Below are 57,671 nucleotides of genomic sequence, written 5' to 3' on the forward strand. Positions count from 1 at the left end.
TACCAAAGTGGATCCGCCGGTTGCAGGTGAGCGCGTCTTTCCGGAGAACCTGGTCAGAACGGTAATGCATATGATGGAGAGCGTGGCACTGCCTGGCGGCGGTGGGGTAAAAGCCGCTATCAAAGGATATCGCATTGCGATTAAAACCGGCACCGCGAAAAAGGTCGGTCCCGATGGCCGCTACGTCAATAAGTATATCGCCTACACCGCCGGTGTGGCACCAGCCAGCCAGCCGCGTTTTGCGCTGGTCGTGGTGATTAACGATCCGCAGGCCGGTAAATATTATGGCGGTGCAGTCTCTGCGCCGGTGTTTGGCGCCATCATGGGCGGCGTATTGCGCACCATGAATATTGAGCCGGACGCACTGCCTGTCGTGGATAAAAACGAATTAGTGAAGAACAGAAGTGAGGCATCAAGTGACAGATCGTAACCTGCGCGATTTACTGGCCCCCTGGGTGGCCGGCGCGCCGGCGCGTCCCCTTCGTGACATGACGCTGGACAGCCGCGCGGCGGCGGCCGGCGATCTGTTTATCGCCGTAGCGGGCCATCATGCTGATGGCCGGCGCTTTATCCCGCAGGCCATTGCGCAGGGCGTTGCCGCCGTGATTGCCGAAGCGGAAGGCGAGGCCAGTGACGGCGATATCCGTGAACTGCACGGCGTGCCGGTGATCTATCTGGCGCAGCTGCCGCAGCGCCTCTCCGCGCTGGCGGGACGCTTTTATCAGCAGCCGGGCAGCAAGCTGAAGCTGGCAGGCGTTACCGGGACGAATGGCAAGACCACCACCACCCAGCTGATTGCACAGTGGGCTAACCTGCTGGGCGAAACGGGCGCGGTGATGGGTACCGTGGGTAACGGCCTGTATGGCCAGCTGCTGCCAGCAGAGAACACCACCGGCTCGGCCGTTGAGGTTCAGCATATCCTGCACGACTTAGTGGGGCAGGGCGCCACCCTGGCAGCGATGGAGGTCTCGTCGCATGGCCTGGTACAGCACCGCGTGGCGGCATTGCCGTTTGCTGCGGCGGTATTTACCAATCTGAGCCGCGACCATCTCGACTACCACGGTGACATGCAAAGCTATGAGTCAGCCAAGTGGCTGCTCTTTTCTGAACATCAGATCGGTGACGCAATCATCAACGCTGATGATGAGACCGGCTATCGCTGGCTGCAGCAGCTGCCCGATGCGGTCGCGGTAACCATGGCAAACAACCTGCCATCCGGCTGGCACGGGCGCTGGCTCCATGCCACTGAAGTCGCGTATCACGACGGTGGCGCACGCGTGCGCTTCAGCTCCAGCTGGGGAGATGGCTCTTTTGACAGCCGCCTGATGGGCGCCTTTAACGTCAGCAATCTGCTGCTGGCGCTGGCTACGCTGCTGACGATGGACTATCCGCTGGAGAGTTTAGTGGCAACCGCTGCAGACCTGCAGCCGGTATGCGGACGCATGGAAGTCTTCAGTGCAGCGGGCAAAGCCACCGTTGTGGTGGATTACGCGCACACCCCGGATGCGCTGGAGAAAGCGCTGGAAGCGGCGCGCCTTCACTGTAAGGGCCAGCTCTGGTGCGTATTCGGCTGCGGCGGCGACCGCGACAAAGGCAAACGTCCGCTGATGGGGGCGATTGCTGAACAGTTTGCTGACGTGGTGGTGATCACCGATGACAATCCGCGCAGCGAAGATCCCGCCGCGATTGTGGACGATATTCTGACCGGACTGCTCGATCCGGGTCGCGCACGCGTCGTGCCTGGCCGGGCGCAGGCGGTGACCAGCGCCGTGATGCAGGCAAAAGCTGAAGATATCGTGCTGGTCGCCGGCAAGGGACATGAAGATTATCAGATTATCGGCAATCGTCGTCTCGATTACTCGGACCGCGACACCGTCGCCCGACTGCTGGGAGTAATGGCATGATCCCGATTACGCTGCAAACGCTGGCTGACATCAGCGGCGGTACGCTGCACGGCAGCGATGCGACCCTGCATGAAGTCACGACCGATACCCGTAAAGTCACCGCAGGCTGCCTGTTTGTGGCGCTGGTGGGTGAGCGTTTTGACGCGCACGACTTTGCTGAGCAGGCGATGAACAGCGGGGCGCAGGCGCTGCTGGTGAGCCGGCAGTTACCGGTTGCGCTGCCGCAGGTGGTGGTGGCGGATACGCGCATTGCGTTCGGCCAGCTTGGTGCCTGGGTACGTCAGCAGTCGACCGCGCGCGTCGTGGCGCTGACCGGCTCATCGGGTAAAACCTCAGTGAAAGAGATGACGGCGGCAATTTTACGCCAGTGTGGCGAAACGCTCTACACCGCCGGTAACCTGAATAACGACTACGGCGTGCCGATGACGCTGCTGCGTCTGACCGCGGCACATCAGTATGCGGTTATCGAACTTGGCGCTAACCATCAGGGCGAAATCGCCTACACCACGGCGCTGGTACAGCCGGAGACCGCGCTGGTCAACAATCTCGCAGCGGCGCATCTCGAAGGTTTTGGATCACTGGCAGGCGTGGCGAAAGCCAAAGGCGAAATCTTTGCCGGTTTACCGCTGCACGGCACGGCGATTGTAAATGCCGACAGTCACGATCTCGCTAACTGGCAGCCCTATTTTGCCGGCAGAACGCTGTGGCACTTTTCGCCGCAGCCGCTGACTGATGCGGAGTTTCGCGCCAGCGATATCGTACTGCGGCCTGACGTGACCTGCTTTACGCTGCACACGCCGCGCGGAGATATCGCTATCGAGCTGCCGCTGCCGGGCCGCCATAATATTGCCAACGCGCTGGCCGCCGCAGCACTGGCCCTGTCGGTCGACGCACCGCTGACCGCCATCCAGTCTGGCCTGAAAATGCTGCAGCCGGTGCCGGGACGTCTCTTCCCGGTGCGTCTCTCGGCGACACAGTTGCTGCTGGATGACAGTTATAACGCAAACGTGGGTTCGATGACGGCCGCCGCGCAGGTGCTGGGTGAGATGCCCGGCTTCCGCGTTATGGTGGTAGGCGATATGGGCGAGCTGGGCGAGGAAGCGGAAGCGTGCCACCGTCAGGTGGGCGCCGCAGCACAGGCTGCCGGCGTGGATGCCGTGCTCAGCACCGGTCAGCTCAGCCACTTTATCAGCGACAGCAGCGGCAGAGGCCAGCATTTTGCCAGCAAAGCCGCGCTGATCGCCCATCTGCAGGCGCTGCTCGCGCAGCATCCTGAGATCACTATTTTAGTTAAAGGTTCACGTAGTGCCGCCATGGAGCAGGTAGTACAGGGACTGAAGGAGAAAGGAACATGCTAGTCTGGCTGGCCGAACATCTGGTCGCATTTTATTCCGGTTTTAACGTCTTTTCCTATCTGACGTTTCGCGCCATTGTCAGCCTGCTGACCGCTCTGTTTATCTCATTATGGATGGGACCGCGCCTGATCGCCTGGCTGCAGAAGCTGCAGATTGGCCAGGTGGTACGTAATGATGGCCCGGAGTCGCACTTTAGCAAACGCGGCACGCCGACCATGGGCGGCATCATGATCCTGACATCAATCACCATCTCCGTACTGATGTGGGCTTACCCTTCCAATCCCTATGTCTGGTGTGTACTGGTGGTACTGCTCGGCTTTGGCGCCATTGGCTTTGTTGACGATTACCGTAAAGTGGTGCGCAAAGATACCAAAGGGCTTATCGCGCGCTGGAAATATTTCTGGATGTCGGTGATCTCACTCGGCGTGGCATTTGCGCTGTTTGTGGCTGGCAAAGATACGCCTGCCACGCAGCTGGTGGTGCCCTTCTTTAAAGATGTGATGCCGCAGCTGGGTCTGTTTTATGTGGTGCTGGCCTACTTTGTCATTGTGGGCACCGGCAACGCCGTGAACCTTACCGATGGTCTTGATGGCCTGGCAATTATGCCAACGGTGTTTGTCGCTGCCGGTTTTGCGCTGGTCGCCTGGGCAACCGGCAACGTGAAGTTTGCTGAATATCTGCATATCCCCTATCTGCGTCACGCGGGTGAGCTGGTTATTGTCTGCACCGCGATTGTCGGGGCCGGGCTCGGGTTCCTGTGGTTTAACACCTATCCGGCACAGGTTTTCATGGGTGACGTCGGGTCACTGGCGCTGGGCGGCGCGCTGGGCACGCTGGCGGTGCTGCTGCGTCAGGAGTTTCTGCTGGTGATTATGGGTGGCGTATTTGTGGTTGAAACGCTGTCGGTGATCCTGCAGGTCGGCTCCTTTAAACTGCGCGGCCAGCGTATTTTCCGCATGGCGCCTATTCATCACCACTATGAACTCAAGGGCTGGCCGGAACCGCGCGTTATCGTGCGCTTCTGGATTATTTCGCTGATGCTGGTGCTGATTGGCCTGGCTACGCTGAAGGTGCGTTAATCATGGCTGACTATCGGGGCAGAAACGTTGTCATTATCGGGCTGGGTATTACCGGCCTCTCCTGTGTCGATTTCTTCCTGGGGCAGGGCGTTACGCCACGCGTCATGGATACCCGTCTCTCACCGCCAGGCCTGGATAAGCTGCCGGAGCAGGTAGCGTGTCATACCGGCAGTATCAACAGCGACTGGCTACTGGCCGCCGATCTGATTGTCGCCAGCCCCGGCATTGCGCTGGCGCACCCGGCGCTGAGCGAAGCAGCGGACGCTGGTATTGAGATCGTGGGGGATATTGAGCTTTTCTGCCGCGAAGCGCAGGCGCCGGTTGTGGCCATCACCGGCTCCAACGGTAAAAGCACGGTCACTACGCTGGTGGGCGAAATGGCCCGCGCAGCAGGCTGGGCGGTGGGCGTGGGTGGCAACATCGGCTTGCCGGCGCTGACGCTGCTGAAATCGCCTGCTCAGCTCTATGTACTGGAGCTTTCCAGCTTTCAGCTGGAAACCACACACAGTCTGAAAGCAGCAGCTGCCACGATCCTCAACGTGACGGAAGATCATATGGATCGCTATCCGCTGGGCATGCAGCAGTATCGCGCCGCCAAGTTACGTATTTATGAAAACGCGGCGATTTGTGTCGTTAATGCCGATGATGGCATGACTATGCCAGTGCGCGGCGCCGATCGGCGCTGTATCAGCTTTGGTGTCGACCTGGGCGATTATCATCTGACCCGGCAGCAGGGCAGTACCTGGCTGCGCGCCCAGGGTGAAAAGATCCTGAACACCGCTGAGATGAAGCTGGTGGGGCAGCACAACTACACTAACGCGCTGGCTGCGCTGGCGCTGGCAGATGCAGTGGCTATCCCGCGCGCGTCGAGCCTGAAAGCGCTGACGATCTATAGCGGTCTGCCGCACCGCTTCCAGCTAGTACATGAAGCGCGCGGAGTGCGCTGGGTCAACGATTCCAAAGCCACCAACGTTGGCAGTACCGAAGCGGCGCTGCAGGGATTACAGGTAGCGGGCACGCTCTGGCTGTTGCTCGGCGGCGACGGCAAAGGCGCGGATTTCTCACCGCTGGCGCGTTATCTGCAGGGCGATAATATCCGCCTGTTCTGTTATGGCCGCGATGGCGATGCGCTGGCCGCGCTGCGGCCAGAGGTCGCGACACGTACCGAAACGCTGCAGCAGGCGGTCGCACAGATTGCAACGGCGGCTCAGTCTGGTGACATGGTGCTGCTTTCTCCCGCCTGTGCCAGTCTCGATCAGTTTCGTAATTTTGAGCAGCGCGGCGATCTCTTCGCGCAACTGGCGAAGGAGTCTGGCTGATGCGTATACCCGGAACCGCTATTGCCAGTTTCCTGTCCGTGCGTCTGCGCGACTGGGTTATGGGCGCACGCGATGGCGACGACGCACCGGTGGTGCTTTACGATCGCACGCTCTTATGGCTGACGTTTGGTCTGGCTATTATCGGGTTTGTGATGGTGACGTCCGCCTCCATGCCGGTAGGACAGCGTCTGAACGACGATCCCTTCTATTTTGCCAAGCGCGACGCGTTTTACATCCTGCTGGCTCTCGGTATGGCGCTGGTCACCCTGCGTATTCCGATGGATTTCTGGCAGCGCTACAGCAACGCCATGCTGGTGGCGTCCGTGCTGATGCTGCTGATTGTGCTGGTCGTGGGCAGCTCGGTGAACGGGGCATCGCGCTGGATTGCGCTGGGGCCGCTGCGTATCCAGCCGGCGGAACTCTCAAAGCTCTCGCTGTTCTGCTATCTCGCCAGCTATCTGGTGCGCAAAGTGGAAGAGGTGCGTAACAACTTCTGGGGATTCTGTAAGCCGATGGGCGTTATGGTGATCCTCGCCGTACTGCTGCTGGCGCAGCCGGACCTCGGGACGGTGGTTGTGCTGTTTGTGACCACGCTGGCGATGCTGTTTCTCGCGGGAGCCAAACTGTGGCAATTCCTTGCGATCATCGGCTCCGGTATCTTTGCCGTGGTGCTGCTGATTATCGCCGAACCCTATCGTATGCGCCGCGTCACCTCGTTCTGGAATCCGTGGGAAGATCCGTTTGGCAGCGGCTATCAGCTGACGCAGTCGCTGATGGCGTTTGGCCGCGGTGAATTCTGGGGACAGGGGCTGGGTAACTCAGTGCAAAAGCTGGAGTATCTGCCGGAGGCGCACACCGATTTTATCTTCTCGATAATCGGTGAGGAGCTCGGTTATGTCGGTGTGGTTTTAGCCCTGTTAATGGTATTCTTCGTCGCTTTTCGCGCGATGTCGATTGGCCGTCGCGCCCTTGAGCTGGACCAGCGTTTTTCCGGCTTTCTCGCCTGCTCAATTGGCGTCTGGTTTAGCTTCCAGGCACTGGTTAACGTCGGCGCGGCAGCCGGTATGCTGCCGACAAAAGGCCTGACGCTGCCGCTGATCAGCTACGGGGGATCGAGCCTGATTATTATGTCGACCGCCATCGTATTTTTACTGCGTATCGATTATGAAACGCGCCTGGCGAAAGCGCAGGCGTTTACCCGAGGTGCCCGATGAGTAGCAAACGGCTGATGGTCATGGCTGGCGGAACCGGCGGACATGTGTTTCCCGGTCTGGCAGTGGCACATCATCTGATGGAGCAGGGCTGGCAGGTACGCTGGCTGGGAACGGCTGACCGGATGGAAGCGGATCTGGTGCCGAAACACGGTATTGAGATCGACTTCATCCGCATCAGCGGACTGCGCGGCAAAGGGATCAAAGCGCTGCTGCTGGCCCCGGTACGTATTTTCAACGCCTGGCGTCAGGCGCGCCGCATCATGAAACAGTGGCAGCCCGACGTGGTACTGGGCATGGGCGGCTATGTCTCCGGGCCGGGTGGTCTGGCGGCATGGAGCTGCGGTATCCCGGTCGTGCTCCACGAACAGAACGGTATCGCCGGACTCACCAATAAGTGGCTGGCAAAAATTGCCACCAAAGTGATGCAGGCGTTTCCCGGGGCGTTCCCTGCAGCCGATATTGTCGGCAACCCGGTGCGCACCGATGTGCTGGCGCTGCCGTCGCCGGCTGAACGCCTGCGCGATCGCAGCGGTCCGCTGCGGGTGCTGGTCGTTGGCGGCAGTCAGGGCGCCCGGATCCTGAACCAGACGCTGCCTCAGGTCGCCGCCGAACTGGGCGACGCCATTACCCTCTGGCATCAGACCGGCAGAGGCGGCCAGGCGATAGTGCAGCAGGCGTACCAGGCTGCAGGTCAGCCGCAGCATAAGGTCACAGAATTTATTGACGATATGGCCGCTGCCTACGCCTGGGCGGACGTAGTGGTATGTCGCTCAGGTGCGCTGACGGTGAGCGAAATTGCTGCGGCAGGTCTGCCGGCTATTTTCGTGCCGTTTCAGCATAAAGATCGCCAGCAATACTGGAATGCGCTGCCGCTGGAAAACGCGGGCGCGGCCAGAATTTTTGAGCAGCCGCAGTTTACTGCGGAAGGGGTGGCGGAGACGCTGCGCCAGTGGGACCGCGCGACGCTGCTGACCATGGCTGAACAGGCCCGTCAGGTTGCGATCCCGGATGCCACCGAACGCGTTGCCCGTGAAGTGGCGCGCGCTGCAAAGTAAATTTTCGGGCCTGATGAATAGACCTGCATCCGTATGCGGGTGCGAACAGGAAAACAGGTAACAGAGAGCGATGAATACACAACAACTGGCAAAACTGCGTTCAATTGTGCCCGAGATGCGACGCGTCCGGCACATCCACTTTGTTGGCATCGGCGGTGCCGGCATGGGCGGTATTGCCGAAGTGTTGGCGAATGAAGGATATCACATCAGCGGATCCGATCTGGCGCCCAACGCGGTGACCCAGCATCTTGCTTCGCTGGGGGCGACTATCTATTTTAACCATCGTCCGGAGAACGTCACCGACGCGAGCGTGGTCGTGGTGTCAACCGCGGTGGCGCAGGATAATCCCGAGCTGGTGGCGGCGCGCGAGCAGCGTATTCCGGTGATCCGCCGCGCAGAGATGCTGGCCGAGCTGATGCGTTTCCGCCACGGCATCGCCATTGCCGGTACGCACGGTAAAACCACCACCACCGCCATGGTCACCAGTATCTACGCGGAAGGTGGCCTGGATCCGACCTTTGTGAACGGCGGCCTGGTAAAAGCAGCAGGCACGCATGCGCGGCTGGGTACCAGCCGCTACCTGATTGCTGAGGCGGATGAGAGCGACGCCTCTTTCCTGCATCTGCAGCCGATGGTCGCCATTGTGACCAACATCGAAGCGGATCACATGGATACCTATCAGGGCGATTTTGAGAACCTGAAACAGACCTTTATCAATTTCCTGCACAATCTGCCGTTCTACGGTCGCGCGGTGCTCTGTGTGGATGATGTCGTGATCCGCGACCTGATCCCGCGCGTGGGTCGCCAGATTACCACCTACGGCTTTAGCGACGATGCGGACGTACGGGTAGAGAACTATGAGCAGCGCGGTGCGCAGGGGCATTTTACCCTGCGCCGGCATGATAAACCGCTGCTGCAGGTTACTCTGAATGCACCAGGCCGCCATAACGCCCTTAACGCGGCGGCAGCCGTAGCGGTCGCCAGTGAGGAAGGCATTGAGGATGCGGCCATTCTCGCGGCGCTGGAGAGTTTCCAGGGCACTGGTCGCCGCTTTGACGTGCTGGGTGAGTTTGATACTGCTGCCGTAAACGGCAAGCCGGGCAGCGCGATGCTGGTTGACGACTATGGTCATCATCCGACCGAAGTGGATGTCACGATCAAGGCAGCGCGCGCCGGCTGGCCGGATAAAAAGCTGATGATGGTGTTCCAGCCGCATCGCTATACCCGCACCCGCGATCTGTTTGACGATTTCGCCAGCGTGCTCTCCCAGGTGGATGTACTGCTGATGCTGGAGGTCTATCCGGCCGGAGAGGCACCGATTCCGGGTGCCGACAGCCGTTCGCTCTGCCGGGCAATTCGCAGTCGCGGCAAAGTCGATCCGATTCTGGTGACTGAGCATGACGCCCTGCCGGATGCGCTGGCTCCCCTGCTGTCAGGTGACGATTTAGTGATTGTGCAGGGCGCAGGCAACATCGGCAAAATCGCGCGCCGGCTGGCTGAAAGCCAGCTGCAGCCTGCACCGAACCAGGAGGCGCGTCATGGCTGATAAAGTCGCCGTATTAATGGGCGGCACCTCAGCAGAGCGCGAGGTGTCACTGAATTCAGGCAGCGCAGTGCTGGCTGGCCTGCAGGAAATGGGCGTTGATGCGCACGGTGTGGATACTCGTGATGTATCGGTGCTGACGCTCAAAGAGCAGGGGTTTAACAAAGTCTTTATTGCGCTGCACGGGCGCGGTGGTGAGGATGGTACGCTGCAGGGCGTGCTGGACTTTATGCAGCTACCCTACACGGGCAGCGGCGTGATGGCCTCTGCTATCACCATGGATAAATTGCGCAGCAAGCTACTGTGGCAGGGCAGGGGACTGCCGTCAGGCAAGTTTATCTGGCTGACCCGGGAGCAGTATCAGCAGGGAATCGATGCGCAGACCGCTACCGCTATTGACGCGCTGAGTTTACCGCTGTTTGTTAAGCCGAGCTGTGAAGGCTCCAGCGTAGGCATCAGCCGGGTTGAGCGCGCTGACGATCTGCCAGCGGCACTGGATGAAGCGTTTCGCCACGACAACGATGTACTGATTGAAGCTTTTTTAAGCGGTGATGAGTATACCGTGGCAATTGTCGGGGAAGAAATCCTGCCATCCATTAAAATTAAAACAGCCAGCGCTTTCTATGACTATGAAGCAAAATACATTTCTGACGATACTCAGTACTTCTGTCCCAGCGGTCTGAGTGCAGAAAAAGAAGCTGAACTGCAAAAGCTGGTGCTGGCTGCCTGGCAGTCGCTGGGCTGCAGTGGCTGGGGACGCGTGGATGTCATGACCGATAGCGAAGGCCGTTTTCAGCTGCTGGAGGTCAATACGTCGCCGGGCATGACCAGCCATAGTCTGGTTCCGATGGCGGCACGGCAGGCGGGTTACAGCTTTCCGCAGCTGGTAACGCGTATCCTGGCGCTGGCTGACTGATATGTCTCAGGCAGCGCTACGCGTACGCAACCGCGAACCTCAGGAGCGAGCCCGCACCGGGCGCAGCAACGGCGCACGGCTGTTTGGCATTGTGTTTCTGCTGCTGGTGCTGGGCACCATGATAGCCGGTGGCCTGGTGGTCCTGAAGTGGATGAATGACGCTTCACGTCTGCCGCTATCAAAGCTGGTCGTAACGGGGCAAACCCACTACACCACGCATGATGATATTCGCCAGGCGATTCTGTCACTGGGCGCACCGGGGACCTTTATGTCGCAGAATGTGGATATCATTCAGCAACAGATTGAACGATTACCCTGGATTAAACAGGTCAGCGTGCGCAAGCAGTGGCCTGATGAGCTGAAGATAAATCTGGTGGAGTATGTTCCGGTTGCACGCTGGAACGACTCGCACATGGTAGATGCCGATGGCGTCTCCTTCAGCGTTCCGGCCAGTCATGTCGGCAAAGAGAATCTGCCGATGCTCTATGGACCGGAAGGCAGTGAAAAAGAGGTGCTGGCGGGTTATCACTCCCTGCGGGATGTGCTCCAGGCCAGCAAGTTTACCCTGAAGGTCGCGTCGATGACGGCGCGTCGCTCATGGCAGCTGGTCACCGGGGACGATATCCGCATCGAACTGGGACGGAGCGATACCATGAAGCGTCTGAACCGTTTTATTGAGCTCTATCCGGAGCTGCAGCTGCAGGGCCAGAATGAAAGCAAGCGTGTTGATTATGTTGATCTACGCTATGACTCTGGCGCCGCAGTAGGCTGGGTTCCGGCACCGATTGAGGCACAGGACAGTAATCAGCAACAGAACCAGGCACAGGCTAAACCATAATGATCAAGGCAACGGACAGAAAACTGGTAGTAGGACTTGAAATTGGCACCGCGAAGGTTGCCGCCCTGGTTGGAGAAATTCTGCCTGATGGTATGGTCAATATTATCGGGGTGGGCAGCTGCCCGTCGCGGGGTATGGACAAAGGCGGCGTAAACGATCTGGAGTCGGTGGTGAAGTGCGTACAGCGCGCCATCGATCAGGCGGAACTGATGGCGGATTGCCAGATTTCGTCGGTCTACCTTGCTTTATCGGGCAAACACATCAGCTGTCAGAACGAAATCGGGATGGTTCCGATTTCCGAAGAGGAAGTGACTCAGGATGATGTGGAAAACGTTGTCCATACGGCTAAATCAGTGCGCGTACGTGATGAGCATCGCATTCTGCATGTCATCCCGCAGGAGTATGCCATTGACTACCAGGAGGGCATCAAGAATCCGGTGGGCTTATCCGGCGTCCGTATGCAGGCCAAAGTACATTTAATCACCTGTCACAACGATATGGCGAAAAATATCGTAAAAGCAGTTGAACGTTGCGGACTTAAAGTTGACCAATTGATTTTTGCCGGACTGGCTTCCAGCTTTTCTGTCCTGACAGAAGATGAACGTGAGCTGGGCGTCTGTGTTGTCGACATCGGTGGCGGTACAATGGATATCGCGGTGTATACCGGCGGCGCGCTGCGTCATACCAAGGTGATCCCCTATGCCGGGAACGTTGTGACCAGCGATATCGCCTATGCGTTTGGTACACCGCCTACTGACGCTGAGGCGATCAAAGTACGCCACGGCTGCGCGCTGGGATCGATTGTCGGCAAAGATGAGAATGTAGAAGTGCCAAGCGTAGGCGGACGTCCGCCGCGCAGCCTGCAGCGTCAGACGCTGGCTGAAGTCATTGAGCCGCGCTACACCGAACTGCTGAATCTGGTGAACGACGAGATTCTGCAACTGCAGGAGCAGCTGCGCCAGCAGGGTGTGAAGCATCATCTTGCTGCCGGTATTGTATTAACCGGCGGCGCGGCGCAAATTGAAGGTCTGGCAGCCTGCGCACAACGCGTGTTTCATACGCAGGTGCGTATCGGCCAGCCGCTGAATATTACGGGCCTGACCGACTACGCTCAGGAGTCTTACTACTCCACGGCGGTGGGCCTGCTGCACTATGGTAAAGAGTCACACCTGAACGGTGACGCAGAAACAGAAAAACGTGCTTCAGTTGGCAATTGGTTTAAACGAATCAACAGCTGGCTGAAGAAAGAGTTTTAATTTTGATAAAAGGAGATCATGCTGGCAATGTTTATGATCTCCAGGCGAACAGGCACATAACGGAGAGAAATCATGTTTGAACCTATGGAATTAACCAATGACGCGGTGATTAAAGTCATCGGCGTCGGCGGTGGCGGTGGCAACGCCGTAGAGCACATGGTGCGCGAGCGTATCGAAGGTGTGGAATTCTTTGCTGTAAACACGGACGCTCAGGCGTTACGTAAAACAGCGGTCGGCCAGACGATCCAGATCGGGACCAATATCACCAAAGGTCTTGGCGCAGGGGCTAACCCGGAAGTCGGTCGTACCTCAGCGGAAGAAGATCGCGAAGCACTGCGTTCTGCGCTGGATGGGGCAGACATGGTGTTTATCGCAGCCGGTATGGGCGGCGGTACCGGTACCGGTGCTGCGCCTGTTGTCGCTGAAGTGGCTAAAGATCTCGGGATTCTGACCGTTGCTGTCGTGACCAAGCCGTTCAACTTTGAAGGCAAAAAACGTATGGCGTTTGCTGAGCAGGGTATTGCTGAGCTCTCCAAGCACGTTGACTCCCTGATCACCATCCCGAATGACAAACTGCTCAAAGTGCTGGGCCGCGGTATCTCGCTGCTGGACGCTTTTGGCGCAGCAAACGATGTACTGAAAGGTGCGGTTCAGGGTATTGCTGAACTGATTACCCGTCCGGGTCTGATGAACGTCGACTTTGCAGACGTGCGTACTGTGATGTCAGAAATGGGTTATGCCATGATGGGCTCTGGCGTGGCGTGCGGTGAAGATCGTGCTGAAGAAGCTGCTGAAATGGCAATTTCCAGTCCGCTGCTGGAAGATATCGACCTCTCTGGCGCACGTGGCGTGCTGGTCAACATCACTGCCGGCTTCGATCTGCGTCTGGATGAGTTTGAAACCGTCGGTAATACTATCCGCGCATTCGCTTCTGACAATGCGACCGTGGTTATCGGTACCTCACTGGATCCAGAGATGAATGATGAGCTGCGTGTCACCGTCGTGGCCACCGGCATCGGTATGGATAAGCGTCCGGAAATCACTCTGGTGACCAATAAACCTGCTTCGCAACCGGTTATGGATCACCGCTATCAGCAGCACGGCATGGCGCCGCTGCCGCAGGAGCAGAAACCTGCTGCGAAAGTTGTTAACGAACAGCCGGCCGCTTCCGGTAAAGAGCCTGACTATCTCGATATTCCAGCGTTCCTGCGTAAACAGGCAGATTAAGAATAAGCTGATAATTGGGATTTCCCGCTCTTTGTGCTAAAGTCTTCGCCCGCCGGTAATTTATACTGGCGGTCGGATGGTAATATTGCGAGATAATGCGATGATCAAACAAAGGACACTAAAACGTATTGTTCAGGCGACTGGCGTCGGTTTACATACCGGCAAAAAAGTCACGCTGACTTTACGCCCTGCGTCGGCTAACACCGGGGTCATCTATCGTCGCACCGACTTGAATCCACCGGTTGATTTCCCGGCTGATGCAAAATACGTGCGCGACACCATGCTGAGTACCTGCCTGGTGAACGATGAAGGCGTACGTATTTCAACGGTAGAACACCTGAACGCCGCGCTGGCGGGTCTGGGTATCGATAACATTATTGTGGAAGTCGATGCACCAGAAATTCCAATTATGGATGGCAGCGCAGCACCTTTCGTCTACCTGCTGATGGATGCAGGTGTGGAAGAGCTTAACAGCGCGAAAAAATTTGTACGCGTTAAGCAGGCGGTACGGGTAGAAGATGGTGATAAGTGGGCTGAGATCAAACCGTATAACGGTTTCTCGCTCGATTTCACTATCGATTTCAAACATCCGGCTATCGATTCAAGCTCGCAGCGTTACCAGCTCAACTTCTCGGCTGAGGCATTTGTCCGCCAGATCAGCCGTGCGCGCACTTTTGGCTTTATGCGTGAAATTGAATATCTGCAGTCTAAAGGCCTGTGCCTGGGCGGTAGTTTAGATTGTGCGATTGGCCTTGATGATTTCCGCGTGCTGAATGAAGATGGCCTGCGCTTTGAAGATGAGTTTGTACGGCACAAAATGCTGGATGCTATCGGCGATCTGTTTATGTGTGGTCACAACGTGATTGGTGCCTTTTCGGCGTTTAAATCAGGCCATGCGTTAAACAACAAGCTGCTGCAGGCTGTCCTGGCGAAACAGGAAGCCTGGGAGTGGGCCACCTTCGAAGATGAAGCTGAGCTGCCGCTGGCGTTTAAAGCACCTAATTTAGTCCTGGCTTAACAGCCGGTCATAAGAACGGCGGATACCCTGACACTCTCTCCGGTCAGCGGTATCCGCCGTTTTTTTTCGCCTCTCTGATGGCGTGGAAGCCCGCCCGCAAAATGCCCGCCTGTCTGGTGAAATGCTGTACGAAAAGCGTGAAATCCGCCGTAAGCCGCCCGATCTCTGCTGTGGAAGCCGTACATAAGTGCTATTATCTGGCGCTCATATAAGCGGGCTGACAGCATGTCAGCCGCATGGATGTGTTATTAACGTTGCGGACGGATTGTGATCGGACTCTTTTCACGCTGGCGACAATTAGGCAGGCGCTATTTCTGGCCACATCTCCTGCTGGGGATGGTGGCGGCCAGTCTGGGCCTGCCTGCCTGCGCGCAAAACGCCGAGCCTTCCGCCAGCGACTCCCCGGTCAGCAGCCTGTTCACCGGCAATGTGGTTCACTTTGATCACCTGATCCGGCTGCAGGAGAGCGCCCGCCGGCCTGGCGCTAATGTCGATTACTGGCATCAGCACGCTATCCGCACGGTGATCCGCCACCTCTCATTCAGTCTGTCACCGGCCACCGAAGCTGAAGCTGAAATCGCGCTGCCGCTTGCCGTACAGAAGCTGGCGCTGATTGATTCGCTGCAGGCGCTGCTGACATCGCCTGTGCAGCCGCAGCCCGCGCATCTGACACTGCCGTACGCCTGCTATCACTCTCCGATAGCTCATGCCGTTGCTGACTGGCAGGCTACCAGCGATGGTATCCGCGCCGGACCTTTCGTTGCCTGATTACGCCCCCTTTTCCCCTTTTTAAGAGTTAACCGGCCGCGATATCCCGGCTGATAAGAGAAAAATTGAACATGTTAATCAAACTGTTAACGAAAGTGTTTGGCAGCAGCAACGATCGTACGCTGCGCCGCATGCGCAAAGCTGTAGATGTCATCAATAAGATGGAACCTGAGTTCGTCAAACTGTCAGATGATGAACTGAAAGCCAAAACCAATGAATTCCGCGCGCGTCTGGAAAAGGGCGAAGCGCTGGAGAGCCTGATCCCGGAAGCGTTCGCCACCGTACGCGAAGCGAGTAAGCGCGTATTTGGCATGCGCCACTTCGATGTGCAGCTGATTGGCGGTATGGTGCTGAATGAGCGGTGCATTGCGGAGATGCGTACCGGTGAAGGTAAAACGCTGACCGCCACGCTGCCCGCTTACCTGAACGCGCTGAGCGGCAAAGGCGTGCACGTAGTTACCGTCAACGACTATCTGGCACAACGTGATGCAGAGAACAACCGCGCGCTGTTTGAGTTTCTGGGCCTGAGTATCGGTATCAACCTGCCAGGCATGCCTGCGGTTGCCAAGCGTGAAGCTTACGCGGCTGATATCACCTACGGCACCAATAACGAATATGGCTTTGACTACCTGCGCGACAACATGTCATTCAGCCCGGAAGAGCGCGTACAGCGTAAGCTGCACTATGCGCTGGTGGATGAAGTCGACTCCATTCTGATTGATGAAGCGCGTACGCCGCTGATTATTTCGGGTCCGGCGGAAGATAGCTCCGATCTCTATATCAAGGTCAATAAAATCATCCCGCACCTGGTTCGTCAGGAAAAAGAAGATTCTGACAACTTTCAGGGAGAAGGCGACTTCTGGGTCGATGAGAAAGCGCGTCAGGCGCACATGACTGAGCGCGGCCTGGTCAAGGTTGAAGAGCTGCTGGTCAGCCAGGGCATTATGGAAGAGGGCGAGTCGCTCTACTCGCCAACTAATATTATGCTGATGCATCACGTCACCGCTGCGCTGCGTGCGCACGCGCTCTTCACGCGTGACGTCGACTATATCGTTAAAGAGGGTGAGGTCATCATTGTTGATGAGCACACCGGCCGTACCATGCAGGGGCGCCGCTGGTCTGATGGTCTGCATCAGGCTATTGAAGCCAAAGAGGGCGCGGATATCCAGAATGAGAACCAGACGCTGGCGTCCATCACCTTCCAGAACTACTTCCGTCTGTATGAGAAGCTGGCCGGTATGACCGGTACGGCGGACACCGAAGCGTTTGAATTCAGCTCGATTTACAAGCTCGACACTATCGTGGTGCCAACCAACCGTCCGATGGTGCGTAAAGACATGGCCGATCTGGTCTACATGACCGAGAAAGAGAAGATCGATGCCATCATTGAAGATATTCGTACCTGTACGGCAAAAGGCCAGCCGGTGCTGGTGGGGACTATTTCGATTGAGAAATCAGAAGTGGTCTCTAATGAACTGACGCGCGCCGGTATTAAACACAGCGTGCTGAACGCCAAATTCCACGCCAGTGAAGCCGATATTGTGGCGCAGGCAGGCCAGCCGGGAGCGGTGACTATCGCGACCAACATGGCGGGTCGCGGTACCGACATCGTGCTGGGTGGCAGCTGGCAGGCTGAAGTGGCCGCGCTGGAAGCGCCGTCTGAAGAGCAGGTGCAGGCGATTAAAGAGGCGTGGAAACTGCGTCACGATGCCGTACTGGCCTCAGGCGGTCTGCATATCATCGGTACTGAGCGTCATGAATCACGTCGTATCGATAACCAGTTGCGCGGCCGTGCCGGTCGTCAGGGCGATGCCGGCTCTTCTCGCTTCTACCTCTCTATGGAAGATGCACTGATGCGTATCTTCGCCTCCGATCGCGTTTCGAACATGATGCGCAAACTCGGCATGAAGCCAGGTGAGGCGATTGAGCATCCGTGGGTGACCAAAGCGATCGCAAACGCGCAGCGCAAGGTTGAGAGCCGCAACTTCGATATTCGTAAGCAGCTGCTGGAGTATGATGACGTCGCAAACGACCAGCGTCGTGCTATCTACAGCCAGCGTAATGAACTGCTGGATGTCTCTGATGTGTCTGACACCATCAACAGCATTCGTGAGGATGTGTTTAAGGCGACGATCGACACCTATATTCCGCCGCAGTCGCTGGAAGAGATGTGGGACGTGCCGGGCCTGGAAGAGCGTCTGCGCACCGATTTTGATCTCGATCTGCCGGTTGCTGAGTGGCTGGATAAAGAGCCGGATCTGCATGAAGAGACGCTGCGTGAACGGATCATGACCCGCGCGCGCGAAAGCTATGCGGCGAAAGAAGAGGTTGTCGGCACCGAAATGATGCGCAACTTCGAAAAAGGCGTGATGCTGCAGACGCTGGATTCGCTGTGGAAAGAGCATCTGGCGGCGATGGACTATCTGCGTCAGGGGATCCATCTGCGCGGCTATGCCCAGAAAGATCCCAAGCAGGAATATAAGCGCGAATCCTTTGCCATGTTTGCGGCAATGCTGGAGTCACTGAAGTATGAAGTGATCAGCACGCTGAGCAAGGTTCAGGTGCGGATGCCGGAAGAAGTTGAAGCGATGGAGCAGCAGCGTCGCGAAGAAGCTGAACGTCTGGCACAGCAGCAGCAGCTGAGTCACGTGGATGATGAAACCGCCGCCGCCGAGGCGCTTGCCGCCCAGGGTGGTGAACGTAAAACCGGGCGTAACGATCCCTGCCCGTGTGGCTCGGGCAAAAAGTATAAGCAGTGTCACGGCCGTCTGGCCTGACCCTGAAAAGGAGCCTGCGGGCTCCTTTTTTTTACGGTTATGACGCCGTTCAGGACGGGTTATTAACATCCGCGCCGCGCTGTTTTACACTTTGCGCACTTTGATAATAAAGCGGGATCAACTCTATGAAGCACCTGCAGGTCGCAGTCGGCATTATCCGTAATGCCAGCCGCCAGATTTTCCTTGCGCAGCGCGCAGCCAGCTCTTATATGGCAAACAAATGGGAGTTCCCCGGCGGAAAAATTGAACAGAATGAAAGTGCGGAGCAGGCGCTGAAGCGTGAGCTTATGGAGGAAACCGGTATTGAGGTGACCCGTGCGACCGCAATCGGCCAGGCTGACCACGCCTATGATGACCTGCGCGTCACGCTGCATTTCTTTCTGGTGGAAGCGTGGCAGGGTGAGCCATGGGGACGCGAGGGGCAGCCGCAGCGCTGGGTAGCGCAGCGCGATCTTATTGCAGAGGAGTTTCCGGCTGCAAACCATGCGCTGATTGCCCGTCTGGTGGCGGACGAACTCTGAAACAGGGGCGCGATGCCCCTGCTGTTTTATTGCTGCTCTTCACTCCACTCATCGCTGTCGGTCTGGTCGCCACTGCTGGGAATGCGTTTTTCCTCTGCGGCCCATTCGCCAAGATCAATCAGCTGACAGCGTTTGCTGCAGAACGGACGCCACGGGCTCAGTTCATCCCACATCACATCTCTGCCGCAGTTCGGGCAGGGTACGGTAATCATCTCTTCCGGCATAATATCCTCTAACAGCAGGCCAGTTCAAAATTCAGGCGGGCAGGCACCGCGCCCTGTTCGCTATCCAGCGGCAAAAAACGAATAGCGTAACGGCTTTTATGACCTGAAATCTGCGGATAGAGCGCATCTTCCAGCGTCAGCCGCAGCCGCAGCAGGTCTGCTCCTTCAGCATTGTCCTGATAAAATCCATTCAGGCTGGTCTGATGACGAAATACGCCAGACTGGCGGATAAGATCGAGGATCATCATCAGGCTGTTACGCAGCGGCTCAAGCGATGCCAGCCAGCCAGCTACCTGCGTATCGCGCAGCGTCTGCTCCTGGTGCAGCCAGATGTGCAGGCCAGGTAAATCAAAACTGCAGCAGCCGCCGGGAATGCTGAGACGCTGACGTACCAGCGATATCAGCCGATCGTCACGCAGATGCTGGCCCATACGCGGTGCGCTCAGCAGCTCAGCGGAGAGCTGTTTAAGGCGGTTGCTGAGCTGGCTTACCGTCTGCTCATCAACACCGGGCACATCCAGCCAGGCGCGCAGTTTCTGCTGCTGACGCTCCAGCTCTTTAAGCAGCTCGGTCCGCATATCGCCGCGCTCAAAAATATCCAGCAGGTCGGCAAGAATGCGAAACACGCCCAGTGCGGCAACGGAATGATTCACCGGTACCGTTTCATGCAGCTGATTGAGTAAAAACTCGACGCGCAGCCAGGTGCGCATCTTCTCATTCAGCGGATGCTCAAACAGAACAACTGTACTCATTATCTTAATCCCGTCCGGTTGCTGCCAGGCGCAAATAACGCTGGTGAAGTTCAGCAACCCGCGGCAGCACCTGTTCGGGTGTGCCGCTATTATCAATAATATCATCGGCGCAGGCGAGGCGCTGTTCGCGGCTCACCTGCGCAGCAAGAATACGTTGTGCCTGGCTCAGCGACACGCCGTCGCGCTGACGCGTACGCTGCAGCTGAACCGCTTCATCTACATCGACCACCAGCACGCGATCGGCCTGGCGCTGCAGGTTGTTTTCAATCAGCAGGGGAACCACCCACAGAACATAAGAGGATGACGCCTGCGCCCTGAGCTGTTGAGTACGGGCATTAATCAGCGGATGCAGCAGCTGATTAAGCCAGTTTTTCTCCTGCGGCTGCTGGAAAATAATCTCCCGCAGACGAGCGCGATAGAGCGTGCCTTCTGCCGTCAGAATGGATTCGCCATGGCGTTTTACAATCGCCTGTAGCGCTGGCGTGCCCGGCTCTACCACCTCGCGGGCGATCACATCAGCATCAATGATCTCCACGCCCAGAGCGGCAAAGGCGTTAGCGACGGTGCTTTTACCACTACCAATGCCGCCGGTAAGCGCAACGGTAAACAGCATATTTTTCTCCCGGTATGCAGCGCATCAGAGGGCGGCAGTGTCACAAAAGTGAGAAGGCGATCACATACTTAGCGATCGGCTAAATTTACCGGATTGTAGCGTAAGTAAAGTGAAATTCGCACCCTTGCCACCGCCGTTATGGCGCGTATGATAACGACACTGGAGCCGTGAGCGCTACCCGAACTGCGGTTCGTTTTCACTAACCAGGACCCTCTGCTATGCGTATTGAAGAAGATATCAAACTGGGCTTTAAAGATGTGTTAATCCGCCCGAAACGCTCAACGCTCAAAAGCCGTTCTGATGTTGAACTGGCACGCACCTTTACCTTTAAGCACTCCGCTCTGGAGTGGCGCGGCGTGCCGGTTATCGCGGCAAATATGGATACCGTTGGCACGTTCACCATGGCAGAAGCGCTGGCTGGTTTTGAGGTGCTTACTGCAGTTCATAAACACTATAGTATTGATGCATGGCAGGCGTTTATCCAGCGCGTGCCCGCTTCCGTGCTGAAGTACGTCATGGTGTCAACCGGGACCTCAGAAGCGGATTTCACTAAACTGAATGCGATTCTTGCTCTCTCGCCGCAGCTTCAGTTTATCTGCATCGACGTGGCGAACGGCTATTCAGAGCACTTTGTTGCGTTTCTGCAGCGTGCGCGTGAACGCTTTCCGGATAAGACCATCTGCGCCGGTAACGTCGTGACGGGAGAGATGGTGGAAGAGCTGATCCTGTCAGGTGCGGATATTGTCAAAGTAGGTATCGGCCCGGGATCGGTCTGCACAACGCGCATCAAAACCGGCGTCGGTTATCCGCAGCTGTCGGCGGTGATTGAGTGCGCCGATGCCGCGCACGGTCTGGGCGGACAGATTGTCAGCGACGGCGGCTGTTCCGTGCCGGGCGATATTGCCAAAGCGTTTGGCGGCGGCGCTGATTTCGTCATGCTGGGCGGTATGCTGGCGGCGCACGATGAGTGTGAAGGCACGCTTGTGGAAGAGCAGGGCGAGCAGTTTATGCTGTTTTATGGCATGAGCTCTGAATCGGCGATGAAACGCCACGTGGGCGGCGTAGCGCAATACCGTGCGGCGGAGGGCAAGACCGTACGGCTGCCGTTGCGCGGGCCGGTTGCAGAGACCGTCAAAGATATTCTGGGCGGCCTGCGTTCAGCCTGTACCTACGTTGGCGCCGAACGTCTGAAAGAGCTGACCAAGCGTACAACGTTTATCCGCGTGGCAGAGCAGGAGAATCGCGTTTTCAACCGATAAACCTTCCGGACGGGCGCAGCAGGCGCCCGCTAACGTATTACCTCTCCCAGACCAAATACCGGCAGATACATGGCGATAACCAGCGTGCCCACGATCGCACCGATCACCAGCATCATCGCCGGTTCAAGCGCAGCAGCCAGTGCCTCCGCCCGGTTTGAGGTTTCCGTTTCATGCCACTCTGCCAGCCGGGACAGCATGATATCAAGCGCGCCAGCCTCTTCCCCGGCTCCTGTCAGCTGGGCACAGAGCGGCGTAAACAGCATATGCTGCTGCAGTGCCTGGTGCAGCGGGGCGCCGGCAGCGATATGCGCCTGCAGCTGTACAACAGCTTCGCGCCACAGGCGCGCCGTCAGCGTCATCTCCACTGTCTGCAGGCTGTGCAGCAGCGTAAGCCCTGCCTGCTGCGTCAGCTGCAAAATGGCATAAATCTGGCTGAGCTGCGCACCGCGCCAGAGCGGGGCGATTAGCGGCAGGCGCAGGATAAAATGCTGCAGGCGCCGCTGCCAGCGCGCGGAGCGGCGTACAATCTGGCACGCTGCGATGGCGCAGCCGGCAGCGATCAGCAGCAGCGGCAGTGCGGTCTGCTGCATGCCTTCTGACAGCGCGACAACGCCTGCGGTAAAGGCGGGCAGCGGTGCATCAAAGCTGGCATAGACGGCAGTAAACTCCGGCAGCACAAATAACAGCATACCGGCACTGACCGCCAGCGCCACCAGCAGGATAAAGAGCGGATAGCGCAGCGCTTTGCCAACCTTCTGGCGTAGCAGGCGCTGCTTTGTCTGCTGCTGCGCCAGCCGCAGGCAGCAGCTGTCGAGCTGTCCGGTGGTCTCACCGACCTGCATCAGCGCAGAAAAGAGGGGCGGAAAGAGATCGGGCCACGTGCGCAGCGCCTGCGAAAATGCCTCTCCGGCCAGCACCTGCTGCTGCAGACCCGCGAGCACTACGCGCCAGCCGGCATGCGGATGCCCCTGCGCCAGCAGCATCAGGCTTTCAGCCAGCGGTAACCCTGCTTTTAGCAGCGTAGCCAGCTGATGCATCAGCTCAATTTTTTGCTGCCATTTCCAGTCGCGTCTGCGCCAGCAGCGGCCGCGTTGCCAGCTCACGATCAGCATGCCGCGATCGGCGAGCTCATTCAGCAGCGCGGCCCGATCGCGCAGCAGCGACTCTCCTGCCTGCAGCTCGCCCATGGTGTCCAGCGCCTGCCAGCGGTAGTGATAGAGTTTAGCCATTATCCAGCCCTACCACGCGCTGCATCTCTTCAAACGATGTCTCCCCGCGGCTTACCGCTTCAAGACCGGCGCTGAGCAGGGTTTTCATTCCCTGCTCGCTGGCGAGCGTCAGCACATGTTCCAGCGGCATATCTGAAGAGATGGCGTTCTGCAGCCTGCTGTTAACCGGCAGGATTTCAAACAGCGCAAGGCGCCCATAGTAGCCGGAAAAACAGTGGTCACAGCCCGGCGCTCGCCAGGTCTGCAGGGTGCCGGGCCAGAGCGTGGCAGGCAGATGAGCGATAACCTGTGCTGGCTGGCGACAGTGCAGGCAGAGACGACGAACCAGACGCTGTGCAATCACCAGCTGCAGCGCTGGCCCCAGCAGATAGCCCGGGATCTCCATCTGTCTGAGGCGCGTCAGCGTTTCAGCGGTAGAGTTTGTATGCAGCGTGGAGAGAACCAGGTGGCCGGTTTGTGCCGCTTTTACCGCAATACTGGCCGTTTCACTGTCGCGGATTTCACCGACCATGATCACATCCGGATCCTGACGCAGCAGGGCACGCAGTACGCGATTAAAGTCGAGACCGCTGCGGGGGCGCACCTGAGTCTGATTGATGCCGGTCAGCGGGATCTCTATCGGGTCTTCAACGCTGCAGATATTTTTTTCCGGCACGTTCAGTGCGCTGAGGCTGCTGTAGAGCGTAAAGGTTTTGCCGCTGCCGGTCGGGCCGGTCACCAGAATCAATCCCTGCGGTTTAACCAGAGCCTGTTTCAGCAGACGCAGCTGGGCCAGCGGCATACCGAGTTTATCCAGCGCAATCGCACTGCTTTCACCCTGCAGCAAGCGTACAACGGCTTTTTCGCCGTGGCTGACCGGCAGCGTGGCGAGGCGAAAGGCGGCGTCGCTGCCGTTTATCTCCTGGGTAAACTGCCCATCCTGCGGCAGACGCCGCTCTGCAATATCAAGCCCGGCGAGCACCTTCAGCCGCGCCAGCACGGCTGCCGGCTGCACCTCCGGCAAGCGCGGCAGATTATGTAGCACGCCGTCGATGCGCAGCCGGATACGCAATCCCTGCGGCTGAGGCTCAATATGCACATCTGAAGCGCGTCGCTGTACGGCCTGATGCAAAATCTGGTTTACCGCCTCGGTTGCTGAGGCTGCGCTGCGCTGCTCAGGCAGCCGCTCATCGGATAGTGACGGGTGCAGCGCCTGCTCCATGCGGGCAGCCGGCCAGCACTCAATCTCTACCTGACGCTGGCAGGCGAACTGCAGCGCCTCCAGCAGCTGCGGGTGGGGAGAGTCGGTAACGGCTACGCGCAGCCGGGTGTCATCATGCTGCAGCAGCCGCGCCTGATAGCGGGCGCACAGCGCCAGCAGTGTCGGATCATGCTCAGCCATTGGTCTCATCCTTATCTGCAAACCGGAACTGGTTCAGACAGTTATCGCGCAGGCTGCTGCTGCTGCTGGTACAGCTGCGCTGCCAGTTAAGCATGCCTTCAGCCGTGTTCCAGACGGGCTGCATCTCCACGCTCAGCCCGCTAAGGTTCTCCTGGCCGGTAAGCGCAATCACGCCACCGGTAACGGTGAGCGAGGCGACATAGCGCGAGCCTCTGGCCGCCGGAATGCCGTGTTCACCAGCCTGACACTGTGCCGGACCGCCGCGCTCAATGGCGCAGAGTTCCACCGCCGTTTTATAGGGCAACATGGTTTGCAGCATGTCAGTCAGCGCTGCGCGCTGCAGGTAATTTTGATAAGCAGGCAGGCCAATTGCGCTGAGAATAGCGACGATGCCGATGACGATCATCAGTTCAATCAGGGTAAAACCGCGTTGTCTTTCCATAGCAGGGCTCCTTTGTTCTGCAGCGCTACGATAAGCAGCACCCGCGGGTGATGAAAGCGTATCGCCTGAAAAACGGAGCGTGCCGCGCAGCCATTTTTAGCGGTTGCAGCAAACGACAGTTGCAGTACCGGGCGGGCTCACAACGCCGGGCAGAACAGGGCCACCGGAAGCGTTATGACGCTGGCCTGTTTTTGCAGCGGCAGCGGCAATGACCGGAGGATGAGAAAGCGCGCTATCGCACGAAGACGCTAAACCCTGCTCTGAATCGTGATATTCTCGGCCTGATTTTGCTAAGGATGAGAGAGATGAAACTGGAACAGGGCTGGATCAGCAGCGCCCGTAAGGTGCCCTCGCCCCACTTTAATGCACGCCCCGACAATGAAGCGCCGTCGCTGCTGGTGATCCACAACATCAGTTTGCCGCCGGGCGAATTTGGCGGGCCGTGGATCGATCGTCTGTTTACCGGCTCGCTGCCTGCCGATGCACACCCCTATTTTGCTGATATCGCGCAGCTGCGCGTGGCAGCGCACTGCCTGATCCGCCGCGACGGTGAGCTGGTACAGTACGTCTCACTAAACGAGCGCGCCTGGCACGCGGGCGTTTCGGCTTTCAGCGGGCGGGAAAACTGCAACGACTTTTCTATTGGTATTGAGCTGGAAGGCACCGACACGCTGCCTTACACCGACGCCCAGTACGCCATGCTGCAGCAGGTCACCGCGCTGCTGCAGCAGCACTATCCGCTGGCCGCCGATCGTATTACCGGCCATAGCGATATTGCACCCGGGCGTAAAACCGATCCGGGCCCGGCGTTTGACTGGTCACGCTATAAACAGGGTACTACTCAGGAGAATACCTGACACTGCAGGAGCCATTATGACGTTGTTTAGTTTGTTACTTGTTCTGGGATGGGAACGCCTGTTTAAAATGGGCGAACACTGGCAGCTGGATCACCGGCTGGAGCCGCTGTTCCGTGGCCGGCAGCGCTTTTCGCTGCCGCGCACGCTTCTGATGACCGCAGCAGCCATGCTGCTGGTGTGGCTGGTGGTCTGGAGTCTGCATGGCCTGCTGTTCGGGCTGCTGCAGCTGCTGTTCTGGATTGTGACCGGACTGCTCTGTATCGGCGCCGGTTCTGCGCGACAGCATTATCATAACTATCTGCAGGCTGCCAGCCGTGATGATGAGGCGGCGCATCAGGCGATGGCTGCAGAGCTGACGCTCATTCATGGCGTGCCGGCAAACTGCAGCGAGCGTGAGTTCCTGCGCGAGCTGCAGAATGCGCTTATCTGGATCAACTTCCGTTTCTATCTCGCTCCGCTGTTCTGGTTCGTGGTCGGAGGGCCGGTGCTGCTGGTGGGGTACGCTTTTCTGCGCGCCTGGCAGAGCTGGCTGGCACGACACGCATCAGATCAGGCACGCGCTGCCTCAGGTGTTGATGCGCTGCTGCACGTGCTGGACTGGATCCCGGTACGGCTGGCGGGCGTCGCTTATGCGCTGCTGGGTCACGGCGAGCGCGCGCTGCCCGCCTGGTTTGCTTCTCTGAGCGACCTCCATCGCGCTCAGTATCAGGTGCTGACCAGCCTGGCGCAGTTCTCGCTGGCGCGCGATCCGCACACGGATAAAGTCGCCACCCCACGCGTGGCGGTGGTGCTGGCAAAACGCACTTCGCTGGTGCTGGTGGTGGTGGTGGCGCTCCTGACTATCTACGGCACGCTGGTGTGATCCGCCGGAGGCACGCCAAAATCGGGCGTGCCATCCTCACGCCAGCTGAAATATTTCAGGCGCGTATGGCGATTGGGATCCCACAGCGGATCGCCCTCAATTTCCGTGTAGTTGCGGGCGTGATAAACCAGCACGTCGCGTCCCGCTTCATCCGTCGTAAAACTGTTGTGTCCCGGCCCGTACTGCTGATTTTCCCAGCTGGTGGTAAACACCGGCCGCGCTGACTTCTGCCAGGCGATGCGATCGCGCGGATCGGCCTGCACGTCAATACTCAGCATACCCAGACAGTAGTTTTCATCGGTCGCGCTGGCGGAGTAGGTCACAAACAGCCGGTTGCCGTGACGGATCGCCGCCGGACCTTCGTTAACGCTGAAGCCGGCACACTCCCACTCATATTCAGGCCGGCTCAGCATCACCGGCGTGCCTTTAAGCGTCCAGGGGTTAAGCAGCTCGGCCAGATAAAGATTGGAATTACCGGGAATAGCGGGATCTTTTTGTGCCCAGAGATACCAGTTTTTACCCTGATGGACGAAATGGGTGGCGTCCAGCGCAAAGCTATCGAACTGCGTTTCGACCCGGCGACAGGGCTGCCAGTAGCCGGTCAGCGGATCGGCATCATCGCAGACCAGCGCATACATGCGATGCTGAAACAGCCCCTCTTTAATTTCCCGGCTCGGCGCTGCCGCAAAGTAGATGACCCACTGACCATTAATGTGGTGCAGCTCGGGCGCCCAGATCAGCTCACTGTATTCACCCTGATCCGGCTTGCGCCAGACGGTAACGGCGGGTGCCTCACGCAGTCCCGCAAGCGTGCTGGCGTGGCGCAGCTCCAGCCGATCGTATTCCGGTACTGAGGCGATAAAGTAGTAGCCAGCGCCGTGCCGCAGAATAAAGGGATCGGCGCGCTGCGTAATAAAAGGGTTAGGCCAGGTCATTTGATCTCTCCGGGTTGAGTGGTTGCGGCCGGGGATGGGGCGGACAAATCGCGAAAGTTAGCGCGGCGCAGCGCCAGGTCATCCTGAATCGTGCGCATCAGCTTGCGATCCACTTTCATCAGGCGCACTACGCCTGCGGTGATCAGGTAGCCGACACCGGGTATTACGGTAAAGAGCAGCATAATGCCGTTGACGGCGCTGGCGGACTGCTGTTTTGCACCCGCGTCATAGCCGTAAACCGACAGCAAAAAGCCGACCATGGCACCAGCAACCGCCAGCCCGACCTTGAGAAAAAAGAGATTGCCGGAAAAGCTCATACCGGTAATACGCTTGCCGGTTTTCCACTCGCCATAGTCATCCACATCGGCCATCAGCGACCAGTGCAGCGGCGAGGGGATCTGATGCAGAATATTCAGCAGGAAATAGGCCACCACCACCGTGACGGTAGCGTGTGGATCGATCCAGTAAAACCCGCAGGAGAAGAGCGCCAGGCCGATATTGGTCCAGAAAAAGACCTTCAGCTTGCACCAGCGGTCGGTGAGATATTTTGCCAGCGTGCTGCCACCCATCATGCCGATCACGCCAAGGCTGATAAACAGCGTGGCAAAATGCGTCGACTGGCCCATGACCCAGGTCACGTAATACATGGTGGCCGCCATGCGGATAAAGCCGGGACAGACGTTGCAGAAGGTCAGCAGCAGAATGCGCACCCACTGATCGTTTTTCCAGATATCGCGCAGGTCTTTCTTCAGATCGTCATGCGTCGGCACCGCAGGCCGGATTCGTTCGCGGACGTTAGCAAAACAGAACAGAAACATCGCCAGGCCAATCAGCGCCAGCACGCTCATCGCCAGCTGATAGCCGCGCGCCTTGTTGTCACCGCCAAACCACTCCGCCATAGGCAGCAGTGAGAGTGAGAGGATCAGCGTGGCGACACCCACCATCACGAAGCGATAAGACTGACAGGAAACGCGCTCGCCCGGATCGCTGGTGATAACGCCGCCCAGTGAACAGTAGGGAATATTGATGGCGGTATAGGTCAGCGACATCAGGAAATAGGTGACAAAGGCCCAGATAACTTTGTTTTCATAGCTCCAGTCCGGCGTGGTAAACATCAGTACGCTGAACAGAACATATGGCACTGAGACCCAGAGCAGCCAGGGACGGAAGCGGCCCCATCGGCTCTGGGTACGATCCGCTATCGCGCCCATGATGGGGTCTGTTACCGCATCCAGCACGCGTACTGAAAGCAGCAGTACGCCGACCAGCGCCGGTGCCAGGCCAAAAACATCGGTGTAGAAGTAGTTCAGAAACAGCATGATCGCGCCACCAATCATGTTACAGCCGGCATCGCCCATGCCATATCCCAGTTTTTCTCTGAATGAGAGTGCAGCACTTTTCATCGTCGTCTCCTGCGACAAGTGGAGCGAAAAGTATCAGCGCAAACGGCAGGCAGGGGTGATCAACAATGAGTCGCGTAGATGGACAAAACGGGTGCAGGGAAAAAAGTGTGAGGACGATCGGCAGAGGTGCCCGGTCAGATGAACCGGGCACGCGGGACTATCAGGCTTTCTGCGTTTTGTTTTTAATGGCGTAACCCACCGCCAGAATAACCAGCCAGACCGGAATCAGCCATACCGAGATCGCCATTCCAGGCGTCATCGCCATGATCACCAGCACGGCGGCCATAAACAGCAGGCAGAGCCAGTTACCGGCCGGGTAGAGCACCGCGCGGAAGCGCGTAGTGACACCCTGCTGATCTTTCTTACGGCGGAATTTCATATGTGCCAGGCTAATCATCGCCCAGTTGATAACCAGGGCCGACACCACCAGAGACATCAGGATGCCAAAGGCTTCTCCCGGCATAAGATAGTTAATCAACACGCACAGCGCGGTAGCGACCGCTGAGACCATAATGGTGGCAACCGGTACGCCACGACGATCAACCCTGAGCAGCGCTTTTGGCGCATTGCCCTGCTGGGCCAGGCCGAACAGCATACGACTGTTGCAGTAAACACAGCTGTTATAGACCGAGAGCGCCGCCGTCAGGATCACGACGTTCAGCGCATTCGCGACCAGCGCATCACCCAGCTCATGAAAGATCAGGACAAACGGACTGGTGTCAGCGGTGACGCGCGTCCAGGGCAGCAGCGACAGCAGCACTGCCAGTGAGCCAATGTAAAAAATCAGAATGCGCCACAGCACCTGATTAGTGGCTTTAGGAATGCTCTCTTCCGGGTTGTCCGCTTCTGCAGCGGTAATGCCTACCAGCTCCAGGCCGCCAAAGGAGAACATAATAATCGCCATCATCATAACCAGACCGGTCATGCCGTGCGGCAGAAAGCCGCCCTGAGCCCACAGGTTGCTGACGGATGCCTGCGGACCGGCGTTGCCGCTGAACAGCAGCCAGCCGCCAAACAGGATCATGCCGATAACGGCCACGACTTTGATAATGGCGAACCAGAACTCCATCTCACCAAACACTTTGACGTTGGTCAGGTTAATGGCATTGATGACGACAAAGAAAATAGCGGCGCTGGCCCAGGCAGGAAAATCGGGATACCAGAACTGAATATATTTGCCGACGGCGCTGAGTTCGGCCATTGCAACCAGCACATAGAGCACCCAGTAGTTCCAGCCAGAGGCGAAGCCGGCAAAATTGCCCCAGTATTTGTAGGCAAAATGGCTGAAGCTGCCGGCAACCGGCTCCTCAACCACCATTTCGCCCAGCTGGCGCATAATTAAAAAGGCGATAAATCCGGCAATGGCATAACCCAGAATCACGGCCGGGCCGGCAGATTTAATAACCGATGCGCTACCCAGAAACAGGCCGGTGCCGACGGCACCGCCCAGCGCGATCAGCTGGATATGGCGATTCTTCAGGCCGCGATGCAGCGCTTCGCCATGCTGTTGTTCCATACAAACCTCTTTGTATTGTTATTGTGCGCCTGCAGTGCCCGCACTTAAGGCTGTGATACTGCGTGTAATCTTTTCTTTACGAATTCAGACTGGCTCTCTGTAGCGAGACGCTATTCAGGCGACCAGAATAGTGATAAGCGCGCGACTTTGCACCTGCTTTTGCTTTTTGTGCTAAGGAGTGATGGAAAAAGCAGCGATTTACTCTGTGGTTTCCCTTGCGCTATTTCTGCCATGAATAATGCTTAAACACGAATAGCTTTCGCTTATGGCGTATAAGAGAAACGACCGCTTTTGCAGTGTAAGGTTTGGTAAAAGTGAAATCTGTTAACAACTTCGCGCAGTTGTTTCTTTTTCCTGTTACTACGGCGGCTTAAGGCAGGATGCCTGGGTTCAGGGCTATATCGGGCTGGAAGTAGGAGAGTGGCCATATAGACACAAGGTGAATACTTTGTTACTTTACGGGCACCATTTTTCAATTGGTATTACCAATTTACTCCAGACGTTTGGCTTATAAGAAGGGAAGATGGCTTATAGTAAAATTCGCCAGCCCAAGCTCTCCGATGCGATAGAGCAGCAGCTGGAATCCCTGATTATGGAAGGGACCCTTCAGCCGGGTGAGAAACTGCTCCCCGAGCGCGAACTGGCCAAACAGTTTGATGTCTCACGTCCATCGCTACGCGAAGCGATTCAGAGTCTGGAAGCCAAAGGTTTACTGCTGCGTCGCCAGGGTGGCGGCACATTTGTGCAGCAGAACCTCTGGCAGAGCTTAAGCGACCCCCTGGTCGGGCTGCTGGCCCAGCATCCGGAATCTCAGTTCGATCTGCTGGAAACCCGTCATGCGCTGGAAGGCGTGGCTGCCTACTACGCAGCGCTACGCGGTACCGATGAAGATCTGCAGCGTATTCGCGACTGCCATCTTCAGATTCAGCAGGCGCAGGAGAGCGGCGATCTCGACGCCGAAGCGGACGCCGTCATGAAGTATCAGATTGCGGTCACGGAAGCGGCGCATAATGTGGTGCTGCTGCACCTGCTGCGCTCCATGAGCCCGATGCTGGAACAAAACGTACGTCAGAATTTCGAATTGCTCTACGCTCGCCGCGAAATGCTGGCGAAAGTGAGCGAGCATCGCGCCAGTATTTTTGCGGCGATTGTGGCGCGCGAGCCGGAACAGGCCCGCGAAGCCTCGCATCGTCATCTGGCGTTTATAGAGGAAATCTTGCTGGACAGAAGTCGGGAGCAGAGCCGTCGTGAACGCTCCCTGCGTCGTTTACAGCAACGCAAGGAATAACGTACGGCAACGAACGTGCGACATAAACGACGGGCCTGTCTTCTTGTGCTGTGAACCTGAAGCACAACACAAGCAGACAGGCTCCTGATAATTCAACGTATTAGACACAGATAAGGAATACCCCCCATGTCAGAACGTTTACAGAATGACGTGGATCCGATCGAAACTCGTGACTGGCTACAGGCGATCGAATCGGTCATCCGTGAAGAAGGTGTTGAGCGTGCGCAGTATCTGATTGATCAGGTCCTGAGCGCTGCCCGCAAAGGTGGTGTAAAAGTAGCTGGCGGTGGCGGTGCTGCTGCAGCGATCAGCAACTATATCAACACCATTGCGACAGAAGATGAGCCGGACTATCCGGGCAACACCTCTCTCGAACGTCGTATCCGTTCCGCAATTCGCTGGAACGCCATTGTTTCAGTTCTGCGTGCGTCGAAGAAAGATCTGGAGCTGGGGGGACACCTCTCTTCTTTCCAGAGCTCTGCCACAATCTATGAAGTGTGCTTCAACCACTTCTTCCGCGCACGCAGCGAAAAAGATGGCGGCGATCTGGTCTACTTCCAGGGTCACATTTCTCCAGGCATCTACTCACGTGCGTTCCTTGAAGGACGTCTGACTGAAGAGCAGATGAATAACTTCCGTCAGGAAGTGCACGGCAACGGCCTGTCATCCTATCCGCATCCAAAACTGATGCCGGACTTCTGGCAGTTCCCGACCGTTTCAATGGGTCTGGGTCCGCTGAACGCTATCTATCAGGCGAAGTTCCTGAAGTACCTGGAGCATCGCGGCCTGAAAGATACGTCTGGTCAGACGGTGTACGCTTTCCTTGGCGATGGCGAGATGGATGAACCGGAATCCAAAGGTGCTATCACCATTGCGACCCGTGAGAAGCTGGACAACCTGGTCTTCATCATCAACTGTAACCTGCAGCGTCTGGATGGCCCGGTCACCGGTAACGGTAAGATCATCAACGAGCTGGAAGGCATTTTTGCCGGTGCTGGCTGGAACGTGATCAAAGTGATCTGGGGCGGACGCTGGGATGAGCTGCTGAAGAAAGACACCAGCGGCAAACTGATTCAGCTGATGAACGAAACCGTTGACGGCGACTATCAGACCTTTAAATCACGCGACGGCGCCTATGTGCGCGAGCACTTCTTCGGTAAATACCCGGAGACCGCTGCGCTGGTGAAAGACTGGTCCGACGAAGAGATTTTCGCACTGAACCGCGGCGGCCACGATCCGAAGAAAATCTATGCTGCCCTGAAAAAGGCGCAGGAGACCAAAGGTCAGCCAACGCTGATTCTGGCTCATACCATTAAAGGTTATGGTATGGGTGATACCGCGGAAGGCAAAAATATCGCCCACCAGGTCAAGAAGATGAACATGGATGGCGTACGCTACATCCGCGATCGCTTCAATGTGCCAGTGGCTGATGAGAAAATCGAAGAGCTGCCTTACGTCACCTTTGAAAAAGGCTCAGAAGAGTACAACTACCTGCACGGCCAGCGTGAGAAGCTGGGTGGCTATCTGCCAACCCGTCAGGCGGAGTTCACTGAGAAGCTGGAAATGCCGACGCTGGAAGAGTTCAAACCTCTGCTGGAAGAGCAGAGCAAAGAGATCTCTACCACGATCGCTTTCGTGCGCGCGCTGAACGTGATGCTGAAGAACAAGTCGATCAAAGATCGTCTGGTGCCAATCCTCGCGGATGAAGCACGTACTTTTGGTATGGAAGGCCTGTTCCGTCAGATCGGTATCTACAGCCCGAACGGCCAGCAGTATACGCCGCAGGACCGCGAGCAGGTTGCTTACTATAAAGAAGATGAGAAAGGCCAGATTCTGCAGGAAGGGATCAACGAGCTGGGCGCAGGTTCATCCTGGCTGGCAGCGGCGACCTCTTACAGCACCAACAACCTGCCGATGATCCCGTTCTACATCTACTACTCCATGTTTGGCTTCCAGCGCATTGGCGATCTGATGTGGCTGGCGGGCGATCAGCAGGCGCGTGGCTTCCTGGTTGGCGGTACGTCGGGCCGTACGACGCTGAACGGCGAAGGTCTGCAGCATGAAGATGGCCACAGCCATATTCAGTCGCTGACCATCCCTAACTGCATCTCCTACGATCCTTCCTACGCGTATGAAGTGGCGGTGATCATGCAGGATGGCCTGGTGCGTATGTATGGTGAAGCGCAGGAAAACATCTATTACTACATCACCACGCTGAACGAAAACTACCATATGCCGGCGATGCCGCAGGGTGCGGAAGAGGGTATCCGTAAGGGTATCTATAAGCTGGAAGAAGTCGAAGGCAAGAAAGGCAAAGTGCAGCTGCTGGGCTCAGGCTCTATTCTGCGCCACGTGCGCGAAGCGGCACAGATTCTGGCGAAAGAGTACGGTATCGGCTCTGATGTCTACAGCGTAACCTCGTTCACCGAGCTGGCGCGAGATGGTCAGGATTGCGAGCGCTGGAACATGCTGCATCCGACAGAAACGCCACGCGTGCCTTACATCGCTCAGGTGATGAACGATGCGCCGGCCGTTGCGTCAACCGACTACATGAAGCTGTTCGCAGAACAGGTCCGCAGCTATGTGCCAGCCAGCGACTACCGCGTGCTGGGTACCGATGGCTTCGGTCGTTCTGACAGCCGTGAAAATCTGCGTCATCACTTCGAAGTGGATGCGTCATATGTGGTAGTGGCTGCGCTGGGTGAGCTGGCTAAACGCGGCGAAATCGAGAAGCAGGTGGTAGCGGACGCTATCGCTAAATTCGATATCGACGCTGATAAAGTTAACCCGCGTCTGGCTTAAGAGGTAAAGAGTAATGGCTATCGAAATTAACGTACCGGATATCGGGTCAGACGAAGTTGAAGTCACCGAAATTTTGGTGAAGGTGGGCGACAGCGTTGAAGCTGAGCAGTCGCTGATCTCTGTGGAAGGCGATAAAGCCTCGATGGAAGTGCCTTCGCCGCAGGCGGGCGTGGTTAAAGAGATCAAAATCGCCGTCGGTGACAAAGTGAATACCGGCTCGCTGATTATGGTGTTTGACGCTGAAGGTGCGGCAGAAGCTGCACCGGCTGCCGAAGAGAAAAAAGCAGAAGCCGCGCCGGCTCCTGCTGCTGCAACGGCAACCGCCAGCAAAGAGGTTAACGTACCGGATATCGGTGGTGATGAAGTCGAAGTCACAGAGATCCTGGTTAAAGTGGGCGACAAGGTTGAAGCTGAGCAGTCGCTGATCACCGTTGAAGGCGACAAAGCTTCAATGGAAGTGCCTGCGCCGTTTGCTGGCGTAGTGAAAGAGATCAAAATCGCTACCGGCGATAAAGTGAACACCGGTTCACTGATTATGATCTTTGACGCAGAAGGCGACGCACCGGCTGCCGACGCGAAACCACAGATGAAAGAAGAGGCGACCTCCGCCCCGGCTGCAGCTGCAGGCGCGAAAGAGGTAAACGTACCGGATATCGGCGGTGATGAAGTTGAAGTGACCGAGGTACTGGTGAAAGCGGGCGATAAAGTCACCGCTGAGCAGTCGCTGATTGTGGTTGAAGGCGATAAAGCCTCTATGGAAGTGCCGGCGCCGTTTGCCGGTACGGTAAAAGAGCTGAAAGTGGCCACCGGTGACAAAGTCAATACCGGCTCACTGATCATGATCTTTGAAGTAGAAGGCGGCGCACCATCGCCAGCACCGGCAGCCAAACCGGAAGCGGCCGCCGCGCCGGCGAAAGCGGAGGCTAAACCCGCTGCAGCACCTGCGCCGGCTAAAGCGGAAGCGAAAAGTGAGTTCGCTGAGAATGACGCCTATGTGCACGCCACGCCGGTGATCCGTCGTCTGGCGCGCGAGTTTGGCGTTAACCTGGCGAAGGTGAAAGGCACCGGGCGTAAGGGCCGCATCCTGAAAGAGGATGTGCAGACTTACGTGAAAGAGGCGGTGAAACGCGCTGAGGCTGCGCCAGCTGCTGCTGCAGGCGGCGGTCTGCCAGGCATGCTGCCATGGCCGAAGGTAGACTTCAGCAAGTTTGGTGAAGTGGAAGAAGTGGAGCTGGGCCGTATCCAGAAAATCTCTGGTGCTAACCTGAGCCGTAACTGGGTCATGATCCCGCACGTTACGCACTTCGATAAAACCGATATCACCGATCTGGAAGCGTTCCGCAAGCAGCAGAACGCGGAAGCCGAGAAACGCAAGCTGGATGTGAAGTTCACCCCGGTGGTGTTCATCATGAAAGCGGTTGCGGCGGCCCTGGAGCAGATGCCGCGTTTCAACAGCTCGCTGTCTGAAGATGGTCAGAAACTGACGCTGAAGAAATACATCAACATCGGCGTGGCGGTTGATACGCCAAATGGTCTGGTGGTTCCGGTGTTCAAGGATGTTAATAAGAAAGGCATCACTGAACTCTCGCGTGAGCTGATGGCAACCTCGAAGAAAGCGCGCGATGGCAAACTGACCGCCAGCGATATGCAGGGCGGCTGTTTCACCATCTCCAGCCTTGGCGGCCTGGGCACGACGCACTTCGCGCCTATCGTCAACGCGCCGGAAGTGGCGATCCTTGGCGTCTCCAAATCGGCCATGGAGCCGGTCTGGAACGGTAAAGAGTTTGCACCGCGTCTGATGATGCCGATCTCGCTCTCGTTTGACCACCGCGTGATCGACGGTGCTGATGGTGCGCGTTTCATCACCATCATCAACAATATGCTGTCTGATATTCGCCGTCTGGTGATGTGAAGTTAATCAAGGCCGGCAAATGCCGGCCTTGTTGTAAGCATTCAGTTGTTACCGCGGTTGGCAGTTTATTAACAATTCTGTAAACTCTCGCGGTGAAATGTCCCGGTGGCGACAGGGTAGCATGAGCCTGGGAAAGGTCGCTCTGACCGCCGGCAATCTAACAAGAGGTCATGATGAGTACAGAGATTAAAACTCAAGTCGTGGTACTTGGGGCAGGTCCTGCAGGTTACTCTGCAGCCTTCCGTTGCGCTGACTTAGGTCTGGAGACCGTTCTGGTTGAGCGCTACAACACCCTCGGTGGTGTTTGTCTGAACGTAGGCTGTATCCCGTCAAAAGCGCTGCTGCACGTCGCGAAAGTGATTGAAGAAGCGAAAGCGCTGGAAGAGCACGGCATCGTGTTTGGTCAGCCGCAGACAGACATTAACAAGATCCGCACCTGGAAAGAGAAGGTGATCAACCAGCTGACCGGCGGTCTGGCCGGAATGGCGAAAGGCCGTAAGGTCAAAGTCGTAAACGGTCTGGGTAAATTCACCGGTGCCAACACCCTGGTGGTTGAAGGTGAGGGTGGCGCAACCACCATCAACTTCGATAACGCAATCATCGCCGCAGGCTCACGCCCTATCGAGCTGCCGTTTATCCCGCATCACGATCCGCGCGTCTGGGACTCTACGTCAGCGCTGGAGCTGCGTGAAGTGCCGAAGCGTCTGCTGGTCATGGGCGGCGGCATCATCGGTCTGGAGATGGCGACAGTTTACCATGCGCTGGGTTCAGAGATTGACGTGGTTGAGATGTTTGACCAGGTGATCCCGGCAGCGGATAAAGACGTGGTTAAAGTCTTTACCAAGCGTATCAGCAAGAAATTCAACCTGATGCTGGAAACCAAAGTCACCGCGGTTGACGCGAAAGATGACGGTATCTATGTGTCGATGGAAGGTAAAAAAGCGCCTGCTGAGGCGCAGCGCTATGACGCGGTGCTGGTCGCCATTGGCCGCGTGCCAAACGGTAAAGGCCTCGACGCCGGTAAAGCGGGCGTGGAAGTGGACGAGCGCGGCTTTATCCGTGTCGATAAGCAGATGCGTACCAATGTGCCGCACATCTACGCTATCGGTGATATCGTGGGTCAGCCTATGCTGGCGCACAAAGGCGTGCACGAAGGCCACGTTGCCGCTGAGGTCATCTCTGGTCTGAAGCACTACTTCGATCCGAAAGTGATCCCATCCATCGCCTATACCGAGCCGGAAGTTGCATGGGTAGGTCTGACTGAGAAAGAAGCCAAAGAGAAGGGCATCAGCTACGAAGTCTCCACCTTCCCATGGGCGGCCTCAGGCCGTGCTATCGCTTCTGACTGCGCTGACGGCATGACCAAGCTGATCTTTGACAAAGAGACGCATCGCGTTATCGGCGGTGCTGTAGTCGGCACCAACGGCGGCGAGCTGCTGGGTGAAATCGGTCTGGCGATCGAAATGGGTTGTGATGCCGAAGATATCGCGCTCACCATCCATGCGCACCCGACGCTGCATGAATCAGTTGGCCTTGCCGCTGAAATCTTTGAGGGCAGCATCACCGATCTGCCAAACGCGAAAGCGAAGAAGAAGTAAGTTTCACTTCTGCGATCAACGGCTCCTGCGGGGGCCGTTTTTTTTTTTGCTGTTACAGCCGCAGGCATAACTAAAGGTTAGCCAGATCATTTTCTGCCACGCTGAAAGTTATGATCTGAAAACCGCCTGCCGCATATCTGCCGCTTTTTTTTCCGTCTGCAGGGGAATACCCGGACAGTTATGCCGGAAATTGGCTGGATGTTGCTTTTTTGTAAACAGATTAACAATCAGGCGAAATCCTGCTATGCTGGCCGACGCAGAACCGGGCACCTCACCCTACTGTTTAACAGCATCAAGGTGTACCGGAAAGCTATACAATGAGAGCGAGGAGAACGTCGTGCTAGAAGAATACCGTAAGCACGTTGCCGAGCGTGCTGCCCAGGGAATCGTACCTAAGCCGTTAGATGCTTCCCAGATGGCCGCGCTGGTTGAACTGCTGAAAAGCCCGCCTGCGGGTGAAGAAGAATTTCTGGTTGACCTGCTGGTTAACCGCGTCCCGCCAGGCGTTGATGAAGCCGCCTATGTTAAAGCCGGTTTCCTGGCTGCTGTCGCAACGGGCGAAGCCCACTCTCCTCTGGTTACGCGCGAGAAAGCTGTTGAACTGCTGGGCACCATGCAGGGTGGCTATAACATCCACGCGCTGATTGAAGCACTCGACGACGAAGCACTGGCACCGATTGCCGCTGAAGCGCTGTCCCATACGCTGCTGATGTTCGACAACTTCTACGATGTGGAAGAGAAAGCCAAAGCGGGTAACGCCCACGCAAAAAAAATCCTGCAATCCTGGGCTGATGCCGAGTGGTTCCTGAAGCGTCCTAAGCTGGCTGAAAAAATCACCACCACCGTGTTCAAAGTGACCGGCGAAACCAACACCGACGACCTCTCTCCGGCGCCGGATGCGTGGTCGCGCCCGGATATTCCACTGCATGCGCTGGCGATGCTGAAAAACCCGCGTGATGGTATTGAGCCAGACGAGGCGGGCAACATTGGCCCGATTAAACAGATTCAGGCGCTGCAGCAGAAAGGCTTCCCGCTGACGTATGTCGGCGACGTCGTCGGTACCGGCTCATCACGTAAATCCGCCACCAACTCGGTGCTGTGGTTTATGGGTGAAGATATCCCGTACGTGCCGAACAAAAAGGGCGGCGGTCTCTGCCTCGGCGGTAAAATTGCCCCGATTTTCTTCAACACCATGGAAGATGCCGGCGCGCTGCCGATCGAACTGGATGTTGAGCGCCTGAACATGGGCGATGTGATTGACGTTTACCCGTATAAAGGCGAAGTCCGCAGTCACGAAACCAATGAACTGCTGGCAACCTTTGAACTGAAAACCGATGTGCTGCTGGATGAAGTCCGCGCCGGCGGCCGTATTCCGCTGATTATCGGTCGCGGCCTGACGACGAAAGCACGCGAGTCACTCGGCCTGCCGGCAAGCGACGTCTTTGTGCAGGCGAAAGATATCGCCACCAGCACGCGCGGCTACTCGCTGGCGCAGAAGATGGTGGGCCGCGCCTGTGGCGTTGAGGGTATTCGTCCGGGCGCGTACTGCGAGCCGAAGATGACCTCTGTGGGTTCACAGGATACCACCGGTCCGATGACGCGCGATGAGCTGAAAGACCTGGCGTGCCTCGGCTTCTCCGCCGATCTGGTGATGCAATCCTTCTGCCACACCGCGGCCTATCCGAAGCCGGTTGATGTGACCACGCACCATACGCTGCCGGATTTCATCATGAACCGCGGTGGCGTCTCGCTGCGTCCGGGCGATGGTATTATTCACAGCTGGCTGAACCGTATGCTGCTGCCGGATACCGTTGGCACCGGCGGTGACTCACACACCCGCTTCCCGATTGGCATCTCTTTCCCGGCGGGTTCCGGCCTGGTGGCGTTTGCCGCTGCGACTGGCGTGATGCCGCTCGATATGCCGGAATCGGTGCTGGTGCGCTTTAAGGGCACCATGCAGCCGGGCATTACGCTGCGCGATCTGGTACACGCTATCCCGCTGTACGCGATTAAGCAGGGCCTGCTGACGGTAGAGAAGAAGGGCAAGAAAAACATCTTCTCCGGCCGTATTCTGGAGATCGAAGGTCTGCCGGATCTGAAAGTTGAGCAGGCTTTTGAGCTGTCTGATGCCTCCGCTGAGCGTTCTGCTGCCGGTTGTACCATCAAGCTGGATAAAGCGCCGATCATCGAGTACCTGAACTCCAACATCGTCCTGCTGAAGTGGATGATCTCGGAAGGCTACGGCGATCGCCGTACGCTGGAGCGCCGCGTTGAGGGCATGGAGAAATGGCTGGCCGATCCGCAGCTGCTGGAAGGCGATGCAGATGCAGAATACGCTGCGGTGATCGAGATCGATCTGGCGGATATCAAAGAGCCGATTCTGTGTGCACCAAACGATCCGGATGATGCGCGCTGGCTCTCTGACGTGCAGGGCGAGAAGATTGACGAAGTGTTTATCGGCTCCTGCATGACCAATATCGGTCACTTCCGCGCGGCCGGTAAGCTGCTGGACGCGCATAAGGGCCAGCTGCCGACGCGTCTCTGGGTGGCTCCGCCAACCAAGATGGATGCGGCGCAGCTTACCGAAGAGGGCTACTACAGCGTCTTTGGTAAAAGCGGTGCGCGTATTGAGATCCCGGGCTGTTCGCTCTGCATGGGTAACCAGGCACGCGTGCAGGACGGTGCGACGGTGGTCTCCACGTCGACCCGTAACTTCCCGAACCGTCTGGGTAACGGCGCCAACGTCTTCCTGGCATCAGCCGAGCTGGCTGCCGTCGCTTCGCTGCTTGGCAAACTGCCAACGCCGGACGAGTATCAGCAGTTTATGGTGCAGGTGGATAAAACGGCCGACGACACCTATCGCTATCTCAACTTTGACCAGCTGGGTCAATATACCGAGAAAGCGGACAGCGTGATTTTCCAGACCGCCGTATAACGCGACGGGTAAATCGGGGGGGGGATGATGCAAATCATCCCCCTTTTTTTATGCCTTTTTTACCGGCGGCACTCCCGGCATAATGCGAGCGCGATCCCACTTTATTACGCGCGCTGCGCTCAGAATGCACATAAACGTGCAGTCCGGCGCGCTACTGGTATGAGGTAACCCAATGGAGTATGAATTTTTACGCGATATCACCGGCCAGGTCAGGGTGCGCATGTCGATGGATCACGAAGCGGTAGGCCACTGGTTTAACGAAGAGGTCCGCGACAACGCCGGGCTGCTGGATGAAGTAGAAGCGGCGGCGCGTGCGGTAAAAGGCACCCATCAGCAGTGGCAGCGTATCGGACATGAGTACACGCTGTGGCTGGATGAAGAAGAGGTGATGATCCGCGCTAACCAGCTGGCGCTTGAGGATGAGGGGCTGGAAGAGGGCATGGCCTACTACGATGAAGAGAGTCTCTCGTTCTGCGGCGTGGAGGACTTTCTGGCGGTCATCGCGGCTTACCGGCAGTTTATGGCGGGCAGATAACCGGCACCGCGCCACATGATCCATTCTTACTTAACGTAGGCCAGCAGGCTCAGTGAATCACGCGCCAGCGATTTGCACTTCTTATCGTTATTGATTGCAATGCCACTGAGATCTTTATAGCTCTCTTCGCCCAGCGCTTTCATGTTGTAGCTGCTGTAGTTGCTCAAATCCCAGCGGTTCTGCTGGGCAAAAAACACCAGCGCTTTGCGAATTTGTGCATCCGGCAGCGCCTGGTAGCCGCAGTCGTTTTTCAGATAGACAAAGACCGCCGTCAGGTCAGCCAGATCTTCCGCTTCAGACTCGCTCAGCGCAAAACTGCTGGTGGAGAAGCCAAAGAGTCCCGCCAGCAGCAGGATCTTAATGCTTTTTGTCATAATGGTTCTCAGCAAAGGACAATCCATTGACGTTAGCACAGTTACCGTCCGGATTCCGCTTCTTTTACCCCGGCAACGGGCAGGCTACTATTTTGATGCCCGGCACTTGACCCTCCCGCAGGGGCAGGGTTTAGGCTGGGTGCCTCATTATCACAAGGATATGCGTATGCAACGTCGCACTTTTCTCAAACTGACCGCGGCGCTCAGCGCGGCAGGCGCACTGCCGCTATGGAGCCGCTCACTGATGGCGGCTACGCGGCCGCTGCTGCCGATCCCTGCGCTGCTTGAGCCAGATGCGCGCGGTCACTACAGCCTTACCGCCATGACGGGCAGCACGCAGTGGCAGGGTAAAGCGGTGCCGACCTGGGGCTATAACGGCAGCCTGCTCGGGCCGGTTCTGCGCCTGCAGCGCGAGAAGCGCGTCACGGTCAATATTCATAACCGGCTGCCGGAAGCGACCACCGTACACTGGCACGGCCTGGCGATTCCGGGTGACGTGGATGGAGGCCCGCAGGCGATTATCGCGCCCGGTGCCACGCGGCAGGTGAGCTTTACCCCCGATCAGCCAGCGGCGACCTGCTGGTTTCATCCGCATCTGCACGGCAAAACCGGTCATCAGGTGGCGCAGGGATTAGCCGGGCTGGTGCTGCTGGAGGATGAAGCGTCCGGCAAGCTGCGCCTGCCGATGCAGTGGGGAGCCGATGACGTACCGCTGATTTTCCAGGATAAACAGCTTAACAGCGCCGGCACGCATATCGATTATCAGCTGGATGTGATGCGCGCGGCGGTAGGCTGGTTTGGCGATATGATGCTGACCAACGGCGTGCAGTATCCGCAGCACGCCGTGCCGCGCGGCTGGCTGCGGCTGCGGCTGCTTAACGGCTGTAACGCCCGCTCGCTGGAGATCGCCACCAGCGATAAACGACCAGTCTATGTGGTGGGCAGCGATGGCGGACTGCTCGCTGAACCGGTACAGGTGACGTCGCTGTCACTGCTGCCGGGCGAGCGCTTTGAGGTGCTGATCGATACCTCTGACGGGCAGCCTTTTGATATCGTCACGCTGCCGGTGACGCAGATGGGGATGACGCTGCCGCCGTTTGATCGGCCACTGCCGCTGGTGCAGATCCTGCCGCTGCGCATTATGGCGAGCGGGACGCTGCCGGACACCCTGGTGGATCTGCCGCCGCTGCCTGCCAGTGACGGCGTACAGAACCGCTGGCTGCAGCTGATGATGGATCCGCAGCTGGATAAGCAGGGGATGCAGGCGCTGATGGATCGTTATGGCCATCAGGCGATGGGGGGCGCGGCAGACCACGGCGCGGCAGAGACGCACAGCGGACACGATGCCATGCCGATGGAACAGAGCGAACATGGCGCGATGCCGATGGATCACGGTGCGCACGACGCTGCCGCATACGATTTTCACCACGGCAATAAGATCAACGGCGAAGCGTTTAACATGCAGAAGCCGATGTTTGCCGTGCCGCTGGGTAAAACCGAGAAGTGGACGATTTCAGGCGAGGGCGATGCGATGCTGCATCCGTTCCATATTCACGGTGCACAGTTCCGTATCCTGTCAGAAAACGGCAAGCCGCCCGCCGCGCATCGCGCCGGCTGGAAAGATATGGTTAACGTCAACGGCTGGCGCAGTGAAGTCGTGGTGCGGTTCGACTATGCTGCCAGCGCGGAGCATGCCTATATGGCACACTGCCATCTGCTGGAGCACGAAGATACCGGCATGATGCTCGGCTTCACGGTCGCGTAGCGGGGCCAGACGACCGCAAGGGCGGCATCTGAGCCGCTCGGCGTCAGCCGCCGTCTGCCGCCTCCAGCGCCTGGCTGATATCCGCAATCAGGTCGTCCGGATGCTCAATCCCGATCGACAGGCGCACCGTCGCGTCGCTGATGCCAATGCGCTGACGTACCGCCAGCGGCACGCCAGAGTGGGTGGTGCTGGCCGGATGGCTGGCGAGCGACTCGGTGCCGCCCAGGCTTACCGCCAGCTTAAACAGCGTCAGCGCGTTGAGAAAGCGGAAAGCCGCAGGTTCTCCGCCCTGAATATCAAAGGAGAAGGTCGAGCCGGCGCCGCTGCACTGGCGCCGGTACGTTTCTCCGGCCGCACTCTGTGCGTCAAGATAGGGCAGCCAGAACAGCGCCGCGACCTGAGGCCGGTCGCGCAGGAAGGCGGCGACCCGTTCCGCATTTGCGGCGGCTTTCTCCATGCGCAGCGCCAGCGTCTCCAGCGAACGGCCAATCATCCAGCTTGAGTGCGGGTCGAGCTGCGTGCCGATCGCGCTGCGCAGCGCGCGCACAGATTTCATCAGCGTCCGGCTGCCCAGCGCGGCGCCGGCGATAAGGTCGGAGTGGCCGCCCACATATTTGGTCAGCGAATAGAGCGAGATATCTGCGCCATGCTGCAGCGGATGCTGAAACAGCGGCCCCAGCAGCGTATTATCGCAGGCGATAACCGGACGCGAACCCTGCTGCTGTGCAATGACATCCGCCACCTGCGCAATAAGCCGGATATCCACCAGGCTGTTGGTGGGGTTGGCCGGCGTCTCGATCAGGATCAGGGCGACCCGGCCACGCTGCCACGCCAGCTTCGCCGCCTCATAAACCTTATCTTCATCCGTACCCTCGCTGAACCCTACGGCTTTAATTTCCAGATCGTGCAGCGTCTTGCTCAGCAGCGTTTCTGTGCCACCATACAGCGGCTGTGAATGCAGGATCACCTCGCCCGGCCGCGCAAACGCAAGCAGCGTAGTGGCAATGGCTGACATACCGGAAGAGAAGAGCACCGCGCTCTCAGCGCCCTCATAGATCGCCAGACGATCTTCAACGATTTCGCTGTTGGGATGGTTAAAGCGTGAATAGACCAGCCCGCCGCTCTGACCAGCAGGCGGCTGACGGCGACCCGATACATAATCAAAAAAATCTTTGCCCTCTTCGGCACTGTTGAAAACAAAGGTTGAGGTAAGAAACACCGGCGGTTTTACCGCGCCTTCTGACAGCCGAGGATCGTAACCGTAATTAAGCATCTGCGTTTCCGGATGCAGCGTGCGCCGATCGGAAGGTTCTTTATTGCTGGATGAGTTTGCCATAGCAGCTCCGGCTGAATCAGGATAAAGCGCGTAAACCCTGCTATAGAGTTAATGCCATCGCGGTAAATTTTGCTACGTAATCGTTTGCGTTCTGCGGGCGCGGTTAGCCATCAGGCGCATTGTGATAGACTGCGGAGCTTTCTGAAAACCTTAACCAGGCGAACGCAATGAAACACACCGTTGATGTGATGATCTCCCGGGAGGAGATTGCAACCCGTATTGCCGAGCTGGGCAAACAGATCAGTGAAGCCTACCGCGACAGCGGCAGCGAGATGGTGCTGGTTGGTCTGCTGCGCGGCTCCTTTATGTTTATGGCCGATCTGTGTCGGGCGATTGATGTTCCGCATGAGGTCGACTTTATGACCGCCTCCAGCTACGGCAGCGGCATGTCGTCGTCACGCGACGTCAAAATCCTGAAAGATCTCGATGAAGATATTCGCGGTAAAGATGTGCTGATCGTGGAAGATATCATCGACTCCGGCAACACGCTGAGCAAAGTGCGTGAGATCCTGCGCCTGCGTGAGCCAAAATCGCTGGCCATCTGCACGCTGCTGGATAAACCCGAGCGTCGTGAAGTTGAGGTGCCGGTCGAATATGTGGGCTTTACCATTCCCGATGAGTTTGTCGTGGGCTTTGGCATTGACTACGCGCAGCGCTATCGTCATCTGCCTTATATCGGCAAAGTCACCATGCAGGACGCATAACCGCACAATCTACCTGGGTCATTTTGGCCGTTCCGGGATAGAATCAGCCGCCCGTAAGTGACTGACTTGCGGGCCTGATGCACTTTTCTGCACGATACAGCGCGTCATGCGCTCCCCGCAGGCGCACCACGTCTGATTTCAACACAAATTCTGCTGAATTCGCCGCACGTCTGGCGCGGGCGCACTATCATTTTCATCAGGCTTTGATGTCACAACAACAGGATATGGACTCGCAATGACTTATGCACTGGAACTTTCCGGGCTGACCAAGACCTATCCCGGCGGCGTACAGGCGCTGAAAGGTCTCGATCTGAACGTAGAGGCGGGCGACTTTTACGCTCTGCTGGGACCAAACGGGGCCGGTAAATCGACCACCATTGGGATTATCAGCTCGCTGGTTAATAAATCTGGCGGCAGCGTTCGGGTATTTGGTTACGACCTGCAAAAAGATGTGGTCAATGCCAAGCGCCAGCTCGGGCTGGTGCCACAGGAGTTCAACTTTAACCCGTTTGAAACCGTGATGCAGATCGTCGTAAACCAGGCAGGCTATTACGGCGTGGAGCGGGCAGAGGCGAACAAACGTGCGGAGAAGTATCTTAACCAGCTCGATCTGTGGGGCAAACGCAATGAGCGCGCCCGCATGCTTTCAGGCGGTATGAAGCGCCGCCTGATGATTGCGCGTGCGCTGATGCATGAGCCCAAGCTGCTGATTCTGGATGAGCCGACGGCCGGCGTGGATATTGAGCTGCGCCGCTCCATGTGGGTGTTTCTGAAAGAGCTGAATGCGAAAGGCACCACGATTATCCTCACCACGCACTATCTGGAAGAGGCAGAGATGCTGTGTCGCAATATCGGCATTATTCAGAGCGGCGAACTGGTGGAGAATACCTCCATGAAAGGCCTGCTCTCTAAACTGAAATCGGAAACCTTTATTCTCGATCTCGCCCCGCGCAGCGCGCTGCCGCAGCTGGAGGGCTTTCAGTATCGCCTGGTGGATACCTCGACGCTGGAAGTAGAAGTGATGCGTGAGCAGGGGCTTAACAGCGTATTCAGTCAGCTGAGCGCGCAGGGCGTACAGGTGCTGAGCATGCGTAACAAAGCAAACCGGCTGGAAGAGCTGTTTGTGGGACTGACACAGGGTAAAGCAGGAGGCAGAGCATGACGCATCTTTATTGGGTCGCGTTAAAGAGTATCTGGAGCAAAGAGATTAACCGGTTTGCCCGCATCTGGATCCAGACGCTGGTCCCGCCGGTGATCACCATGACGCTCTACTTTATTATTTTCGGTAACCTGATTGGTTCACGCATTGGCGACATGCACGGCTTCAGCTATATGCAGTTTATCGTGCCGGGCCTGATTATGATGTCGGTGATCACTAACGCCTATGCTAACGTCGCCTCCTCTTTTTTCAGCGCAAAATTTCAGCGCAATATTGAAGAGCTGCTGGTGGCACCGGTGCCGACCCACATCATCATTGCCGGCTATGTCGGCGGCGGCGTGGCGCGTGGCGTCTGCGTGGGGATCCTGGTGACGGCGGTCTCGCTCTTCTTTGTGCCGTTCCACGTTTTCTCCTGGCCAATGGTTGCCATCACTCTGCTGCTGACCGCGGTGCTCTTTTCGCTGGCGGGTCTGCTCAACGCGGTGTTCGCCCGCACGTTTGATGATATCAGCCTGATCCCGACCTTTGTGCTGACGCCGCTGACTTATCTGGGCGGCGTCTTCTATTCGCTGGCGCTGCTGCCGCCGTTCTGGCAGGCAGTCTCGAAGCTGAATCCGGTGGTGTATATGATCAGCGGCTTCCGGTACGGCTTCCTCGGCATTAACGATGTGCCGCTGGTGTTTACGCTGTCGGTGCTGTTAGCGTTTATCGTGGTGTTTTATGTGCTGGTGTATACGCTGATCCAGCGCGGTCGCGGCTTACGCACCTGAATGTTATTGAGCGGGATAATAAACAGGGGCGCCGGAAGGGCGCCCCTGATGTTTCCGGCAGCTCAGCGTAATATGGCTGAACGCTACGCAACCTGAACCGGCAGCGCCCGGGCAAGACGTTTCATCTCATTATCGCCCTCAAAATAGGCCACCTTTGGCTGCCAGCTGCGCGCCACTTCATCCTCTACCTGCACGTAAGAGCAGATAATCATGATGTCTCCGGCACAGGCGCAGCGCGCGGCAGCACCGTTTACGGAGATAATTTTTGATCCCCGCTCGGCGGCGATGGCGTAGGTGGAAAAACGCTGGCCGTTGGTCACATTGTAAATATCGATCGCTTCATATTGCAGAATGCCGGCGGCATCCAGGAAATCCTGATCGATCGCGCAGGAGCCTTCATAGTGCAGATCGGCCTGCGTGACTTTGACGCGGTGCAGTTTGCCCTGCAGAACAGTACGAATCATCGCGGTATACCCTTAAGCTGCTGTTTAAACGACGGCTTACGCCATCAGATCCACTTGCTGATTATCAATCAGACGCGCGTTGCCCAGCCAGGCGGCCATCAGGATCACCGCGCGCTGGCTCTCCACCGTCAGCGGCTGCAGCGTGCTGGCATCGCAGATCGCCAGCCCGTCAGGACGAAACCCCTTTTCCTGCAGCGCGGCATTCGCCTGTTCAATAATCTCATCAATGTGGCGTTCGCCGTTGCTGAGGCGCTCCGCCATACTCTGCATAACCTGGCTCAGACCCGGTGCCAGCCTGCGTTCATCGGCAGTAAGATAGCCATTGCGCGAACTCAGCGCCAGCCCATCTTTCGCCCGCACGGTGGGCACGCCAACGATGTCGATATCAAAGCCCATATCCGCAACCAGTTTGCGTATGATCGCCAGCTGCTGAAAGTCCTTTTCGCCAAAACAGGCGACGTCAGGCTGCACCAGGTTGAACAGTTTGCTGACGATCGTAGCGACCCCACGGAAGTGGCCCGGCCGGCTGGCACCCTCCAGCAGCGCAGAGAGCACCGGCACCTCAACAAACGTCTGGTTCTCTGTACCCTGCGGATAGATCGCCTGCGGTGCCGGTGCAAATACCAGATCCACACCGTGACGGTTAAGCTTTTCGCAATCGTCCTGCAGCGTGCGCGGATAGCGTGCAAGGTCATCCGCGCGGTCAAACTGCATCGGATTAACAAACACCGAGACCACAACCACATCAGCCCGCTGGCGCGCTTCATCAACCAGCGTCAGGTGGCCATCATGCAGATTGCCCATTGTGGGCACCAGGGCGATACGTTTGCCCGCCTGGCGCCAGCGACGGATCTCGCGGCGCAGCATCGGCAGCGTTTCAATGATCAACACGATAAATCTCCGGATTCAGAAGAAGCTGTGTTCGGCGGCAGGATAGGTGCCAGCCTCAACGTCGGCAATATACTGGCGAATTGCCGCGCGAATGTCGCCGGTTTCGGCGAGGAAATTTTTGGCAAATTTTGGAATGTGGCCACCGGTGATGCCAAAGGCGTCATGCATGACCAGAATCTGGCCATCGGTGACGTTACCTGCGCCGATGCCGATCACCGGAATGGTCAGCGCCTGGGTGATGCGCGCCGCCAGCGCGACCGGCACGCACTCCAGTACCATCAGCTGTGCGCCAGCGGCTTCCAGCGCCAGGGCATCGGCCAGCAGGCGTTCAGCGTCCGCCTCATCACGGCCCTGCACTTTGTAGCCGCCAAAAATATTTACCGACTGCGGCGTCAGGCCCAGATGGCCACAGACCGGTACGGCGCGCTCGGTCAGCATGCGTACGCTCTCCGCCAGCCACGCACCCCCTTCCAGTTTGACCATGTTGGCACCGGCGCGCATCAGCTGCGCGGCAGAGGCGAAAGTCTGCTCCGGAGTGGCATAGCTCATAAAGGGCAGGTCAGCCATGATCAGTGCCTGCGGCGCGCCACGGCGCACGGCGGCGGTATGATAGGCGATATCAGCCACCGTGACCGGCAGCGTGGAGTCATGCCCCTGCACCGTCATCCCCAGTGAATCGCCAATCAGCATCACCTGAATGCCTTCGTCGGCAAACAGGCGGGCAAAGCTGAAATCATAAGCGGTAAGAGTGGCAAAGCGGCGCCCGCTGGCTTTCAGCTGGCGCAGATGAGAGATAGTGGTTGGTTTCATCGCAATCTCCGGCGTTTCTGATGCGCGCAGTGTACTGGATTGCTTGCAGGGGGGATATGACCGGCAGGAAATTATCGCGTGTCAGACGGACCAGAGGGTGATTTCGCTGCAGTCCAGCGTGGCGAGCACGCCGCTCAGCGGACGGCCATCGGGCAGGCGCAGACCCGGCGCAATCTCCAGCAGCGGCAGCAGCATAAATGCCCGGTTGTGCATATCATAGTGCGGTACGGTTAAACGCGGCGTATGGATCACCTGATTGCCAAACAGCATGATATCGATATCGAGCGTACGCGGCCCCCAGCGCTCAGCTTTGCGCACGCGGCCATGTTCCAGCTCAATATGCTGGGTGTGATCCAGCAGCGTCTCGGGCAGCAGCGCTGTATCAAGCGCCACTACCGCGTTCAGGTAATCGGGCTGATCCGCCGGACCATAGGGCGGCGTGCGATAGAACGATGAGGTCGCCACGCGGGAAGTCTCCGGCAGCGTATCGAGCGCCGCAAGCGCTGCATCAATCTGATGCAGCGGATCGGCAAGATTACTGCCCAGGGCGAGATAGACGCGATTCATGATGCGTTGCTGCTGCTGCCCTGTTCGCGACGCGGACCGGTGGAGCGGCGGCGCGGACGGCGCGGTTTACGGCGCGGCTGCGGATCGTCCCCCAGCGTGTTCAGCATGGTTTTCTGCTGGACCGGAACGGCGGCCTGGAATTCACCCCACCACTGGCTGAGACGCTGCAGTTCCGGATTCTTTTCTACTTCAGCACGCAGCGCCAGCAGGTCGTAAGCGGCGCGGAATTTCGGATGCTCCATCAGCTTCCATGCGCGTTTGCCGTGGCGACGCGACATACGCAGCTGCAGCTGCCAGATATCGCGGACCAGGGTGGTAATGCGTTTCGGGATCGCCAGCGCGCGGCACGCCTCGTCCAGCGTATCATTCATGGAGAGTGCAAACGCGTCATAGTAGGTCAGGCCGCTCTCCTGAGCGATACGCTCAGCGGATTCCAGCTGCGGATACCAGAACATTGCGGCAAACAGAAACGCCGGATTGACACGCAAATCGTTGTGCAGCCGGGTATCGGTGTTTTTCAGCACCTGCGCCAGCATGCGTTCCATCATGCTGTCGCCTTGCTCGGTAAAGTGGCGCGCCAGGGTCGGGAACAGCGGCTGGAAGAGCTGATATTCACACAGCATCTGCCAGGTGCGGTAGCCATAGCCAGCCTGCAGCAGCTTCAGCGCCTCTTCAAACAGGCGGGCGGGCGGAACGTCATTCAGCAGCGTCGCCAGGCGCGGGATCGGCTCGGCGGTTTCCGGCGCAATCTGCATATTGAGTTTGGCGGCAAAGCGCACCACGCGCAGCATGCGTACCGGATCTTCACGGTAGCGCGTCTCCGGATCGCCAATCAGGCGTACCACGCCCTCCTGCAGATCCTGCAGGCCACCCACATAGTCGCGGACCGTGAAGTCTGCCACGCTGTAGTAGAGGCTGTTGATGGTGAGATCGCGGCGCTGCGCATCATCTTCGATGCTGCCAAAAATATTGTCGCGCAGCAGCATGCCGTTCTGGCCGCGCTGCGAGCTGTTGCGATCGTCTTCGCTCTCTTCCTGATGGTGGCCGCGGAAAGTCGCCACCTCGATCACTTCCGGCCCAAACATCACGTGCGCCAGACGGAAACGGCGGCCAACCAGACGGCAGTTGCGGAACAGTTTGCGCATCTGCTCAGGCGTGGCATTGGTCGTCACGTCGAAATCTTTCGGCTTTTTGCCCAGTAGCAGGTCGCGTACGCCGCCGCCGACCAGGTAAGCTTCAAAGCCTGCTTTATTCAGGCGATAGAGCACCTTAAGGGCGTTTTCGCTGATATCTTTGCGTGAGATGTTATGGTTTTCCCGGGGAATGATGGTCATCTGGTTTTCAGCTTCCACCTCTTCAGGCACCTCCTCGTCACGCTTGAGGACTCTCCGGCAAAAATTAGCGACTCGGGTAAAAATGGGACACCTCGACAGTGACAAAAAATGGGTGGTAATAAAATCAGCGGCTAATCATAGCCTGTTGCGAACCATTTAGGAATGGCGTTGTCATTTCATCCGGCTTTAGCGCGTCATGTAACGGGATCTGCGCCGGTGCCCAGCGCGTAATGGCCTGGCTCAGCAGCAACGCCAGCGGGCTATCCTGCCAGCCTTCTTCTGCCGGCTGTCCGAGAAAGCGCAGCGCCTGCACCAGCAGCGGACGCGGATCGCCAGCGGGCAGGGCAGGGGCGTGATTCTGCTTGGAGAGTTTATTGCCGTCAGCGGCGATCGCCAGCGGCAGATGCAGGTATGCCGGCGGCGTCCAGCCAAACTGCTGATAGAGCGCAATCTGACGCACCGTCGGGGCGATTAGATCCGCGCCGCGCACAATTTCGGTAACGCCCTGGTCATGATCGTCGACCACCACCGCCAGGTTATAGGCGAACAGCCCGTCCCGGCGATGGATAATAAAATCCTCTTCCGCCAGCTGAGGATCCGCCAGCAGCTCCCCGCGCAGCCGATCGGTAAAATGCCGGACCGGCGCGTGCTGGCGCAGGCGCAGCGCCGCGTTATCCGGCGGGAGCTGGCGATCGCGACAGTAACCATCGTAATACCCACCCAGCTGCTGAATACGCCGGCGACTGCAGGTGCAGAAATAGCTCTGACGATGAGTGCGCAACCAGGCCAGCGCCGCCCGATACGCATCATGCCGCTGTGACTGCCACATCACTTCACCATCCCACTCCAGCCCGTAATGCTCCAGCTGCTGCAGAATGCGCGTGGCAGCACCCGGTACTTCACGTGGCGGATCGATATCTTCAATACGCACCAGCCAGCGGCCCTGCTGCGCACGAGCGCTGAGATAACTGCCGAGTGCAGCAATCAGGGAACCAAAATGAAGATCGCCGGAGGGCGAAGGGGCGAAGCGACCAATACAGGAGGACATAGCAGAGGGTGTCACTGGAAGATACACCGCACGGCGGGGAAAGATTGATTTTCCCTGCTGTGCGGTGAGAACAGGCGGATGGACATCAGCCAGCCATCTGCTTCTCGCGGATCTCAGCCAGCGTTTTGCAGTCAATGCAAAGATCGGCAGTCGGACGCGCTTCCAGACGGCGGATACCGATTTCAACACCGCAGGATTCACAGTAGCCGAAGTCGTCATCTTCCACTTTTTTCAGCGTCTTCTCGATCTTCTTAATCAGCTTACGCTCGCGATCGCGGTTACGCAGTTCCAGGCTGAACTCCTCTTCCTGCGCTGCTCGGTCAACCGGATCGGGGAAGTTAGCAGCTTCGTCCTGCATGTGTGACACAGTACGGTCTACTTCATCCCTGAGTTGGTTGCGCCAGGCTTCCAGAATCTTACGGAAGTGGCCTAACTGGGCGTCGTTCATATACTCTTCGCCCGGTTTCTCCTGATACGGCTCCACACCTGCGATGGCGAGGATACTCAGGGACGATGTTTTACGGTTTTGCCCTTCTTGCATGTTGTTTCTCCTGGATAACACGCACTACCCGTTGCGATTCAGACTGCCCGGCAGGATTGCTGCACGGCTGGCCTGTCTGCTCTGGGTTTATCGATTCCCATCAGGGAAAAAAACAGGCCGCTATAAATAGCAGAAGCAATCAAGGTTGGCAATTATTCCTGAACACACCTTGACAAGCCTGTGAGTAAAAGCGTATTTAGCGCGCCTCCGGCTCCATCCTGACACAGTTTATCGCCACTATTATGACAGCTCAGCGCAGGCTGCCACCGGCAGCGGTCGGGAGAGCTGCATCTGCTCAGGAGAAAGCGTGGCCTGATACGCAAACACTTCTACGCCACGGCGCTGTGCCTGTACCAGTAGTTCTGCGTAGTGCGCGTCGATATGGCGCGCCGGGGAAACGTCCTCAATCCCCGTGTGCAGAACAGCAAACAACAAAACGGCCCGATGACCTTCTGCCGCGATTGCACTGAGTTCGCGCAGATGCTTCTGTCCGCGGACCGTCACCGCATCCGGAAAGTAGCCTTTACCATTCTGTAAAAGGGTGACGGATTTGACTTCAATATAGCAGTTTGATCTGCCCTCTGCCTGCAGAAGGAAATCAATTCGGCTTTTTTCCGTGCCATATTTCACTTCGCTGCGGCAGTGGGTGTAACCGGATAATTCCGGAATATGCTGTTGCTGCAGCGCCTCCTGCACCAGCTGGTTAGCGCGCAGCGTATTAACGCAGATCCAGTGGCCCGACTGCGTCTCTGTCAGCTCCCAGCTGTGCGGATATTTGCGCGTCGTGCTGGCTGACGTGGAGTACCACACCGTGTCGCCGGGCGTGGCGCAGCCGGTCATGGCGCCGGTGTTGGCGCAGTGGATGGTCAGCAGGTCGCCCTCAGGCGTCACGATGTCAGCCAGAAAGCGCTTGTAGCGCGCCACCAGACGAGCCGGCTTAAGCGGCAGAGTAAACTGCATGGTGGATCCTCAGGCTGAAGTGAGCGGCCAGCGCGCCACGGTTTTGTAGCGCGTACGGCCGCGGGAAAAGAGCGATGAACAGAGCGCAAACCGGGTCGCTTCCATCTGCCAGTGAAACCCGCGCGGCGGCAGCATAATGCGCTGTGTGGCGTGGCGCAGCAGGGTAACGTGCGGATGAAAAGGCTGTGCGCTCTGCGCGCAGCCGTGTCGTGCCGCCTGAGCGCGCAGCAGCGACGCCAGCTGCAGCAGTCCGCGCGGCGCGCGGCGGCAGCCGAGCCATACTACGCCGGGGCGTGGCCAGTGTCCGGCATCATCCAGGTCAAGCGTAAAAGCGGGCTGGGTAATACGCGCGGCGAGCTGTTGCAGGCTCTCCTGCGTCTCGCGGCTCACCTCACCCAGAAACGCCAGCGTCAGATGCAGGTTGGCCGCTGCAACCGGCGTACCGGCCTCAGCGGCAAAATTATCCGCCCGCCACTGCACCAGCTGCTGCTGAAGCGGAGCAGGCAGTTCAAGAGCAAAAAACAGGCGTTGCGTGGTCATAAGCGTGCTCCGGTAATCTGCGCCGGGTGGTGTACAATGCGCGCCATATTAGCACAGGCAGAGCAGGAGAAGAGCGTGAGTGAATTACCGGTCAGCGAGGTATTGCCTGCGCTGCTGACGGCGCTGGAGCGTTCGCCCCAGGTGCTGCTGGCGGCCCCTACCGGCGCAGGAAAATCGACCTGGCTGCCGCTGCAGCTGCTGCAGCAGGCGTCGCTGCCGGGGCGTATTATTATGCTGGAACCGCGTCGTCTGGCGGCGCGCAATGTGGCCCAGCGGCTGGCGGAGCAGCTTGGCGAGCAGCCGGGCGACACCGTGGGTTACCGGCTGCGCGGTGAGAGCTGCGTCGGTGCGCATACCCGACTCGAAGTGGTCACCGAGGGGATCCTGACGCGCATGCTGCAGCGCGATCCCATGCTGGAGGACGTAGCGCTGGTGATCCTTGATGAGTTTCATGAGCGCAGCCTGCAGGCCGATCTGGCGCTGGCGCTGCTACTGGATGTGCAGCAGGGGCTGCGCGATGACCTGAAGCTGCTGCTGATGTCCGCCACGCTGGATAATCAGCGTCTGCAGGCGCTGCTGCCCGCTGCGCCTGCCATTGTATCGGCCGGACGCAGTTATCCGGTGGCGCGCCGCTATGCCAGCCTCAATCCGCAGACGCGTTTTGAGGAGGCGGTGGCGCGCGAGGTCGCCCAGCTGCTGCGCGAGGAGCACGGCTCGCTGCTGCTGTTTCTGCCGGGCGTGGCGGAGATTGAGCGTGTCAGGCGGGAGCTGAGCGCACGGGTGGGGGACGATATCGATCTGGCTCCGCTCTACGGTGCGCTGCCGCTGGAGGCGCAGCGGCGCGCCATTCTGCCGGCCGCCGCCGGCCGCCGGAAGGTCGTGCTCGCTACGAACATTGCGGAGACCAGCCTGACCATCGAGGGGATCCGTCTGGTGGTCGATAGCGCGCTGGAGCGGGTCGCGCAGTTTGATGCCCGCAGCGGCGTCACCCGGCTGCAAACGCAGCGTATCAGTCAGGCATCCATGACGCAGCGCGCCGGGCGCGCCGGCCGGCTTGAGCCGGGTATCTGTCTGCATCTGCTGGCACAGGAGCAGGCGCTGCGCGCGCCGGCGCAGAGCGATGCAGAGATCTTAAGCAGCGATCTCGCCGGTCTGCGACTGGAGCTGCTGCAGTGGGGCTGTAGCACGGCAGCGCAGCTGCAGTGGCTTGACCTGCCGCCGGCCCGCAACCTGCAGGCGGCGGACGCGCTGCTGCACCAGCTGGGCGCGCTGGACAGCGCCGGACGGCTTAACGCCACCGGCCGGAAAATGGCGCGGCTCGGCAGCGATCCGCGTCTTGCGGCCATACTCTGCGCGGCGGGGGAGGAGAGCGATGCCATTGCCAGCGCGGCGCTGCTGGTGGCCACTCTCGAAGATCCGCCGCGCGGCGGCAGCGTCGATTTGCGTGACGCGCTGAACCATCCCCAGCCGCAGTGGCAGCGGCGGGCGCGGCAGTGGCAGCAGCGTCTGCACGCCAGCGGTGGACGGGTGGATGCCGATCGCATTCCGCTGCTGCTGGCGGCGGGTTTTGCCGACCGCATTGCGCAGCGGCGCGGCGAGAGCGCACGCTACCAGCTGGCAAACGGTCTCGGCGCCATGCTGGATGAGGATCACGGCCTTAGTCGCTATCCCGCCCTGATTGCGCCCGCGCTGCTGCAGGGGGCGGGCGCGGCGGACGCACGCATGCTGCTGGCGCTGCCGGTGGACCTGACGGCGCTGCGGGCAGCGCTGCCGCAGCTCATTACCCGCCGGGTTGACGTGGAATGGGATGAGGAGAGAGGCACGCTGCGCGCCTGGAAACGCGAACTGCTGGGCGAGCTGGTGCTCAGCGCGCAGCCGCAGGCGCGGCCAGACGCTGAGATTCTGCATCCTGCCATGCTACGCTGGATACGCGAAAAGGGATTGTCGGTGCTGGGCTGGACGCCGGAAGCGGAGCAGCTGCGCCTGCGCCTGCAGTGCGCGATGCAGTGGTTGCCGGAAGAGGGGTGGCCGCCGCTGGACGATACGGCATTGCTTGATACACTGGAAAGCTGGTTACTGCCTGAGATGACGGGCGTGCGCGATCTGAAAGGGCTGCAGGGCATTAACCTCAGCCGGGCATTATTACATTTGCTGACATGGTCGCAACGTCAGCGGCTGGATAGTGCGCTGCCAACTCACTACACTGTGCCGACCGGAAGCCGCCTGCCCATCCGCTATCACGCAGAGAATCCGCCCGCGCTGGCCGTTCGCCTGCAGGAGATGTTTGGCGAGGCGCAGAATCCGGCTATCGCTGAGGGCCGCGTGCCGCTGGTGCTGGAGCTGCTGTCACCGGCGCATCGTCCGCTGCAGATCACCCGCGATCTGGCGGCGTTCTGGCGCGGCGCGTACCCCGAGGTGCAGAAAGAGATGAAAGGGCGCTACCCCAAACATCCATGGCCGGACGATCCGGCCAGCGCCCTGCCAACAAGGCGCACCAAAAAGTTTTCCCCGTAACCCTGTGGATCGAATTCAGAGGGTTCTGCCATGCGCCGCGGGAGAAAGCAGTTAGAGTAACGGCCGCAGCTACCGCTATGCCTGGAGAGAAGAGAGTATGTCTGGGAACGATCGCGAACCTATTGGGCGCAAAGGAAAAGCGCCAAAGCCGCCGCGCACTACCGCGCGGCGCGGGCACCGCAAAGAGCCTGATGGCCACATCGGGCAAACTGATATTGATGAAGATTATGAGGAGAGCGCTCCGGTGCCACCGAAAAGTAAAGGAAGGGGTAAAGGCCCGCAGCGCGGCAAGCGCCGCTGGTTAGGCTGGCTCATTAAGCTCTTCCTCGTTGTTGTTGTTGTGATGGCGGCCTGGGGCGTCTATCTCGACTCTGAGATCCGCAGCCGTATTGATGGTAAAGTCTGGCAGCTGCCTGCCGCCGTCTACGGGCGCATGGTCAGCCTTGAGCCTGGCATGGCCTATGATAAGAAAGAGATGATTGCGCTGCTGGAAGGTACGCAGTATCGCGAAGTGTCGCGCATTACGCGTCCGGGCGAGTTCAGCGTCAAGGGCAATACCAT

51 protein-coding genes (2 of these 51 cut by a window edge) are annotated in these 57,671 nt (G+C 58.2%); 31 read left to right on the forward strand and 20 right to left on the reverse strand.

Annotation, left to right across the window (positions count from 1 at the left end; all coding sequences use genetic code 11):
* The 16 genes from F3J39_RS15220 to mutT all read left to right on the forward strand — a co-directional run.
* A protein-coding gene (locus tag F3J39_RS15220; protein WP_039382568.1) for a peptidoglycan glycosyltransferase FtsI crosses the window boundary here: on the forward strand, window positions 1-430 show its 3' portion. The gene continues 1,337 nt to the left of window position 1, outside the view; 430 of the gene's 1,767 nt are visible here — the last part of the coding sequence; its start codon lies beyond the left edge, outside the window; it ends in the stop codon at window positions 428-430.
* Window positions 417-1,904: a UDP-N-acetylmuramoyl-L-alanyl-D-glutamate--2,6-diaminopimelate ligase gene (gene murE, locus F3J39_RS15225; RefSeq protein WP_039382570.1), complete on the forward strand. Its 1,488-nt coding sequence runs from the start codon at window positions 417-419 to the stop codon at window positions 1,902-1,904. Before F3J39_RS15220 ends, murE begins: the two co-directional genes overlap by 14 nt.
* Window positions 1,901-3,262: a UDP-N-acetylmuramoyl-tripeptide--D-alanyl-D-alanine ligase gene (gene murF, locus F3J39_RS15230; RefSeq protein WP_039382572.1), complete on the forward strand. Its 1,362-nt coding sequence runs from the start codon at window positions 1,901-1,903 to the stop codon at window positions 3,260-3,262. The genes murE and murF overlap by 4 nt, the downstream gene beginning before the upstream one ends.
* A complete protein-coding gene (gene mraY, locus F3J39_RS15235) occupies window positions 3,256-4,338 on the forward strand; it encodes a phospho-N-acetylmuramoyl-pentapeptide-transferase (RefSeq protein ID WP_039382574.1) in 1,083 nt (360 codons plus the stop codon). Before murF ends, mraY begins: the two co-directional genes overlap by 7 nt.
* Before the next feature lie 2 nt (window positions 4,339-4,340).
* A complete protein-coding gene (gene murD / locus F3J39_RS15240) occupies window positions 4,341-5,657 on the forward strand; it encodes a UDP-N-acetylmuramoyl-L-alanine--D-glutamate ligase (RefSeq protein ID WP_166714354.1) in 1,317 nt (438 codons plus the stop codon).
* Entirely contained in the window at window positions 5,657-6,871 is a 1,215-nt protein-coding gene (ftsW, locus tag F3J39_RS15245) for a cell division protein FtsW (RefSeq protein ID WP_039382578.1), read from the forward strand. The genes murD and ftsW overlap by 1 nt, the downstream gene beginning before the upstream one ends.
* Window positions 6,868-7,926 carry an undecaprenyldiphospho-muramoylpentapeptide beta-N-acetylglucosaminyltransferase gene (murG, locus tag F3J39_RS15250; RefSeq protein ID WP_039382580.1) on the forward strand — a complete coding sequence of 353 codons (1,059 nt, stop codon included), beginning with the start codon at window positions 6,868-6,870 and terminating at the stop codon, window positions 7,924-7,926. Before ftsW ends, murG begins: the two co-directional genes overlap by 4 nt.
* A 70-nt stretch (window positions 7,927-7,996) precedes the next feature.
* Complete coding sequence (gene murC / locus F3J39_RS15255; protein ID WP_104085541.1) at window positions 7,997-9,472, forward strand: UDP-N-acetylmuramate--L-alanine ligase; 1,476 nt, start codon at window positions 7,997-7,999, stop codon at window positions 9,470-9,472.
* A complete protein-coding gene (locus F3J39_RS15260) occupies window positions 9,465-10,385 on the forward strand; it encodes a D-alanine--D-alanine ligase (protein WP_039382584.1) in 921 nt (306 codons plus the stop codon). The genes murC and F3J39_RS15260 overlap by 8 nt, the downstream gene beginning before the upstream one ends.
* Before the next feature lies 1 nt (window position 10,386).
* The gene (gene ftsQ / locus F3J39_RS15265) at window positions 10,387-11,223 is read left to right on the forward strand and encodes a cell division protein FtsQ (RefSeq protein WP_166714355.1); all 837 of its coding nucleotides are present in this window, start codon (window positions 10,387-10,389) and stop codon (window positions 11,221-11,223) included.
* Entirely contained in the window at window positions 11,223-12,479 is a 1,257-nt protein-coding gene (ftsA, locus tag F3J39_RS15270; RefSeq protein ID WP_039382588.1) for a cell division protein FtsA, read from the forward strand. Before ftsQ ends, ftsA begins: the two co-directional genes overlap by 1 nt.
* 72 nt (window positions 12,480-12,551) lie before the next feature.
* Window positions 12,552-13,706 carry a cell division protein FtsZ gene (gene ftsZ, locus F3J39_RS15275; RefSeq protein ID WP_039382590.1) on the forward strand — a complete coding sequence of 385 codons (1,155 nt, stop codon included), beginning with the start codon at window positions 12,552-12,554 and terminating at the stop codon, window positions 13,704-13,706.
* Between the two features lie 100 nt (window positions 13,707-13,806).
* Window positions 13,807-14,724, forward strand: coding sequence for a UDP-3-O-acyl-N-acetylglucosamine deacetylase (gene lpxC / locus F3J39_RS15280; protein WP_039382593.1), 918 nt, complete (start codon window positions 13,807-13,809; stop codon window positions 14,722-14,724).
* Window positions 14,725-14,991: 267 nt separating this feature from the next.
* Window positions 14,992-15,492: a secA translation cis-regulator SecM gene (secM, locus tag F3J39_RS15285; RefSeq protein WP_039382596.1), complete on the forward strand. Its 501-nt coding sequence runs from the start codon at window positions 14,992-14,994 to the stop codon at window positions 15,490-15,492.
* Window positions 15,493-15,563: 71 nt separating this feature from the next.
* Window positions 15,564-18,269, forward strand: coding sequence for a preprotein translocase subunit SecA (gene secA / locus F3J39_RS15290; protein ID WP_166714356.1), 2,706 nt, complete (start codon window positions 15,564-15,566; stop codon window positions 18,267-18,269).
* A gap of 125 nt (window positions 18,270-18,394) precedes the next feature.
* Window positions 18,395-18,790 carry an 8-oxo-dGTP diphosphatase MutT gene (gene mutT / locus F3J39_RS15295; RefSeq protein WP_039382599.1) on the forward strand — a complete coding sequence of 132 codons (396 nt, stop codon included), beginning with the start codon at window positions 18,395-18,397 and terminating at the stop codon, window positions 18,788-18,790.
* Between the two features lie 26 nt (window positions 18,791-18,816).
* On the opposite strand, the gene yacG is transcribed toward mutT, so the two are convergent.
* Genes yacG through coaE form a run of 3 tightly spaced genes read right to left on the reverse strand, consistent with a single transcriptional unit; the run spans window position 18,817 to window position 20,379 of the window.
* On the reverse strand, window positions 18,817-19,014 hold the full coding sequence (gene yacG, locus F3J39_RS15300) for a DNA gyrase inhibitor YacG (protein ID WP_039382601.1): 198 nt from the start codon (window positions 19,012-19,014) through the stop codon (window positions 18,817-18,819).
* 8 nt (window positions 19,015-19,022) lie between these two features.
* Window positions 19,023-19,766 carry a cell division protein ZapD gene (gene zapD / locus F3J39_RS15305; protein WP_039382603.1) on the reverse strand — a complete coding sequence of 248 codons (744 nt, stop codon included), beginning with the start codon at window positions 19,764-19,766 and terminating at the stop codon, window positions 19,023-19,025.
* Between the two features lie 4 nt (window positions 19,767-19,770).
* Window positions 19,771-20,379, reverse strand: coding sequence for a dephospho-CoA kinase (gene coaE, locus F3J39_RS15310; protein ID WP_039382604.1), 609 nt, complete (start codon window positions 20,377-20,379; stop codon window positions 19,771-19,773).
* A gap of 218 nt (window positions 20,380-20,597) precedes the next feature.
* On the opposite strand from coaE, the gene F3J39_RS15315 reads away from it, so the two are divergent.
* Window positions 20,598-21,638, forward strand: a complete 1,041-nt coding sequence (locus tag F3J39_RS15315; RefSeq protein ID WP_145339470.1) for a GMP reductase — start codon at window positions 20,598-20,600, stop codon at window positions 21,636-21,638.
* A 29-nt stretch (window positions 21,639-21,667) separates the two neighbouring features.
* Here the strand turns inward: F3J39_RS15315 and hofC are convergent, their stop codons facing one another.
* The 3 genes from hofC to ppdD are packed head-to-tail and all read right to left on the reverse strand — an operon-like array spanning window position 21,668 to window position 24,690.
* Window positions 21,668-22,867, reverse strand: a complete 1,200-nt coding sequence (hofC, locus tag F3J39_RS15320; protein WP_166714357.1) for a protein transport protein HofC — start codon at window positions 22,865-22,867, stop codon at window positions 21,668-21,670.
* Window positions 22,860-24,248: a type II secretion system protein GspE gene (gene gspE / locus F3J39_RS15325; RefSeq protein ID WP_166714358.1), complete on the reverse strand. Its 1,389-nt coding sequence runs from the start codon at window positions 24,246-24,248 to the stop codon at window positions 22,860-22,862. The genes hofC and gspE overlap by 8 nt, the downstream gene beginning before the upstream one ends.
* Window positions 24,241-24,690 carry a prepilin peptidase-dependent pilin gene (gene ppdD, locus F3J39_RS15330; RefSeq protein ID WP_039382612.1) on the reverse strand — a complete coding sequence of 150 codons (450 nt, stop codon included), beginning with the start codon at window positions 24,688-24,690 and terminating at the stop codon, window positions 24,241-24,243. Before ppdD ends, gspE begins: the two co-directional genes overlap by 8 nt.
* 305 nt (window positions 24,691-24,995) lie before the next feature.
* Here ppdD and ampD point away from each other — a divergent pair, with 305 nt between their 5' ends.
* Both ampD and ampE read left to right on the forward strand, forming a co-directional pair.
* Window positions 24,996-25,547, forward strand: coding sequence for a 1,6-anhydro-N-acetylmuramyl-L-alanine amidase AmpD (ampD, locus tag F3J39_RS15335; RefSeq protein WP_039382614.1), 552 nt, complete (start codon window positions 24,996-24,998; stop codon window positions 25,545-25,547).
* Between the two features lie 16 nt (window positions 25,548-25,563).
* Entirely contained in the window at window positions 25,564-26,409 is an 846-nt protein-coding gene (gene ampE, locus F3J39_RS15340) for a beta-lactamase regulator AmpE (protein ID WP_166714359.1), read from the forward strand.
* Here ampE and F3J39_RS15345 read toward each other — a convergent pair.
* From F3J39_RS15345 to aroP, 3 genes are all read right to left on the reverse strand, one after another.
* Window positions 26,391-27,344 carry a family 43 glycosylhydrolase gene (locus tag F3J39_RS15345; RefSeq protein ID WP_039382619.1) on the reverse strand — a complete coding sequence of 318 codons (954 nt, stop codon included), beginning with the start codon at window positions 27,342-27,344 and terminating at the stop codon, window positions 26,391-26,393. The genes ampE and F3J39_RS15345 overlap by 19 nt on opposite strands.
* Window positions 27,341-28,747, reverse strand: coding sequence for an MFS transporter (locus F3J39_RS15350; protein ID WP_166714360.1), 1,407 nt, complete (start codon window positions 28,745-28,747; stop codon window positions 27,341-27,343). Before F3J39_RS15350 ends, F3J39_RS15345 begins: the two co-directional genes overlap by 4 nt.
* A gap of 160 nt (window positions 28,748-28,907) precedes the next feature.
* Window positions 28,908-30,263: an aromatic amino acid transporter AroP gene (aroP, locus tag F3J39_RS15355; RefSeq protein WP_039382624.1), complete on the reverse strand. Its 1,356-nt coding sequence runs from the start codon at window positions 30,261-30,263 to the stop codon at window positions 28,908-28,910.
* 523 nt (window positions 30,264-30,786) lie between these two features.
* Between aroP and pdhR the strand changes: the two genes are divergently transcribed.
* The 6 genes from pdhR to yacL all read left to right on the forward strand — a co-directional run bounded on the left by pdhR (window position 30,787) and on the right by yacL (window position 41,333).
* Window positions 30,787-31,551: a pyruvate dehydrogenase complex transcriptional repressor PdhR gene (gene pdhR, locus F3J39_RS15360; protein WP_039382625.1), complete on the forward strand. Its 765-nt coding sequence runs from the start codon at window positions 30,787-30,789 to the stop codon at window positions 31,549-31,551.
* Between the two features lie 126 nt (window positions 31,552-31,677).
* Window positions 31,678-34,353 (forward strand): pyruvate dehydrogenase (acetyl-transferring), homodimeric type, encoded by a 2,676-nt coding sequence (gene aceE, locus F3J39_RS15365; RefSeq protein WP_039382627.1) that lies wholly within the window; start codon window positions 31,678-31,680, stop codon window positions 34,351-34,353.
* A gap of 13 nt (window positions 34,354-34,366) precedes the next feature.
* Window positions 34,367-36,265: a pyruvate dehydrogenase complex dihydrolipoyllysine-residue acetyltransferase gene (gene aceF, locus F3J39_RS15370; RefSeq protein WP_166714361.1), complete on the forward strand. Its 1,899-nt coding sequence runs from the start codon at window positions 34,367-34,369 to the stop codon at window positions 36,263-36,265.
* Window positions 36,266-36,438: 173 nt separating this feature from the next.
* Entirely contained in the window at window positions 36,439-37,863 is a 1,425-nt protein-coding gene (gene lpdA / locus F3J39_RS15375; protein WP_039385712.1) for a dihydrolipoyl dehydrogenase, read from the forward strand.
* A gap of 337 nt (window positions 37,864-38,200) precedes the next feature.
* On the forward strand, window positions 38,201-40,798 hold the full coding sequence (gene acnB, locus F3J39_RS15380) for a bifunctional aconitate hydratase 2/2-methylisocitrate dehydratase (protein WP_104085531.1): 2,598 nt from the start codon (window positions 38,201-38,203) through the stop codon (window positions 40,796-40,798).
* Between the two features lie 172 nt (window positions 40,799-40,970).
* Window positions 40,971-41,333 (forward strand): protein YacL, encoded by a 363-nt coding sequence (yacL, locus tag F3J39_RS15385; protein ID WP_094110740.1) that lies wholly within the window; start codon window positions 40,971-40,973, stop codon window positions 41,331-41,333.
* Window positions 41,334-41,359: 26 nt separating this feature from the next.
* Here the strand turns inward: yacL and F3J39_RS15390 are convergent, their stop codons facing one another.
* Complete coding sequence (locus F3J39_RS15390; RefSeq protein WP_039382635.1) at window positions 41,360-41,707, reverse strand: YacC family pilotin-like protein; 348 nt, start codon at window positions 41,705-41,707, stop codon at window positions 41,360-41,362.
* 166 nt (window positions 41,708-41,873) lie between these two features.
* Between F3J39_RS15390 and cueO the strand changes: the two genes are divergently transcribed.
* A complete protein-coding gene (gene cueO / locus F3J39_RS15395) occupies window positions 41,874-43,472 on the forward strand; it encodes a multicopper oxidase CueO (protein WP_145339476.1) in 1,599 nt (532 codons plus the stop codon).
* Window positions 43,473-43,515: 43 nt separating this feature from the next.
* Here cueO and F3J39_RS15400 read toward each other — a convergent pair whose 3' ends face one another.
* A complete protein-coding gene (locus F3J39_RS15400; protein WP_071669064.1) occupies window positions 43,516-44,808 on the reverse strand; it encodes a cystathionine gamma-synthase family protein in 1,293 nt (430 codons plus the stop codon).
* A 167-nt stretch (window positions 44,809-44,975) separates the two neighbouring features.
* Here F3J39_RS15400 and hpt point away from each other — a divergent pair, with 167 nt between their 5' ends.
* The 3 genes from hpt to F3J39_RS15415 all read left to right on the forward strand — a co-directional run bounded on the left by hpt (window position 44,976) and on the right by F3J39_RS15415 (window position 47,441).
* The gene (hpt, locus tag F3J39_RS15405; RefSeq protein WP_094110743.1) at window positions 44,976-45,512 is read left to right on the forward strand and encodes a hypoxanthine phosphoribosyltransferase; all 537 of its coding nucleotides are present in this window, start codon (window positions 44,976-44,978) and stop codon (window positions 45,510-45,512) included.
* 235 nt (window positions 45,513-45,747) lie between these two features.
* Window positions 45,748-46,674 (forward strand): ABC transporter ATP-binding protein, encoded by a 927-nt coding sequence (locus F3J39_RS15410; RefSeq protein ID WP_039382642.1) that lies wholly within the window; start codon window positions 45,748-45,750, stop codon window positions 46,672-46,674.
* Window positions 46,671-47,441, forward strand: coding sequence for an ABC transporter permease (locus F3J39_RS15415; protein WP_039382646.1), 771 nt, complete (start codon window positions 46,671-46,673; stop codon window positions 47,439-47,441). Before F3J39_RS15410 ends, F3J39_RS15415 begins: the two co-directional genes overlap by 4 nt.
* Window positions 47,442-47,524: 83 nt before the next feature.
* On the opposite strand, the gene panD is transcribed toward F3J39_RS15415, so the two are convergent.
* The 9 genes from panD to thpR all read right to left on the reverse strand — a co-directional run bounded on the left by panD (window position 47,525) and on the right by thpR (window position 54,596).
* Entirely contained in the window at window positions 47,525-47,905 is a 381-nt protein-coding gene (gene panD, locus F3J39_RS15420) for an aspartate 1-decarboxylase (protein ID WP_039382649.1), read from the reverse strand.
* Window positions 47,906-47,941: 36 nt separating this feature from the next.
* Window positions 47,942-48,796: a pantoate--beta-alanine ligase gene (gene panC, locus F3J39_RS15425; RefSeq protein ID WP_039382651.1), complete on the reverse strand. Its 855-nt coding sequence runs from the start codon at window positions 48,794-48,796 to the stop codon at window positions 47,942-47,944.
* Between the two features lie 15 nt (window positions 48,797-48,811).
* The gene (panB, locus tag F3J39_RS15430; RefSeq protein ID WP_108569997.1) at window positions 48,812-49,606 is read right to left on the reverse strand and encodes a 3-methyl-2-oxobutanoate hydroxymethyltransferase; all 795 of its coding nucleotides are present in this window, start codon (window positions 49,604-49,606) and stop codon (window positions 48,812-48,814) included.
* Between the two features lie 81 nt (window positions 49,607-49,687).
* A complete protein-coding gene (gene folK, locus F3J39_RS15435; protein WP_039382657.1) occupies window positions 49,688-50,173 on the reverse strand; it encodes a 2-amino-4-hydroxy-6-hydroxymethyldihydropteridine diphosphokinase in 486 nt (161 codons plus the stop codon).
* Complete coding sequence (gene pcnB / locus F3J39_RS15440; protein WP_211279566.1) at window positions 50,170-51,591, reverse strand: polynucleotide adenylyltransferase PcnB; 1,422 nt, start codon at window positions 51,589-51,591, stop codon at window positions 50,170-50,172. The genes folK and pcnB overlap by 4 nt, the downstream gene beginning before the upstream one ends.
* A 40-nt stretch (window positions 51,592-51,631) precedes the next feature.
* Entirely contained in the window at window positions 51,632-52,555 is a 924-nt protein-coding gene (gene gluQRS / locus F3J39_RS15445; protein WP_104085526.1) for a tRNA glutamyl-Q(34) synthetase GluQRS, read from the reverse strand.
* 85 nt (window positions 52,556-52,640) lie between these two features.
* Window positions 52,641-53,096: an RNA polymerase-binding protein DksA gene (gene dksA / locus F3J39_RS15450; protein WP_039382663.1), complete on the reverse strand. Its 456-nt coding sequence runs from the start codon at window positions 53,094-53,096 to the stop codon at window positions 52,641-52,643.
* 240 nt (window positions 53,097-53,336) lie between these two features.
* A complete protein-coding gene (gene sfsA, locus F3J39_RS15455; RefSeq protein ID WP_039382667.1) occupies window positions 53,337-54,056 on the reverse strand; it encodes a DNA/RNA nuclease SfsA in 720 nt (239 codons plus the stop codon).
* Between the two features lie 9 nt (window positions 54,057-54,065).
* Window positions 54,066-54,596, reverse strand: coding sequence for an RNA 2',3'-cyclic phosphodiesterase (gene thpR / locus F3J39_RS15460; RefSeq protein WP_166714362.1), 531 nt, complete (start codon window positions 54,594-54,596; stop codon window positions 54,066-54,068).
* A gap of 36 nt (window positions 54,597-54,632) precedes the next feature.
* Between thpR and hrpB the strand changes: the two genes are divergently transcribed.
* Complete coding sequence (gene hrpB, locus F3J39_RS15465) at window positions 54,633-57,110, forward strand: ATP-dependent helicase HrpB (RefSeq protein ID WP_166714363.1); 2,478 nt, start codon at window positions 54,633-54,635, stop codon at window positions 57,108-57,110.
* A 97-nt stretch (window positions 57,111-57,207) separates the two neighbouring features.
* On the forward strand, window positions 57,208-57,671 hold the 5' portion of the coding sequence (gene mrcB / locus F3J39_RS15470) for a bifunctional glycosyl transferase/transpeptidase (RefSeq protein ID WP_094112287.1). It continues 2,092 nt past the right edge of the window; 464 of the gene's 2,556 nt are visible here — the first part of the coding sequence; its start codon is at window positions 57,208-57,210; its stop codon lies beyond the right edge, outside the window.

It is taken from the genome of Pantoea sp. Acro-807 (assembly GCF_011752675.1).
GTDB classification, from domain to species: Bacteria; Pseudomonadota; Gammaproteobacteria; order Enterobacterales; family Enterobacteriaceae; genus Pantoea; species Pantoea eucrina.

Excerpts from the sequence above, each read along its gene's own strand:
- murF (WP_039382572.1), top strand. The coding sequence starts at position 1,901 with ATGATCCCGATTACGCTGCAAACGCTGGCTGACATCAGCGGCGGTACG.
- mraY (WP_039382574.1), top strand. The coding sequence starts at position 3,256 with ATGCTAGTCTGGCTGGCCGAACATCTGGTCGCATTTTATTCCGGTTTT.
- murD (WP_166714354.1), top strand. The coding sequence starts at position 4,341 with ATGGCTGACTATCGGGGCAGAAACGTTGTCATTATCGGGCTGGGTATT.
- ftsW (WP_039382578.1), top strand. The coding sequence starts at position 5,657 with ATGCGTATACCCGGAACCGCTATTGCCAGTTTCCTGTCCGTGCGTCTG.
- murG (WP_039382580.1), top strand. The coding sequence starts at position 6,868 with ATGAGTAGCAAACGGCTGATGGTCATGGCTGGCGGAACCGGCGGACAT.
- murC (WP_104085541.1), top strand. The coding sequence starts at position 7,997 with ATGAATACACAACAACTGGCAAAACTGCGTTCAATTGTGCCCGAGATG.
- F3J39_RS15260 (WP_039382584.1), top strand. The coding sequence starts at position 9,465 with ATGGCTGATAAAGTCGCCGTATTAATGGGCGGCACCTCAGCAGAGCGC.
- ftsQ (WP_166714355.1), top strand. The coding sequence starts at position 10,387 with ATGTCTCAGGCAGCGCTACGCGTACGCAACCGCGAACCTCAGGAGCGA.
- ftsA (WP_039382588.1), top strand. The coding sequence starts at position 11,223 with ATGATCAAGGCAACGGACAGAAAACTGGTAGTAGGACTTGAAATTGGC.
- ftsZ (WP_039382590.1), top strand. The coding sequence starts at position 12,552 with ATGTTTGAACCTATGGAATTAACCAATGACGCGGTGATTAAAGTCATC.
- lpxC (WP_039382593.1), top strand. The coding sequence starts at position 13,807 with ATGATCAAACAAAGGACACTAAAACGTATTGTTCAGGCGACTGGCGTC.
- secA (WP_166714356.1), top strand. The coding sequence starts at position 15,564 with ATGTTAATCAAACTGTTAACGAAAGTGTTTGGCAGCAGCAACGATCGT.
- mutT (WP_039382599.1), top strand. The coding sequence starts at position 18,395 with ATGAAGCACCTGCAGGTCGCAGTCGGCATTATCCGTAATGCCAGCCGC.
- yacG (WP_039382601.1), bottom strand. The coding sequence starts at position 19,014 with ATGCCGGAAGAGATGATTACCGTACCCTGCCCGAACTGCGGCAGAGAT.
- zapD (WP_039382603.1), bottom strand. The coding sequence starts at position 19,766 with ATGAGTACAGTTGTTCTGTTTGAGCATCCGCTGAATGAGAAGATGCGC.
- coaE (WP_039382604.1), bottom strand. The coding sequence starts at position 20,379 with ATGCTGTTTACCGTTGCGCTTACCGGCGGCATTGGTAGTGGTAAAAGC.
- F3J39_RS15315 (WP_145339470.1), top strand. The coding sequence starts at position 20,598 with ATGCGTATTGAAGAAGATATCAAACTGGGCTTTAAAGATGTGTTAATC.
- hofC (WP_166714357.1), bottom strand. The coding sequence starts at position 22,867 with ATGGCTAAACTCTATCACTACCGCTGGCAGGCGCTGGACACCATGGGC.
- gspE (WP_166714358.1), bottom strand. The coding sequence starts at position 24,248 with ATGGCTGAGCATGATCCGACACTGCTGGCGCTGTGCGCCCGCTATCAG.
- ppdD (WP_039382612.1), bottom strand. The coding sequence starts at position 24,690 with ATGGAAAGACAACGCGGTTTTACCCTGATTGAACTGATGATCGTCATC.
- ampD (WP_039382614.1), top strand. The coding sequence starts at position 24,996 with ATGAAACTGGAACAGGGCTGGATCAGCAGCGCCCGTAAGGTGCCCTCG.
- ampE (WP_166714359.1), top strand. The coding sequence starts at position 25,564 with ATGACGTTGTTTAGTTTGTTACTTGTTCTGGGATGGGAACGCCTGTTT.
- F3J39_RS15345 (WP_039382619.1), bottom strand. The coding sequence starts at position 27,344 with ATGACCTGGCCTAACCCTTTTATTACGCAGCGCGCCGATCCCTTTATT.
- F3J39_RS15350 (WP_166714360.1), bottom strand. The coding sequence starts at position 28,747 with ATGAAAAGTGCTGCACTCTCATTCAGAGAAAAACTGGGATATGGCATG.
- aroP (WP_039382624.1), bottom strand. The coding sequence starts at position 30,263 with ATGGAACAACAGCATGGCGAAGCGCTGCATCGCGGCCTGAAGAATCGC.
- pdhR (WP_039382625.1), top strand. The coding sequence starts at position 30,787 with ATGGCTTATAGTAAAATTCGCCAGCCCAAGCTCTCCGATGCGATAGAG.
- aceE (WP_039382627.1), top strand. The coding sequence starts at position 31,678 with ATGTCAGAACGTTTACAGAATGACGTGGATCCGATCGAAACTCGTGAC.
- aceF (WP_166714361.1), top strand. The coding sequence starts at position 34,367 with ATGGCTATCGAAATTAACGTACCGGATATCGGGTCAGACGAAGTTGAA.
- lpdA (WP_039385712.1), top strand. The coding sequence starts at position 36,439 with ATGAGTACAGAGATTAAAACTCAAGTCGTGGTACTTGGGGCAGGTCCT.
- yacL (WP_094110740.1), top strand. The coding sequence starts at position 40,971 with ATGGAGTATGAATTTTTACGCGATATCACCGGCCAGGTCAGGGTGCGC.
- F3J39_RS15390 (WP_039382635.1), bottom strand. The coding sequence starts at position 41,707 with ATGACAAAAAGCATTAAGATCCTGCTGCTGGCGGGACTCTTTGGCTTC.
- cueO (WP_145339476.1), top strand. The coding sequence starts at position 41,874 with ATGCAACGTCGCACTTTTCTCAAACTGACCGCGGCGCTCAGCGCGGCA.
- F3J39_RS15400 (WP_071669064.1), bottom strand. The coding sequence starts at position 44,808 with ATGGCAAACTCATCCAGCAATAAAGAACCTTCCGATCGGCGCACGCTG.
- hpt (WP_094110743.1), top strand. The coding sequence starts at position 44,976 with ATGAAACACACCGTTGATGTGATGATCTCCCGGGAGGAGATTGCAACC.
- F3J39_RS15410 (WP_039382642.1), top strand. The coding sequence starts at position 45,748 with ATGACTTATGCACTGGAACTTTCCGGGCTGACCAAGACCTATCCCGGC.
- F3J39_RS15415 (WP_039382646.1), top strand. The coding sequence starts at position 46,671 with ATGACGCATCTTTATTGGGTCGCGTTAAAGAGTATCTGGAGCAAAGAG.
- panD (WP_039382649.1), bottom strand. The coding sequence starts at position 47,905 with ATGATTCGTACTGTTCTGCAGGGCAAACTGCACCGCGTCAAAGTCACG.
- panB (WP_108569997.1), bottom strand. The coding sequence starts at position 49,606 with ATGAAACCAACCACTATCTCTCATCTGCGCCAGCTGAAAGCCAGCGGG.
- folK (WP_039382657.1), bottom strand. The coding sequence starts at position 50,173 with ATGAATCGCGTCTATCTCGCCCTGGGCAGTAATCTTGCCGATCCGCTG.
- gluQRS (WP_104085526.1), bottom strand. The coding sequence starts at position 52,555 with ATGTCCTCCTGTATTGGTCGCTTCGCCCCTTCGCCCTCCGGCGATCTT.
- dksA (WP_039382663.1), bottom strand. The coding sequence starts at position 53,096 with ATGCAAGAAGGGCAAAACCGTAAAACATCGTCCCTGAGTATCCTCGCC.
- sfsA (WP_039382667.1), bottom strand. The coding sequence starts at position 54,056 with ATGCAGTTTACTCTGCCGCTTAAGCCGGCTCGTCTGGTGGCGCGCTAC.
- thpR (WP_166714362.1), bottom strand. The coding sequence starts at position 54,596 with ATGACCACGCAACGCCTGTTTTTTGCTCTTGAACTGCCTGCTCCGCTT.
- hrpB (WP_166714363.1), top strand. The coding sequence starts at position 54,633 with ATGCGCGCCATATTAGCACAGGCAGAGCAGGAGAAGAGCGTGAGTGAA.